The sequence below is a fragment of the Streptomyces sp. NEAU-YJ-81 genome, assembly GCF_017592595.1.
Classification (GTDB): domain Bacteria; phylum Actinomycetota; class Actinomycetes; order Streptomycetales; family Streptomycetaceae; genus Streptomyces; species Streptomyces hygroscopicus_B.
This window is the reverse complement of sequence record NZ_JAGFNO010000028.1, coordinates 1-57671: the sequence shown is the minus strand read 5'-3', so window position 1 is coordinate 57671 and position 57671 is coordinate 1. Positions and strand designations below refer to the sequence as shown.

Here is a 57671-nt window from a genome sequence, read left to right as displayed (position 1 = left end):
GTGCACCCGGGCCGGATGGGTGGGGATCAGCCGGGAGGGGTCGGTGTGGTTGGCGATCCGGTACGGGTTGAACCAGGCGTGCAGCTCAAGACCGCGCCGGTGCGCCTCGCGCACGGCGGTGCCCAGCGGATCCCAGCCCGGGTCCCGGCCCTGCACGCCGGTGAGGCACTCGGCCCACGGCTCGTACGGTGAGGGCCACAGCGCGTCCGCCGTCGGCCGCACCTGGAAGACCACCGCGTTGAGCCGGCGGCGCACGGCGGTGTCCAGGAAGCTCAGCAGCTCGGCCCGCTGCTCGGCCGCGGTGAGACCCGGTTTGGACGGCCAGTCGCGGTTGGCGACGGTGGCCAGCCACATCCCGCGGAACTCGGGCCGATGCCCACCGCCCCGCCCCTCCGCCAGCGCGTCCCCCGCCGTGACGGTGGCGGCCAGGGCTCCGGCGGCCGCGGCCGTCAGACTTCTGCGCGTGATCCGACCCATGCCCAGCTCCTCGCCTCGGTCGTGTCGCCAACGTAGCGCCGCCGCCCGCCACCGGCCGGGTCCGCGGCCCCAGGAGGCCGTCTCCCTACCGGCCCCGGGCAGGCATCGCGCCGGAGGAGGCAACTCCCGCTGATGATGGGGCCCTTGTGGGGCGCCCGGCAATGCCTATCGCGAATCCGGGCCGCGCAAGCCCAACACCCCTTGAGGACCGCTTGACTTCACCCTTCTCGCGCGGCCATCCGGCCGCTAGCATCGGATGACGCACGCATGGGAGCGCTCCCAAATAGCCTCGCCCGCAGGGCCCGCACCCCTCACTACCCCCACGTCCGGAGAGGAAGTTCCCGTGCGCAGCAAAGGCAGCAGACCGCTCGGCGCGCTCATGGCCGCGCTGGCACTCGTCGGCGGCTTACTCACCGCCGCCGCCTCCCCCGCGGCGGCCCGCCCAGAACCGGCCCCCGCCCGGGACACCGCCCAGGCCGACGCCTACACCTGGAAGAACGTCCGGGTGGACGGCGGCGGCTTCGTCCCCGGCATCGTCTTCAACCGCAAGGAGAAGAACCTCGCCTACGCCCGCACCGACATCGGCGGGGCGTACCGCTGGGACCAGTCCGGCAAGCGGTGGGTGCCGCTGCTGGACTCGCTGGACTGGGACCACTGGGGCTGGACCGGGGTGGTGAGCCTGGCCAGCGACTCCGTGGATCCCGACAAGGTCTATGTGGCGGCCGGTACGTACACCAACGGCTGGGATCCGGGCAACGGCGCCATCCTGCGCTCGTCCGACCGGGGCGCCAGCTGGCAGTCCACCACCCTCCCCTTCAAGCTGGGCGGCAATATGCCCGGCCGCGGCATGGGGGAACGGCTGGCGGTCGACCCCAACAAGAACAGCGTGCTCTACCTCGGCGCGCCGAGCGGCAACGGGCTGTGGCGCTCCACCGACTCCGGTGTCACCTGGTCGAAGGTGGCGTCCTTCCCCAACCCCGGCACCTACGTCCAGGACGCGAGCGACACCAGCGGCTATCTGAGCGACAACCAGGGCGTGGTGTGGGTGACCTTCGACGAGCGCACCGGTTCTTCCGGCAGCGCGACGAAGACCGTCTACGTGGGCGTGGCCGACAAGAACAACACCGTCTACCGCTCGACGGACGCGGGCGCCACCTGGTCGCGGGTGGCCGGACAGCCGACCGGCTATCTCTCCCACAAGGGCGTCCTCGATACGAAGAACGGCTATCTGTACCTCACCACCAGCGACAAGGGCGGCCCGTACGACGGGGAGAAGGGCCAGGTGTGGCGGTACACCACGGCCACCGGGGAGTGGAAGAACATCAGCCCCATGACGGACGCCGACACCTACTTCGGCTACAGCGGGCTCACGGTGGACCGGCAAAAACCCGGCACGCTGATGGTGACCGGCTACAGCTCCTGGTGGCCGGACACCCAGATCTTCCGCTCCACCGACTCCGGCGCCACCTGGACCCGGGCCTGGGACTTCACCAGCTACCCCAACCGGTCCCTCCGCTACACCCAGGACGTCTCGTCCGTCCCCTGGCTGACCTTCGGCGCCAACCCCTCCCCGCCCGAAGTGACCCCGAAGCTGGGCTGGATGACCGAGGCGCTGGAGATCGACCCGTTCGACTCCCGCCGGATGATGTACGGCACGGGTGCGACGGTCTACGGCACGGAGAACCTCGCGAACTGGGACACGGGCGGCACCATCACCATCACGCCCATGGTCAAGGGCCTGGAGGAGACGGCGGTCAACGATCTGGCGAGCCCGCCCACCGGCGCCCCGCTGCTCAGCGCGCTCGGTGACATCGGGGGCTTCCGCCACACCGACCTCGACGCGGTGCCCGCGAGGATGTACACCTCGCCGACGTTCACCACGACCACCAGCCTGGACTACGCCGAGACCAACGCGAACACCGTGGTCCGGGTGGGCAACAACGACTCCGCCCCGCGGATCGCGTTCTCGACCGACAACGGCGCCAACTGGTTCCAGGGCAGCGAGCCGTCCGGGGTCACGGGCGGCGGCACGGTGGCCGCGGCGGCCGACGGCAGCGGCTTCGTCTGGGCCCCGGAGGGCACCTCGGCCGCTTACCACACCACCGGTTTCGGCAGCTCCTGGTCGGCGTCGAGCGGCATCCCGGCCGGGGCGGTCGTGGAGTCCGACCGCAAGAACCCGAAGAAGTTCTACGGCTTCAAGGCGGGCACGTTCTACGTCAGCACCGACGGCGGCGCCACCTTCACCGCCAGGGCGTCCTTGGGGCTGCCGGGCGACGGCCCGGTGCGGTTCAAGGCGCTGCCGGGCGCCGAGGGCGACATCTGGCTCGCGGGCGGCAGCACGGCCGGGGCCTACGGGCTGTGGCACTCCACGGACTCCGGCGCGACCTTCACCAAACTGAGCGGCGTCCAGCAGGCGGACACCATCGGCTTCGGCAAGGCGGCGCCGGGCGCCTCGTACCAGGCGCTCTACACCAGCGCGAAGATCGGCGGGGTGCGCGGCATCTTCCGCTCCACCGACGCCGGGGCGAGCTGGACCCGGATCAACGACGACGCCCACCAGTGGGGCTGGACGGGCGCCTCGATCACCGGCGACCCACGGGTCTACGGCCGGGTCTACGTGGCCACCAACGGCCGCGGCATCCTGCGCGGCGATGCCTCGTGACCGTGGTGTGAGAGCCCCGTGCGCAAGACGGGGACGGGGGCGGGCCGGGGCCGGGAATCCGGCCCCGGCCCGCCCCTTGCCGATAACCGGAGGGTAACGTCTGGGGCGACAGGGGGACGGCACAACGGACAGTTGGACCAGCGAAAGGCACGATGTGACCGACATCGAACGCGTCGGAGTGGTGGGCTGTGGCCAGATGGGTGCGGGCATCGCGGAGGTGTGCGCCCGATCCGGCCTGGACGTCATGGTCGCGGAGACCACGGGTGAGGCCCTGGAGATAGGGCGCACCCGGCTGACCAACTCCCTCGGCAAGGCCGCGGAGCGCGGCAAGATCACCGAGGAGCAGCGCGACGCGACGCTGGACCGGCTGAGCTTCACCACCGACCTGGGGGAATTCGCCGACCGTGACCTCGTGATCGAGGCGGTCGTCGAGAATGAGCAGGTCAAGACGGAGATCTTCCAGGTCCTCGACCAGGTGGTGACCCGCCCGGACGCGATCCTCGCCTCCAACACCTCCTCCATCCCGCTGGTCAAGCTGGCCGTCGCCACCTCGCGCCCGGATCAGGTGATCGGCATCCACTTCTTCAACCCGGCGCCCGTGCAGGCGCTGGTGGAGCTGATCCCGGCGCTCACCACCGGTGACGAGACCATCAAGCGCACCGAGGCACTGGTCCACGACGTCCTGGACAAACACGCCATCCGCGCCCAGGACCGCGCGGGGTTCGTGGTCAACGCGCTGCTCATCCCGTATCTGCTCTCCGCCATCCGGATGTTCGAGTCCGGGATCGCCAGCCGCGAGGACATCGACAACGGCATGGAGATGGGCTGCGCCCATCCGATGGGCCCGCTGAAGCTGTCCGACCTGATCGGCCTGGACACGATCGCGGCGATCGCCGACTCGATGTACGGCGAGTACAAGGAGCCGCTGTACGCCGCTCCCCCGCTGCTGCTGCGCATGGTGGACGCGGGCCGGATGGGACGCAAGTCGGGCTCGGGCTTCTACACGTACTGAGCACGCACCGGGAACTGACCAGGCACCGGGGGCGCACCGGGCGCTTTCGCCTCGTCCTCGTCACTCCGAGTCGTCGAGGTCACTCCGAGTCGTCGAGGTCGCGGCCCGCGTCGGCGCCGAGGACGCCTTCCAGCTCGGTGATCTCCCCGACCAGCCGGAGCACGTCCCCGGTGCCCTCGAGGGCGAGCTGCACTTCGGCGACGCCCGTATCGGCGGGCCGGGCCTCCTCCTCGGCGCGGACGACCCGGGTGGTGCGGTCCCGGCCCTTCCAGGGCGCCCGGTCCACCCGGACCCGCAGCACCCGGTACCCGGCCGTCGTACACAACTCCAGGACGCGTGGCAGCAGCCCGGCGCCCACCCGGTAGGACAGTTGCAACTCCACCCGTTCGGCCGACCAGAGGGCCGGCAGCCGGTGGGTGAGCAGCGGATAGCCGCGGATCACCAAGAAGTGCACCGCGGTGACCGCGGTGGCCAGCAGGGCCAGACCACCGCCGCAGGCCATGCCCACCGCACAGGTGAGCCAGACGGTCGCCGCGGTGGTCAGCCCGTGGACGGCATCGCGCCGGACGAAGATCAGGCCGCCGCCGATGAAGCCGATACCGGAGACGACCTGCGCCGCCACCCGTGAGGGGTCCAGGCCGACGTGGTCGCGCAGCAGCACATCGGTGAAGCCGTACTGGGAGACCTGCATGAACAGCGCGCTGCCCACGCCCACCAGGGTGTGGGTGCGCAGCCCGGCGCTCTTCTGCTGCACCGCCCTCTCGAGCCCGATCAGGGTGGACAGCACCAGCGCGACGCCGAGCTCGGCGAACTGCCGTACGCCCTGGTCGACACCGAATTCCCACATCGGAGCGGCGATCAGTCGCACATCCGTCCCTTCTGTCCGGTCCATCCGGTCTGTCCGCCCCCGCGGTCCCTACCTTCGACCGCCGTCCCCCATGCGTACCCGTTGAGTACCCGCGTTTCGCACGGGGTGTGCGCCGGTGACTCACACACCATCCCCACACACGCTCCCGCACTACCTGTGCATGCGCTTGACTCGGAGCGTTACCACTGCACGGACGTTACATCCGGAAGGGGATCAACCCGTGACCACCGAGCCCGAGCAAGCCGCGTTAGCCGTGGAGCTCGCGGAATTACGCCGGTCCGTCGACGTGGGCTTCACCCGCGTCGACGGCCGGCTCGCCCTGCTCGACCACCGAGGAGAACAGGCTGAGGAGGACGTGAACCAACTGGGCGGGCGGATGCGGATCCTGGAGCACGGACGCTGGCCGCTGCCCTCCATCGCCGCCGTGACCGGGGTATCCGCCCTGGCCCTGGCGATATGGCAGGCAGCGGGACACTAGCGCCGGTGCGGACGGCGGCCCGGCCTACCCGAGCCTGATGTGGTGGAGCAGCAGCAGCGCCGCCGCCATGTTGGCCGCGGGCACCTCACCGCGTGCGACCAGGTCGGGCACCATCTTCAGCGGCACCCACTCGCGGCGGTCCGACTCGAAGTCGTCCTCCGGGTGCCCGACGTACGACGCCTCCTCGGCCCAGTAGATGTGGTGCCGTGCGTCGGTGAGCCCGTTGGACGGCTCGACGGAGAGCAGATGGCGCAGCGGGCCGGGGCGCCAGCCGGTCTCCTCCTCCATCTCCCGGGCCGCGGCGTCGGCGATGTCCTCACCGTCCTCGACGACGCCCGCGGCCAGCTCCCAGCCCCAGGCGTCGGTGATGAACCGGTGGCGCCACAGCAGCAGCACCTCGTTGGCCGCGTTCACCACCGTGGCCACGGCCACGGGACGGAGCCGGATCAGATAGTGGTCCAGATGGCGCCCGTCGGGGAGCCGGACATCGGCGAGGTTGACCCGGAACCATCGGTTCTCGTACACGGTCCGCTCCCTGAGGTTCTTCCATCGCACTGTCAGCCACCTTTCGTCGAAACGGGAGGCCATCGTGGGCCACCCGCTGACGAGAGTGCGGACCGCGAGCGGAACCGCCGGTCACAGAGGAACGCGCAGCGCCCCGTCGATGAGCGCGGCGGCCTCGGCTGTCGCGGCGCTTCCGCTGGCCGCGAGGTGCTCCCGTACCGCCCGCAACCGGTCGCGTAACCGCTGGGACTCCATGCCCCGCGCGCGCTCGGTCATCTCCACCGCCGTGGCGCCCGCCCGGTCCACGTCCCCCTGACGCAGCTCGATATGGGTGAGCATGGCGAGCCGGTGCACCCGGCCCCGGTCGTGCGCGGGGGTGCCGACCGCGGCGGTGGCGTGCTCGCGGGCGCCGCCGAGGTCGCCGAGGCTCAGCAGCGCCTCGGCCACCTGGACGTTCACCAGACCCGGCTGGACATAGCCGGTCTCGTCGGGCTCCTGGCCCGGTCTGATCCGGTCGGCGGCGGTCTCGGCGCGCCGGATGCAGGACAGCGCCCCGGCGCCGTCGCCGAGCCGGGCGTACGCCTTGGCCTGCATGGCGTAGAGGTCGGCGGCGAGCGCGGGGGTGATCTGGGAGCCCGCGGCGCGCAGCGCCGATTCGGCGAAGGCGACCGCCTGCCGGTACTCCTTCATGAAGAGGGACTGGTTGACCAGCAGCGCTATGACATAGGCGCCCAGACCCCGGTCGCCACTGGCCTTGGCGAGCCGCAGCGCCTGGTGGAAGTAGCGCTGGGCCAGGCCGTGCGTGTTGGAGTCGTACGCGCAGATCCCGGCGATGGCCACCAGGCCGCCGGTCGCCCGGTGCAGCTGGCGGCCGGTGTCGTCGGCGTAGCTGCCGCGCAGCAGCGGTGCGGCCTCGGAGTTGAGGAACCCCACCACCCGGGTCCGGGTCGCGACGCCGCCGGCCTTGCGGTACATCTGCTCGTAGTGGGCACGGGCGGCGCGCAGCGTCTCGATGTCGGTCATGCTGACCCGGGTCAGACCGCGCCGGGAGACATCGGAGTCCTCGGGAGGGTTCTCCCACTCCCACACCGGGATGACGGCGGGGGTGCCGGTGACCGCCGGGGCCTCGACGACATGCGGGCGCTGCTGCTCGTCGGAACGCCACAGCGCGGTGGCGCGCTCGACGAATCCGGAGAGCGGGGTGGCGGGGCCCCGGCGGCTGCCCGGGGTGCCGAGGCCGATGTCGTCCAGGGTGAGGGCGCGGTGCAGCCGCTCGCCCAGCACCTCGCAGATGAGGTCCGGCACCTGGCCGCGCGGCCGCTGGCCCTTCAGCCACCGGGCCACCGCGGTGTGTTCGTACCGCAGCTTCATCCCCCGGGCCCGGCCTGCCTCATTGACATGGGCGGCCAGTCCGGCGTGGGAGACTCCGGCCTCGTCGAGCACGGAGTCGAGCAGTGTATTGGGCTCCATCTCGCCCTCCCGAAACGCTCGGTGACGCCAGCGTAGTGGAGGGGGATTCGCACGGGGTGTGAACGGACGGGGTGTGAACGGACGGGGCGGGGCGGGCCGTTGGCGCGGCGTGCAGGGGGTGTCCGGCGGGTCTTTCCCCAACCCGCCCCTTCCCGATACCAGAGGCTCCGCCCCTGGACCCCGGAGGCTGGGGCGAAGCCCCGGTTGGCGAAGGGGGCGGGGCGGGGAACAGCCTGCCCACCCGTGCCCGTTGCCAAGGGCCTCACCCGTGAACCCCGGGTCCGGGGCGGAGCACGGTTGGCGAAGGGACGGGGAGAAGCGCGCCCGCCGTGTCCGTTGCCAGGGGCCTCACCCGTGGACCCCGGGGGCTGGAGGCGAAGCCCCGGTTGGCGAAGGGGGCGGGGCGGGGAACAGCCTGCCCACCCGTGCCCGTTGCCAAGGGCCTCACCCGTGGACGCGGAGTTTGGGGCGGAGCCCTGCCACGTGGCGGAGCCGCATTTCGATGCTGTGGGAAGGGGCGGGACCAGCCTGCCCGCCCGTGCCTGTTGCCAGGGGCCTCGCCCCTGGGCCCCGCGGTCTGGGGCGGAGCCCCACCGCGCGGCGGAGCCGCATATCGATGCTGCGGGAAGGGGCGGGGAGGGGAACAGCTCGCCGCAGGCGTCAAGGCCCGGCGGACAACCCTAGCCCCGGTGGGCGTCGGCGGCCGGGCGGGTGAGGGCCGTGGTGGCGGACAGCGGACAGCGGTCGAAGCGCAGCGCGAGCAGCGCGACATCATCGGCGAGCCGCCCGCCGGTGTGGCGCAGCAGCGCCGAGCGCACCCCCGCCACGACCGCCGCGGGGACGAGCGGCCCGGGGCCCGCCGCCTCGGACAGGGCGCGGCGCAGGGGGAAGAACGTGCCGTGTGCGTCGCGCACGTCCTCGGCGCCGTCGGTGTGCAGCACCAGCGTGTCGCCGACGCCCAGGGCGCTCCAGCGGGCGGTGGGAAGCTCGGCGGGGAGCGGGAAGAGGCCGAGCGGCGGCAGCACCTCACCGGGCGCGGTCTGCCGGGCCATGGCCGGGCCCACCGGCTGTTCGTAGAGGCGGTACGGCCAGGGGTGGCCGCAGTTGAGCGCGGTGACCTCGCCGTCCGCGCCCACCTCCAGCAGCAGGACGGTCACGAACTCCTCGTCCACGTGGCTGTCCAGCGGGCACTCCCCGCTCGCGCGTGCCCGCAGATGGCGCTCCAGGGCGCGGTCGAGCCGGCGCAGCACCCCGCTGAGCAGGGGTTCCTCATGGGCGGCCTCACGGAAACTGCCGAGGACGGCGGCGACCGTGCCGATCGCGGCGAGGCCGTGCCCGCGCACATCGCCCATGATGACGCGGACGCCGTACGGGGTGGCCAGCGCCTCGTAGAGATCGCCGCCGACGACGGCGCCCCGGCTGGCCGAGAGATGGCCGCCCGCCAGCTCGATGCCCTCCAGCCGGGCCGGGAGCGGCCGCAGCACCACGTCCTGCGCGGCGGTGGCCACCGCCCGGAGCTGTTCCAGTTCGCGCACCAGCCGCAGCTTGCGGCCCGCTGTGAGATAGCAGGCGACGGCCACGCCGAGGATGGCGCAGCAGGTGACCAGGGCGGCGTGCGGCTCCTTCCCGTCGCCGTCGGGCTCCAGGGCGGTCGGAGGCGCGAGGGCGAACAGCAGGCTGGCGCCGCCGAGCAGCACGATGCATCTGCGACGACCGCTGCTCGCGCAGGCGATGGCGGGTGCCGCGGCGAGGAGCGCGACGACCTCGGTGTGGTGCGGGGTCAGCAGCGCCCAGCAGATGGCGCCGAGCACCCACAGACAGGGGACCACGCGGGTGACCGCCCGCAGACTCCGTGCCCTCCGTACGAACGCGCCGCCGACTGCCGATGTCCCGATCATGTGTCGCCCCCAACGCCGGCCAATGAGGCGGTCGGCCGGGCCCCTGGACGATCGATCCCGCGCGAGCCGTGCGACCGGCACGATTCTGGCGACAGCTCCTGCCAATTGGACCCGCCCCTTCCGGATCTCACCTGATCGGGTGACCACGCCCCGGGCAGCCACCCGAACACCCCACCGCCCCGCGGACGCGGTGTCGGCTGTTTGCCGTCCACCGGGACGACCCGGCACGGGGCCACGGCCCCGAGCCCCGCCCCCGTGGACCGCGGCCCCACCCCCGCCGGAATCGCCGACGACGCCCACCCCGCCACGGCGGTGGCGGCGCCCCATGCAAAGGGGAGCGGGCGACCGCGCCCCGGGCGACCCGACAAACCCCACCACGCCGAGGACGCGGTGTCGGTGCCGTCCAGCGTGACGAGACGAGCGAGCCCCGCCACCGAGCCGCCAACAGCGCCCACCGCGCCACGACCGTGGCCGCGACCCACACGCGGGGGCGAGCGAGCGCGCACCGGGCAGCTCCCACACGCCCCGCGGTGCGCGAACGCTTTGGCTGATTACCGCGACGGGGCGAACGAACGCGGTCCCGAGCCGCCAACGGCGCGTACACCGCCACCACCGTGACGGCGACCCGCCGGCAAGGGGCGGGCGACCCCGCACCGAGCGGCCCCCAAGTACCCACCGTGCCGTGACGGGTGACCGTGGCAGGGGGCCGCGACGCGCGCTGTCTGCGCGGAAGCCCTCACGGGCAGAGCCGAGGAGGAGGGAGACGGCGGCAGGGGAACGGGGAGGCGCGTAAACCACCGCCTCGGGCCGCCCGGAGCACGGCGCGGCGGGTGGGCTGCCGTGCCGGCGGTGGGCGCGGCGGTGGGGCGCGGCCCGGGGCACCCCATCGGTGACCACCGCAGCGACCGACCCGAGCCAGCGAGGCGCGTGATCCCCGGGGCCCAGACGCAACGACTGGGCGCAGCCCGAGTCGGGGGCGCCCCCATCCGTGGCCACCGCGGCGACCGGCGCCGGCCGGCAGGCACCTGGGCCGCCGTGGCGGGGTCCAGACGCGGCGATGGGGCGCGCCCCGTTGTGGGGTGCGCCCCATCGCCGTGGTGGCAGCGAAAGCGGGATCAGGCTCCGCGGAGGGTGGCGCCCGTGCGGTTGGCGGCTGCCGACACCGCGGCGTCGCGGGATGTCGCGATCTCCTCGGCGGTCAGCGTGCGGTCCGGGGCGCGGAAGCGCAGCGCGTAGGCCAGCGACTTCCTGCCCGCGCCGAGCTGCTCACCGGTGAAGACGTCGAACAGGCGGAGGGATTCGAGCAGTTCGCCCGCGCCCTCGCGCAGCGCCGTCTCCACATCGGCCGCGGCGACTGAGGCGTCCACGATCAGCGCGACGTCCTGGGTGGCCACCGGGAAGGTGGAGACATGGGGGGCCTCCACGCCGCCGGTGCCGGCCTGTTCCAGTCGGTCGAGCTCGATCTCCATCGCGCAGGTGCGCTCGGCCAGGCCCAGGGCCTTGGTGACCCGCGGGTGGAGCTCTCCGGCGTTGCCGACGAGGATCTCCTCGCCGTCGACGACGGCCAGCAGCGCGGCGCAGCGGCCCGGGTGCCAGGGGTCCTGCTGGTCCTGGCGGACGATCAGCTCGGCCCCCGCCTCACGGGCCACGATCCGGCCCGCCTCGACGGCGTCGGCCCAGCTCACCGGGGTGCCCTTGCCCCACCAGCCGGCCTGCTCACGGTCGCCCGCGAGGACGACGGCGACGCGGCGCGGCTGGTGCGGCAGCGCGGCGTTGAGCCCGGCGATCTCCTCGTCGGTGGGACGGCGGTCGACGGGGAGGGTGGCCGCGGCCGGCTCGTGACCGGTGGCGCGGAAGACCAGGCCCGTCTCGAAGAGCGCGAGGTCGCGCTCGCCGCGCCCGGCGTTGCGGCGCAGCGCGCCGAGCAGCCCGGGCAGCAGCGTCGTACGGAGCGCGGGCTCGGCGTCGGAGAGCGGGTTGACCAGCCGGACCAGATCGCGCCGCGGGTCGTCCGCGGCCAGCCCGAACTGGTCGAGGGCCTCCTCGCCGATGAACGGGTAGTTCAGCGCCTCGACGTATCCTGCTCCGGCCAGCGCCCGGCCGACCCGCCGGTGCAGCCGCTGACGCTCGGTCAGTCCGCGCCCGGCGGGCGGCCGGGGCAGCGTCGAGGGGAGGTTCTCGTACCCCTCGAGCCGGATGACCTCCTCGGCCAGGTCGTTGGGGTCGGTGAGGTCGGGCCGCCAGCTCGGGACGGTGACCGTAAGGTCGTCGGCGCCGTAGACATCGCAGCCGATCTGCTGCAGCCGGCGCACCACGGTCTCGCGGCCGTAGGACACCCCCGCGACCTTGTCCGGGTGGTCGGCGGGCAGCGCGATGGTGTGCGGGGCGCTGGGCGCGATGATCTCGGTGACGCCCACCTCGGCGGTGCCGCCCGCGAGGAGCACCAGCAGGTCGACGGTGCGCTGCGCCGCCGCCGAGGTGGCCTCGGGGTCGACGCCGCGCTCGAACCGCCGGGACGCCTCGGAGGACAGCTTGTGGCGGCGGGCGGTGCGGGCGACCGAGACGGGGGCGAAGTGGGCCGCCTCGATGACGACCTCGGTGGTGCCCGCCGCCTGGCCGGTCCCGGCGTCGGCGGTGGCGTCCGCGATCTCGGTGTTGGCGCCGCCCATGACACCGGCGAGGCCGATGGGCCCGCTCTCGTCGGTGATGACGAGGTCCTCGGCGTCCAGGACGCGCTGGTTGCCGTCGAGGGTGGTGAGCTTCTCGCCCGGCTGCGCGCGGCGCACGCCGATCGCCCCGTTGATCCGGGAGCGGTCGTAGGCGTGCAGCGGCTGGCCCAGTTCGAGCATCACGTAGTTGGTGATGTCGACCGCGAGCGAGACCGGGCGCATCCCGGCCTTCTGCAGCCGGCGCTCGAGCCAGATCGGGGAGTGCGCCTCGGGGTCGAGCCCGGTGACGGTGCGGGCGGTGAAGCGGTCGCAGCCGATCGGGTCGGTGACCTGGACGGGGTAGCCGTGGCTGCCCGGCGCGGGCACGTCGATCAGGGCCGGGTCGCGCAGCGGCAGCTCGTAGGCGGTCGCGGTCTCGCGGGCGACACCGCGCATCGACAGGCAGTAGCCCCGGTCCGGGGTGACGGCGATGTCGAGGACCTCGTCGACCAGCTCCAGCAGCTCGATGGCGTCGGTGCCGACCTCGTACTCCGGCGGCAGGACGATGATGCCGTCGTGGTCGTCGGACATGCCCAGCTCGCTGGCGGAGCAGATCATGCCCTCGGAGGTCTTGCCGTAGGTCTTGCGCGCGGAGATCGCGAAGCCGCCGGGCAGTTCGGCGCCGGGCAGCACGACCACGACCTTGTCGCCGACGGCGAAGTTCCGGGCTCCGCAGACGATGTTCTGCGGCTCACCCGTTCCGTTGGCCTGGCCGACGTCCACGGTGCAGAAGCGGATCGGCTTCTTGAAGCCCTCCAGCTCCTCGATGGTCAGCACCTGACCGACGACCAGGGGGCCCTTGAGGCCGGCGCCGAGCTGCTCGACCGTCTCGACCTCGAGCCCGGCCGAGACGAGTTTGGCCTGTACGTCACGGCCGGTCTCACCGGCGGGCAGGTCGACGTACTCCCGCAGCCAAGAAAGCGGGACCCGCATCAGATCTCCATCCCGAAGGGCCGGGTGAAGCGCACATCACCCTCGACCATGTCTCGCATGTCTTCCACGTTGTGCCGGAACATCAGCATCCGCTCGATGCCGAAGCCGAAGGCGAAGCCGCTGTACTTGTCCGGGTCGACACCGCAGGCGATGAGCACCCGCGGGTTGACCATCCCGCAGCCGCCCAGCTCGATCCAGCCCTCGCTGGAGCAGGTGCGGCAGGGCCGGTCCGGGTTGCCCACGGACTCGCCCCGGCACACGTAGCAGAGCATGTCCATCTCGGCGGACGGCTCGGTGAACGGGAAGAAGTTCGGCCGCAGCCGGGTGGTCATACCCTCCCCGAACAGCGCCCGCACCATGTGGTCGAGCGTGCCCTTGAGGTCGGCCATGGTCAGGCCCTCGTCGATGGCGAGCAGCTCGACCTGGTTGAAGACGGGAGTGTGGGTGGCGTCCAGCTCATCGGTGCGGAAGGTGCGGCCCGGGCAGATCACATAGATGGGCGGCTCGCGGTCGATCATCGACCGGATCTGCACCGGCGAGGTGTGGGTGCGCAGCACCACACCGGACGACTCGCCGTCCTTCGCGCCGCGCACGAAGAAGGTGTCCTGCATCTCGCGGGCGGGGTGGTCGGGCGGGAAGTTGAGCGCGTCGAAGTTGAACCACTCGGCCTCCACTTCGGGCCCCTCGGCGACCTCGTAGCCCATCGCGACGAAGACGTCCTCGATGCGCTCGGAGAGCGTGGTGATCGGATGGCGGGCGCCGGCCGGGGTGCGGTCGTACGGCAGGGTGACGTCCACCGCCTCCTCGACCAGCACCCGGGCGTCACGCTCCGCCTCGAGCTCCTCCTGCCGGGCCTTCAGCGCCTGGTTGACCTGGCCTCGGGCCTGGCCGACGCGCTTGCCCGCGTCCGCCTTGGCGTGCGGTGGCAGGGCGCCGATCTCGCGGTTGGCGAGCGCGAGGGGTGAGCGGTCGCCGGTGTGGGCGACCTTCACCTCGCGCAGCGCCTCGAGGTCCCCGGCGGCGGCGATGGCGGCGAGCGCCTCGTCCCGCCTGCGGGCGATCTCTTCCGGTTTCAGTGCCTCGACCTCGACAGGGTCGTACGACTTATTGGGTGCCGACATCTCTTCCCGTACTTCCGTTTGTCCCCCAGCTACCGCTGGGAGGTGCCCCCCGGCTGCGCGACCCCGGCTCGACTGGCTGCGACCGCTGCGCCCCGTGCAAGGGACGCCAAAGGTGCCAAAGCCCGAGTCTAAGGGGCGCGGGAGGGGTGTTGTTCCGGGGGACGCCGCTCGGCGGCCGCCGCGCGGGGTCCGCCCCGTGCCGGAGAAGCCCGCGGGCGGCTCAGGCCAGATAGGCCGGGGTGCCCACGGGCAGGATAAATCGGAACTCCGCGCCGCCGCCGCGGGCCCGGTCGACGGTGATCGTCCCGCCGTGCGCCTCGACGATGCCCTTGACGATGTAGAGCCCGAGGCCGGTGCCGCCGCGCTTGCTGCCCCGCCAGAAGCGGGTGAAGACGCGGCTCATCGACTCCTCCGGGATACCGGGGCCTTCGTCGCTCACGGTGACGGCGGTCCTTTCGACAGGGGGGCCCTCCACGACCGGCTTGGCCGGTGTCGCGGGCGCTATATCAATGGTGACCGTTCCCTCGCCGTGGCGCACCGCGTTTTCCAGCAGGTTGCCCAGCACCTGATCGATCTTGTCCGGATCGGCCCACAGCCTGGGCAGCGGCCCCCTGGACCTGATCAGGAACCGCTCGGCGGTGTGCCCGGCCGCGGTGAGCGCCTGCACATGGCGGCGGACGGCGGCGGCGAGGTCGACGGGCTGGCGGCGCACCTCCAGGCGGCCGGAGTCGATCCGGGAGATGTCCAGCAGCTCGGCGATCAGCCGGGTGACCCGGTTGGCGTCGGCGTCGACGGTCTCCAGCATCAGCCGCTTCTGGTCGTCGGTGAACCGCTCCCATTTGGCCAGCAGGGTGGCCGTGAACCCCTTCACGGACGTCAGCGGCGAGCGCAGCTCATGGGCGACGGTCGCGATCAGCTCGGCATGGCTGCGCTCGGTACGGCGGCGGGCCTCGGTGCCGCGCAGGCAGACCACCACCCGGCGCACCGGTCCGGTCGGCCGCTCGCGCACATAGCGGGCCGAGACCAGCACCTCGCGCCCGCCCGGCAGCAGCAGGTTCCGCTCGGGCTGACCGGCCCGGATGGCCAGCCCTCCATACGGATCGGTCAGCGCCCACCAGCGCCGGCCGTCCAGGTCCTCTAACGGCAGGGCCACCTCGAGCCGGCGGCCGATCGCGTCCGCGGGGTCGGTGGCGGTGATCCGGGCCGCCGCCGCGTTGAAGCACGTGACCAGGCCGGTCTCATCGGCCACCACCAGGCCGTCGGGCAGATCGTCGGGGTGCGGCGCGAATCCGTCCGGCGCGCCGCCGGGCAGGCCGGGGCCCGGCCCGCTGGACGAGAGGTCGCGCCCACCGCCGGGCGGCCCTGCTCCAGGCGGCCCTGCTCCAGGCGCATGGGCGTCGGCCGCCCTGGCGCCGGAGGTCCTGACGTCCATCCCCACACCCCCTCTCGGGTCCCCTCCCAGAGGGGGCAACCCTACTAGGTCGATGTGACGGAGCGGCACCCTGCGGGAGCGCGCTGCGCACGAGCGGAGGCATAGAGGCACACGGCGGCGGCCGTGGCGAGATTGAGGCTCTCGGCCCTGCCGTGAATCGGAACGCGCACCACCTCGTCCGCGAGTGCGCGGGTAGCCTCCGGCAGGCCCCATGCCTCATTGCCGAAGATCCAGGCGGTGGGGGCGCCCAGCAGCCCGTCGTCCAGCTCGGAGTCCAGGTCCCGCTCCCCCGCCCCGTCCGCGGCCAGCACCCGCGCCCCGGCCTCCCGCAGCCCGCTCACCGCGCGCTCGACGGGCACCCCGACGGCGACGGGAAGATGGAAGAGGGAGCCGACGGATGCGCGTACGGCCTTGGGGTTGTAGGGGTCCACGGAGGCGTCCGTCAGCACCACGGCGTCCGCCCCGGCGGCATCGGCGCACCGCAGCACGGTTCCGGCGTTGCCGGGGTCGCGGACGTTCGCGAGGACGGCGACGAGCCTCGGCCGGGCGCGCAGGATCTCCTCGAACGGCGAGTCGAGGAAGCGGCACAGCCCGACGACGCCCTGAGGGGTGACGGTGTCGGACATCTCCGCGATGACCTCGTCGGAGGCGGTGAGGACGGGAAGGTTCGCGGCGCGGGCGGCAGCGAGGATGTCCGCGTGGCGCTCGGCGGCCTCGGGGGTTGCGTACACCTCCACGAGATGCGCGATGGCCTCCCGTACGGCCTGCGGCCCCTCGACGATGAACCGCCGCTCCTTCCCGCGGAAGCTGCGCTTGGCAAGCCGCCGGGCGGCGGTGACACGCGGCGATCGCAGGGACGTCAACTCGGGGGTCGCCATGGGGTGCGATGCGCTTTCTCGTGCGGTGTGTGGTGGTGACGCGGGGCGGGCTTCCCCCACCCCGCCCCTTCCCGAAACCGGGGACGGGCCCCCGGGCCCCCGGGGAACGGCGGCAGCCGGGGACCGCCTTGGCCGCGCCGCCCGGCCGGGCGGCGCCGGGCGCCCCCGCGGACCGGGTCCGGCTCGTCCGGGCGGCGGCCACGCGCCGAGCCGGGCCGGGCAGGCCCCGCCGGGCGGCCGACGCGGAGCCAGGTTGTGGGCATTCGTTCCGCAGGACGGAGACAGCCCGGTTGCGCGCAATCGCCCTGCGGGGCGGGGCACGCCCGGTTGTGGGCAATCGTTCCGCCGGGGCATCTCCCAGCGGTAGCTGGGGGAGGAACGGGTGGGCACAACCCGGCCACCGGCCCGCGTCCGGCAACGAAACCCCCCAGGGGCACCGACATACGCGGACCCGCAGGTACGCGTTCACCTGCGGGTCCATGGCGTACAGCTCAGCGCAGCGGTTACGCGGCCTTCGGCGCGTTGACGTCGCTCGGCAGCGCCTTCTGCGCCGCCTCGACCAGCGCGGCGAACGCACCGGCGTCGTTGACCGCGAGGTCGGCCAGGATCTTGCGGTCCACCTCGATGTTGGCGGCCTTCAGACCCTGGATGAAGCGGTTGTACGTCATGCCGTTGGCGCGGGCAGCGGCGTTGATGCGCTGGATCCACAGCTGGCGGAAGTCGCCCTTGCGCTTCTTGCGGTCGTTGTAGTTGTAGACCAGAGAGTGGGTGACCTGCTCCTTGGCCTTGCGGTACAGGCGGGAGCGCTGGCCCCGGTAGCCGCTGGCCTGCTCGAGGATCGCCCGGCGCTTCTTGTGGGCGTTGACTGCCCGCTTGACGCGTGCCACTTGTTAACTCCTTGTACGGGGCCGCGGGTGACTCACGCGGCCCGGAAACGAATAGGTCCCGGTCTGGCGCTCGCCCCGCCGAAGCGGGGCGGGGCGTCACTTGCCGAGAAGCTTCTTGATCTTCTTGGCGTCGGCGGGGGCCATCTCGACCTTTCCGGCCAGGCGGCGCGTCAGCGTGGACGGCTTGTGCTCGAGAAGGTGGCGGCGACCGGCGCGCTGGCGCACCACCTTGCCGGAGCCGGTGAGCTTGAAGCGCTTGCTGGCACCGCTGTGCGTCTTGTTCTTCGGCATGTCGCCGTACTCTCCTCGTCGGGACGCCTCCGCGGTTCTGCACGCGGAAGCGTCATGTGTTTCGGTTGATGTCCGGAGCCCTTCGGCCCCGGGTGGGCGGTCGAGGCTCGCGCCTCTCAATCACGCCTCGGCGGGCTCCTCGGCAGGCTCCTCGACGGACGCGTCCGGGGACTGGTCCAGGTGAGGAATTCCCTGGCGCTCCGCCTTGCGGGCGGCCTGCGCCTCGCGGGCTTCGGCCATCGCCTCGGTCTTCTTCTTGTGCGGACCGAGAACCATGATCATGTTTCGGCCGTCCTGCTTCGGGTTGGACTCCACGAAGCCCAGCTCCTGGACGTCCTCGGCGAGCCGCTGCAACAGCCGGTAGCCGAGCTCGGGCCGGGACTGCTCACGGCCACGGAACATGATCGTGATCTTGACCTTGTCGCCCTGCTTGAGGAACCGGACGACGTGACCCTTCTTGGTGTCATAGTCGTGCGGGTCGATCTTCGGCCGGAGCTTCATCTCCTTGATGACCGTGTGCGCCTGGTTCTTGCGCGCTTCACGGGCCTTCATGGCCGACTCGTATTTGAACTTTCCGTAGTCCATGAGCTTGCAGACCGGCGGGCGAGCGGTCGCCGCCACCTCGACGAGGTCGAGGTCGTACTCCTGCGCAAGCTCCAGGGCCTTGGCAAGCGGCACGATGCCGACCTGCTCGCCACTGGGACCGACGAGTCGCACCTCGGGGACGCGAATCCGGTCGTTGATGCGGGGCTCGGCGCTGATGGATCCTCCTCGGTTGCACCACGCGACCGTCTGGCGGACTGCCGCGTAACGTCTGTTTCGGTATGACCACCGCGCCGTAACGCACAAAACGCCCCGACGGGTACACAGGCGGGGCTCCTCATTGACCGGGAGCACCGCCGCGATATCACCGCGGGGCGCAGCCTGACCGATGACCTGCCGACCCGGGGGGTCGGAAGGTGGGAGCTGGGGAGCCTCCACTTGCGGGCCGGACACGCGCGTGACCGGCCGGTCGTTTATCTACGATACCAGGACTGGCCCGGGATGCTCACCCGGTGCGTCCTCGGCATCCGCCCCGTCCCCTGTTCCCCTGCGTTCCCCGGCGTTCCTGTGAACTCACCCGCCCCGTGCGTACGGCGCCGGGCGGCCGCCTAGGCTGGGGCCCACCATCCCTCAGGAAGTGAGCCCCGACCACCATGAGCGACGCCAACGCCGGGCAGCCGCCGGCCCCCGACTTCGACCGGATGACCCGGGACATCGCGGATGTGCCCGCGGTCGAGGTGATCACCACGGTCGCGGTGCACCTGATGAGCGCCGCCGCGGTCAACCTGGGCCTGGCCGAGGAGGGCCCCCAGCACAAGGACCTGGACGAGGCGCGGAAGCTGATCAACGCCCTGGCGGGGCTGGTCACGGCCAGCGCCACGGAGATCAGCTCCTTCCACGCCGCTCCGCTGCGGGACGGCCTGAAGTCCCTGCAGCTCGCCTTCCGTGAGGCGTCGGTGGTGCCGGACGAGCCGGGGCAGGGGCCCGGCGAGAAGTTCACCGGCCCGGTCTTCGGCTGACCTCCGGAGGGCACGGGCCCCTCGGGAGCCCGTACGCCCCTCCGGGCCCGTACGCCCTCCGGGCCCGGGCCCCCGCGTGCGCGACTCAGGCCGCCTCCGGGCCCTTGGTCTCCTGGCCGCCCGCCTCGGGGCGGTGGCCGCCGCGCAGCCGCCCCCACGGTCCGGTCGCCGGGGGCGGATGGGCCTCCTCCTGGTCGACCTGCCCCGCCGGATGGAGATGGGTGAACCGGTGCACCACGGCGGCGAGCACCCCGCCGACCAGCGGTGCCACGATGAACAGCCAGAGCTGGCCCAGCGCATCGCCGCCCGCGAAGATCGCGGGGCCGAAGCTGCGCGCCGGATTGACCGAGGCCCAGGTCAGCGGGATGCCGATCAGATTGACGGCGGCGAGGGCGAGGCCCACCGGGATCGGTTCGCCGCCGACCAGCGCCACCGAGTGGGTCACCGCCAGGAAGACGAAGACCAGCAGGAAGGTCAGCAGCACCTCGGCGAGGAAGGCCCCGCCCGCACCCATGCCCACCGGTGAGCGGCCGCCGTAGCCGTTGCTGCCGAAGGCGTCGGCCGTCTGGAGCCTGGGCACCTGGTTGGCGAGCAGGAAGAGCACCGCCGCGCCCACGATCGCGCCGACGAACTGCGCGACCCAGTACTGGACGGCCGTACGGATGTCGATGCGCTTGGCCAGCAGCACGCCGAGGGTCACCGCCGGGTTGATGTGGCAGCCCGAGATGCGTCCGAACGCGTAGGCGATCGCGATCAGCGTGAAGCCAAAGGCGAGCGAGATCCCGAGGGCGTTGATGTAGTCGCCCGCCAGGACCAGCGAACCGACTCCGAAGAGGACCAGCATCGCGGTCCCGATGAACTCCGCTACGACCGTTCTCGTCTCCATGGCGCTCTCCTCACGCAGATTCCGACCGCCAGTCGCCTAAGCATTGTGGGGGGAATTGAGGCGATTCGCCTGTTGGTCCGAATGGGGAGGTCCGGGGCCCGCCCCCGCAGCGGGCCGGGCTCTGCCTCTGTGGCGGGCCGGAGCCCCGCCCCCTCAGCGGCTGAAGAGCGGTTCGCCGGGGACCTTCGCGTCCGGCGGCAGCAGCGCCAGGGTCAGCCCGCGCACCAGCCGTGCCCGCAGCACCTCGTCGGCGGCCAGGGCGCCCGCCACCCGGTGCGCCGTCTCCCGCGCCGGCGCCTGAGGCACGAGGGCGAGCGCGAGCATCCCGTCGGCGTCCGCCGCCGGTGCCAGATGGGCCCTGAGCACGTCCGGCTCGGCGGCCAGTACTGCACGCACGGCCTCGGTCACGGCCGGGTCGGCGAGCGGATCGGTGCTGGTCCGCCCCTCGGCGAGGGCCAGCAGCGCGGCGCCGGTCAGCTGGTACGGCACCGGGCCCGCGAGGTCCAGGACCAGCGTGTCCGCCTTCTCATGGGCGGCGGCCTCCAGCGCCTGGCGCAGCGGTACGGCCACGGGCCGGGCGTCCGGGCGCCAGCGGGCCAGCGTCTCCAGCGAGGTGAAGGCGGGCAGGGCGCGCCGACCGCCGGGAGCCTGCAGCGTGGGCACCGCCATGTCGCTGCTCTTTTCGCGGCGCAGCCGGTCGGGCCCCTCCTCGACCTCGCCGAGGATCGCCATCACGGGGACGAGGAGGCGGGCGTCGGTGAGTGCGGCGAGCACCTCGGGCTCGGCCGAGCGGTCATCGGCCCAGGCGGCGAGCGCCGCGGTCAGCCGGGGGTCGGCGGAGCCGTCGTCGCCGGAGAAGCCAGGGTCGGGAATGTTCTTGAGCGCCACGCCATGAGGGTATCGAGAGCGGGGAGGGCCCGACGCGGCGGGCGGCGGAGAGGGAGGCGGCGTGGACGGATGGCGGACGACGTGACGGAGGAGCAGGGGCTGAGCGCGGCGCTCGCCGACGCGCTCAGCCCCGTGGCGCAGGGCTCCGGCGCGCACTTCTCCGTCGCCGTCCTGGATCCCCGGTCGGGGACGAGCGGGGTCCACGGTGACGGCTCGTATGCCACGGCGAGCATCGTCAAGGTGGGCATCCTCGCGGCGCTGCTGCTCAGGGCGGAGGCCGAGGGGCGGTCGCTGACCGCCCAGGAGCGATCGCATGCGGCCGTGATGATCGAGCAGAGCGACAACGACGCGGCGACCGCGCTGTGGCAGACGATCGGCGGCGCGGCCGGGCTCGACGCGGCGCACCAGCGGCTCGGCCTGACCGCGACCCGGGCCGGGAGCGGCGGGAACTGGGGCGTGAGCCTGACCACTGCCGCCGACCAACTGGCCCTGCTGCGCGCGGTCTTCTCGGACGACTCGCCGCTGGACGGCGGCGCGCGGACGTATCTACGGGCGCTGATGGGGCGCGTCGTCGACCGCCAGAGCTGGGGCGTCTCGGCCGCCGCCGACGGCGGCGGCCCCGGGACACGGCTGAAGAACGGCTGGATGCCCCGCGATGCCACCGGGCTGTGGGTCGTCAACAGCATCGGCGAGGTGACGGCGGACGGGCGCGCCTATCTGGTCGCGGTGCTGTCCGAGGGCAGCGCGGACCTGGACAGCGGGGTGGCGCTGGTCGAGGAGGTGGCGCGTACGGCCGTGGCGACGGCCCGCACATACCGATCCCGGTAAGCGACACGCCGGAACGGCCTGCAGCCGACAACGGCCATGGGGCCCGGCCCGACGCCCTACGGAACCCGGTGAGCGGCCTGCACAGCGCGCCCGACCCGACGCCGCCGCCGTGCTGCAGCGCGCGGCACGCCCGAGCCGACGACGCGGCGCCCGGGGCCCGCTCAGCGCACGGAACCCCGTCGGCAGCGCCCGCAACGGGTCCCAACTGGCCACTCACCCCGACGCGGCTCGGGCCAACGCCTCGCTCAGCGCGAACGAAAGGTCGGGGGCAGCGCTCACGGCGGTTCTCGGCCGACCAGCGTGCCCCGACGCGGCTCAGCGCGGGCGGTACCTCGTCAGCGGCGCCCTCGGAGCGGGTCTCGGCCGACCACGCGCATCGCCGGCACGCCCCAGGCCAACGCCTGGCCTCAGCACGCACGGATCGCCAGGAGCACCGCGCGCAAGCGCGATGAGCGCCGGGCCCGAGCCGACGACGCGGTGGGGACGTGCCTCAGCCCGCGCGGATGCCCGTGAGCAGCGAGCGCAGCCTGGGTGGCATCCGTAGGGGGCCCGAGCCGCGCCATAGGGCGACCGCGGCGACCACCAGGGCCGCTCCGGCGATTCCGGCGAGCAGCGCCATCTCGTTGGGGCCGGGGTCGCCGTGCTCGCCCTGGGCGTGGCCTGGCCCGTTGCCGAAGTAGCGCTGGGGGGAGGAGGCCACGGCGGGGCGCTGGGCCTCCGGCTTCATCTTGCCGCCCGCGGCGATCGCCGCCGCCGGGTCCACCAGGCCCGCGCCGAGGGCGTCGCTGCGGCCGCCCTCCGGGACGTCCTGGGCGGTCCGGGTGAGGAGCTCCCGGATCTGGCGCGGGCTCAGCTCGGGGTGGGCGGCGCGGACGAGGGCGACGGAGCCGGAGACGAAGGCGGCGGCCGCGCTGGTCCCCCAGCCCTCGTAGTAGCGCTTGTCGGGGTCGGCGATGACCACGTCGACGCCGGGTGCGCAGACGGTGGCGTACCAGCGGCGGGTGGAGAAGGCGGCGCGGGAGCCGTAGCGGTCCACGGCGGTCACGGCGATCACCCCGGGGTAGGCGGCCGGATAGGAGACCCGGTCACCCTTCTCGCCGCCGTTGCCCGCGGAGGCGACCACGGCCACGCCCTTGCGCAGCGCGTACTGCACGGCGGCGTCCTCGGCGGCCTCGGGGTGGGCGGAGGCGCTGTCGTCGCCGAGCGAGAGGTTGATGACGTCGGCGCCGTGGTCGGCGGCCCAGCGGATACCGGCGGCCAGCGCGCCGCCACGGGACGAACGGGCCTTCTTACGGGCGGCGTCGGAGTCCTCGAGGATCACCCGCACCGGCAGGATCCGCGCCTTCGGCGCGACGCCCAGGACGCCCTCTCCGCCGACCGCGCCGTGGCCGTGACCGGCGATGATCCCGGCCATGGCGGTGCCGTGGCGGGCCCAGGCGCGTTCGCCGCGCCGGGCGCCGAAGCCGATGAGGTCCTTACCGGGCAGCACTTGGCCTTCGAGGTCGGGGTGGCTGTCGTCGACGCCGGTGTCGAGGACGGCGACGGTGACCCCGGAGCCCTTGGTCGTCTGCCATGCCTCTTGGACGTGGAGGGTGTCCAGCGCCCATTCCTGGGCCTGTATGCCGTCGGCGTTCGCGGGCGCGGCGAGCACCAGGGTCAGCCCCGCGGTGGTGAGAGCCACTGCCAGGCGCCGCCCGATCCCGGTCATGACGTGGTCTCCGTGAGCGTGGACAGGGCCCGGCGGAATATGGGCTCGATCGCGTCGGCGATGCCTCGGGCGTCGTTGCCGAGGCCCGACTGCGCGGGGGCCGAGGTGGCGCCCCGCTGGGTCGCCTCGCCCGCCGACTGCGGATCGGTGACCTTACGGCCGTCGGCGAAGCCGCTGACGCTGTAGATGACGACGGGGGCGTCGGTGAGGATCCGGATCCGCCAGCTGGCGCGCTGGTCGTCGCCGAAGCCGGCCGCCGCGGTGCCCCTGGCTGCGTACGCGCGGGGCATCAGATCGGTGCGCTCGTCCAGCTTCTCGGTCACGAAGCGCTGGTGCAGCGTCCGCATCCCGGTGGGGCCGGAGGTGGTGATCAGCACCCCGACGGTGGTGACGCTGGTGCTGGTGGCATCGGTGTACGTGGCGCGCACCAGCCGCTTGCAGCCCACCGGGGCCAGCGCCTTGGCGAGCAGTGGGTCGAATCCGCCGCCGCAGCTACTGTCCGGGGCGACGGCTATTCGGCTCCAGACGCGATCGGCGCCGCCCGGGCCCTCGCCCCCGCCGCGCAGGGTGCGCGGGAAGAGGTCGTCCACGGGGACGCTGTGCCAGGCGGAGCGGGCGTGGGCGTAGGTGTCGGCGGTGGACGGCGGGGCGTCGGGGTCCTCGCCCAGCCAACTCCCGGCCGCCGCGCCGCCGAGCAGCCCGAGGCCGAGGACGAGACTCGCGGCGGCGGCCGCCGTACGGCTGGGCGGACGGCGCCGGCCGCCCCGCCCGCCGTCGGCGAAGAGCGCGCCGGTGCGCGGCGGTGCGGAGGGGCGTGGGGGCAGCCGGGTGCCGGACGCCCCGGCGGTGCCCCTGGGGAACGGGACCTTCGCCCGTACGCCGAGGATGGGGGTGTCCGGATCCGGGGTGAACCCGGGCGGGGCGGTGGGGCGCGGCGGGGGCGCGGAAGGCTGCGCGGGCGCCGTGCGCGGGGGATGTGCGGGGCGCGGTGGGGGCGTGCTGTGGGGTGAGTGCGCCTGTTCCGCGTCGGTGCTCACCAGCACCACCTCGCAGCCGTCGACACCTGTTTCACCTGGCTCCGTCCGGTTCGCCGCACCACCCACCGCCTTTCGGGCAGGTGGGCCCGTATACGGACAACACGCCGCTGACCTGCCGGTCGTGGCGTGCGCGACACTCTACGGGGAGCCGGGGGCCCTGCGCACCGGCTGCCCTCTACCCAGTGGTAATGGCGGTCTGGCAAGCTGCGTCCATGTCCGCTGCCGCCGCTGACCGGGCCCGGTACGACCGGGCCACCGCCCATCTCGAAGCGCCCGTGGCGATTGTCGACCTGGGAGCCTTCGACGACAACGCCCGGGATCTGGTCCACCGGGCGGGAGGCAAACCGATCCGCGTCGCCAGCAAATCGGTGCGCTGCCGGGCACTGTTGGAGCGGGTGCTGGCACGGGACGGCTTCGCGGGAATCATGAGCTTCACGCTGCCGGAGTCGCTGTGGCTGGCGCGTGAGGGGTTCGACGACGTCCTGCTCGCCTATCCCTCCACCGACCGGGACGGCTTCGCCACCCTGACCAGCGACCCCAAGCTGGCCGAGGCCGTGACGGTCATGGTGGACGACCTGTCCCAGCTCGATCTGATCGACAGCGTTCGCGCCGGGACCGAAGAGGTCCGGGTCTGCCTGGAATTGGACACCTCGCTCCGGATGCTCGGCGGACGGGTGCGGGTCGGGGCGCTGCGCTCACCGCTGCGCGAACCGGAGCAACTGGCCGAGCTGGCACGGGCGATCGACCGCCGCCCCGGCTTCCGGCTGGTCGGGCTGATGGCGTACGAGGGTCATGTGGCGGGCGTGGGCGACGCGGTGCCGGGCAGTCCGCTGCGCTCGCGCGCCGTACGGCTGATGCAGTCCGTGGCACGCCGGGAGCTCGCGGCGCGCCGGGCCGCGGTCGTGCGGGCGGTGCGGGCGGTGGCGGACCTGGAGTTCGTCAACGGCGGCGGTACGGGCAGTGTGCAGCACACCGCCGCGGAGGACGCGGTGACCGAGATCGCCGCCGGATCCGGGCTCTACCAGCCGCGCCTCTTCGACAACTACACCTCCTTCCACGGCCGCCCGGCCGCCCTGTTCGCCCAGCCGGTGGTGCGCCGGCCCGGGGTGGGCGTGGTGACGGTGCTCGGCGGCGGCTATCCGGCGTCGGGCGCGCCGGGGCGGGACCGGCTGCCGGTGCCGTATCTGCCGGAGGGGCTGGTGTACGACTCGATGGAGGGGCCGGGCGAGGTGCAGACCCCGCTGCTGGGCACGGCCGCCGACGATCTGCTGATCGGCGACAAGGTGTGGTTCCGGCATGCCAAGGCCGGTGAGCTGTGCGAGCGGTTCGACACGCTGCGGCTGATCGAGGGGGACCGGGTGGTGGCCGACGCGCCGACGTACCGGGGCGAGGGCAGAACGTTCCTCTGACCGGCCCGCTCCTTCGGCCCGGACGGACCGACGACTTCGGCCTGAATGGACCGGCGACTACGGCCTGGACGGACCGGCGACTTCGGCCCGGACGGACCGGCGACGCGCCTAGGCGGACCGGCGACGCGCCTAGATGGACCGGCCGTCGCCCGCCAGCGCCTCGATGCCCTTGACGATCTTGTCCATGTCGCTGAGCGGCGGCGCCTTGTCACTCTCGTCGAACCCGAAGCGCACCACGACCATCGTGTCCGGCACGGTGGGCGACGGGAAGGCCAGCGACTGGACGACGCCGTCGTCACCCTTCTTCGTCACCACCTTCCAGCGGACCAGATAGCCCTTCCCGCCCGCGACCTCGACCGCCGACTCCTTCAGCCCCTTGTGGGAGGTGATCCCGCCGTACGCCTTACGGTCGTTGTCCTCGTCGGTGCCGTAGGACTCCTCGGCGTTCTGCGCGATGTCCTCCTTGGCTATGCCCTTGGCGGAGGTCGCCTTGTAGCCCTGGGCGGTCCGCGAGAAGGCGCCGCCGCGTACGCATTCGGTGGACGGGTCACCCGGGCAGGGGTAGCGGGAGGTGGTGACGCCCGCGCCGCCGGAGCTGCTGCGCCCCGCCTGCCAGCCGGTGAGCACCGGCAGGCTGATGCCGTTGCCGGGGTCCGGGGCGGTGTCCGGGTCGTAGCTGGGCGGTGCGCTGGGGGTGTCGGTCGGCCCGTCCGAGGGGCTGTCCGGGGTGGGGAGGTCCGGGGCCGGGTCGCCGCCGTCCGGCGGGGTGGAGTCGCTGGGGGCGGCGGGCCCGGTCTGGGCGTTGCCACCACCGCCGTCGCCGCCGTCGCCCAGCAGCACGATGCCCCCGACGATCGCGGCGACCACGACGCCGGCGGCGACCGAGACCGCCGCGATTCTCGGGCCGCGGCCCCGGCCGTGGCCGCCCTGCCGCCCTGGCAGGTAGGGCGGCGGCGGCGGGCCGAAGGCCGGGTCCGCGGCGCCCGAGGCGTCACGGGTGTACTCGCTCCAGGCGGAACCGTCCCACCACCGTTCCATGGCGGGGCCGTTACCTGCGTAGCCGGGATCGGGGTACCAGCCGGGGGGCGTGTTCATGGTCACACGGTCAGCCTATGGCCAGGGGTGCGGTCCGTACACCGCGGATGGCGGGACTGCGCACAGGACTACAACGGAGTGACGTACGCCCCGGCGATCCCGCCGTCCACGAGGAACTCGGCGGCGTTGACGAAGGAGGCGTCATCGCTGGCCAGGAAGGCCACGGCGGAGGCGATCTCCTCCGGTTCGGCGAACCGGCCCACCGGCACATGGACCAGCCGGCGCTGGGCCCGCTCCGGGTCCTTGGCGAACAGCTCCTTCAGCAGCGGGGTGTTGACCGGCCCCGGGCACAGCGCGTTGACCCGGATGCCCTCGCGGGCGAACTGCACGCCCAGTTCACGGGACATGGCCAGCACCCCACCCTTGGAGGCGGTGTAGCTGATCTGCGAGGTGGCGGCGCCCATCACGGCCACGAACGAGGCGGTGTTGATGATGGAGCCCCTGCCCTGCTGCCGCATGTACGGCAGTGCGGCCTTGCAGCACAGATAGACGGAGGTGAGGTTGACCTCCTGGACCCGCTTCCAGGCGTCGAGTCCGGTGGTGAGGATCGAGTCGTCGTCGGGCGGCGAGATACCGGCGTTGTTGAAGGCGATGTCCACCGAACCGTAAGTATCGAAGGCGGTCTTGAAGAGCGCCTCGACCTCCTCGGGGTCGGTCACGTCCACCCGGACGAAGAGCCCGCCGACCGCGTCGGCCGCGGCCTTGCCCGCGCTCTCGTCGATATCGGCGCAGACGACCTGCGCGCCCTCGGAGGCGAGGCGGCGCGCGGTGGCCAGGCCGATGCCGCTGCCCGCTCCGGTGACGACGGCGGTACGGCCCACCAGACGGCGGCACACGGGGGTCTCGGTCACGTCACTGCTCCTCGGTGCTGATGAAGACGTTCTTGGTCTCGGTGAAGGCGGTAAGGGCGTCGGGACCCAGCTCCCGGCCCAGGCCGGACTGCTTGTAGCCGCCGAAGGGGGTGGCGTACCGCACGCTGCTGTGCGAGTTGACGGACAGGTTCCCGGCGGCGACGGCGCGCGAGACCCGGACCGCGCGGCCCACGTCGCGGGTCCAGATCGAGCCGGACAGGCCGTAGTCGGTGGCGTTGGCCAGCCGTACGGCGTCGGCCTCGTCCTCGAAGGGCAGGACGACGGCGACGGGGCCGAAGATCTCCTCCACGGCGGCGCGGTCCCCGGGGTCGGTGGCCTCCAGCACGGTGGCCGGGTACCAGAACCCCTTGCCCTTCGGGGCCTCGCCACGGATCGCCGCGGGCGCGTCCTCGGGTACGTAGGACCGTACGCGCTCCCGCTGGGCGGCCGAGATCAGCGGGCCCATGGCGGTGGCGGGGTCGGCCGGATCGCCGACCGCGAAGGAGGTCACGGCGGGCGCCAGCAGCTCCATGAACCGGTCGTAGACGCTCCGCTGGACCAGGATGCGGCTGCGGGCGCAGCAGTCCTGTCCGGTGTTGTCCAGGAAGGAGCCGGGGGCGGCGGCCGCGGCGCGCTCGATGTCGGCGTCGGCGAAGACGATGTTCGGGCTCTTGCCGCCGAGTTCGAGGGTCACCCGCTTCAACCCCTCCGCGCATTTGGCCATGATCCCCTTGCCGACGGCCGTGGAGCCGGTGAAGACGACCTTGGCGACGCCGGGGTGCTCGACCAGCGCGGCGCCCGCGACCGGCCCGGCCCCGGGCAGCACCTGGAAGAGCCCCTCGGGAAGGCCCGCCTCCAGGGCGAGTTCGGCCAGCCGGAGCGCGGTGAGCGGGGTGGTTTCGGCCGGTTTGAGGACCACGGCGTTCCCGGCGGCCAGGGCGGGCGCGGTGCCCCAGGCGGCGATCGGCATGGGGAAGTTCCACGGCGCGATGACCGCGACCACGCCGAGCGGCTCATGGAAGGTGACGTTCAGCCCGCCGGCCACCGGAATCTGGGCGCCGTTCAGCCGCTCCGCTCCCCCGGCCGCGTAGTCCAGCAGATCGCGCACATTGCCCGCCTCCCAGCGGGCGTTGCCGATCGGATGGCCCGCCTCGCGGACCTCCAGCCCCGCGAGCTCCTCGATGTGCCCGTCCACCACGGCGGCGAAGCGGCGCAGCAGCCGGGCGCGGTCGGCGGGTGCCAACGCGGCCCAGCCGCGCTGCGCCTCGGTGGCGCGGGCGACGGCGGCTGCCACGTCTTCCGGGGTGGCGGCGGGGACGGTGGCGATGACCTCCTCGGTGGCCGGATTGAGGACCTGGTGCTCGTGGGGGTGCTGGTGGGAGGGTTCGTTGCTCACTCGGTGGTTCCTCACATGCGCTCGAAGGACCGGAAGCGCTCCCAGTCCGTGACGGCGGTGTCGTACGCGTCCTGCTCGACGCGCGCCATGTTGAGGTAGTGCTCGACCACCTCGTCGCCGAAGGCGGCCCGCGCTATGGGGCTGTTCCGCCACAGCTCGGCGGCGTCGCGCAGCGAGGTCGGGACGTGCTCGGCGTCGCCGGTGTAGGCGTTGCCGGTACAGACCTCGGGGAGCTCCAGCTCCTGCTCGACGCCGTGCAGCCCGGCGGCCACCATCCCGGCCACGGCCAGGTACGGGTTGACATCGCCGCCGGGGAGCCGGTTCTCCAGCCGGTGGGAGGGGCCGTGGCCGATGACGCGCAGCGCGCAGGTGCGGTTGTCCGGGCCCCAGGCGACGGCGGTGGGCGCGAAGGAGCCGGGGCGGAACCGCTTGTAGGAGTTGATGTTCGGGGCGTAGAGCAGGGTGAAGTCACGCATCGCCGCGATCTGTCCGGCGAGGAAGTGGCGCATGGTCTTCGACATGCCGTACGGGCCGTCGTCGTCGGCGAGCACGGGGTGCCCGGCCTCGTCGCGCAGCGAGAGGTGGATATGGCAGGAGTTGCCCTCGCGCTCGTCGTACTTGGCCATGAAGGTGAGCGCCATGCCCTCCTGGGCCGCGATCTCCTTGGCGCCGGTCTTGTAGACGGCGTGCTGGTCGCAGGTGGTCAGGGCGTCGTCGTAGCGGAAGGCGATCTCGTGCTGGCCGAGGTTGCACTCCCCCTTGGCCGACTCGACGGTCATCCCGGCGGCGCCCATCTCGTTGCGGATGCGGCGCAGCAGGGGCTCGACCCGGCCGGTGCCGAGGACGGAGTAGTCGACGTTGTACTGGTTGGCGGGGGTCAGCCCGCGGTAGCCGGTGTTCCACGCCTGCTCGTAGCTGTCCCGGAAGACCATGAACTCCAGCTCGGTGCCGGTGTACGCGGTCCAGCCGCGCTCGGCGAGCCGGTCGAGCTGACGGCGCAGGATCTGGCGCGGGGAGGCGACCACGGGGCTGCCGTCGTGCCAGGCGAGGTCGGCGGTGAGGAGGGCGGTGCCGGGGTTCCAGGGGGTGCGGCGCAGGGTGGCGGTGTCGCCGTGCATGGCGAAGTCGCCGTAGCCGCGCTCCCAGGAGGACATGGCGTAGCCGTCGACGGTGTTCATCTCGGTGTCGACGGCGAGGAGGTAGTTGCAGCCCTCGGTGCCGTGCGCCAGGACGTCGTCGAGGAAGAAGCGGGCGGCGAACCGCTTGCCCTGGAGCCTTCCCTGCATATCGGTGAAGGCCAGGACGACGGTGTCGATCTCCCCGGCGGCGACCAGTCTGGTCAGCTCGTCGACCGAGAGCGGGGGCGTGCGGTCTGCCACGGTGGGGCCTCCTGCGTCGGAGAAGTGCGGGGAGTCTGGGAATTCGGGGAGTTCGGCGAACTCGGGAAGCTCGGGAAGCTCGGAGAGTTCCGAGAGTTTTCGGGGAGTTCGGGGAATCGGAGAGGGTCTGGGTGGCGTGGGGTGGCCTTAAGGTAATACCGCAGACCATTGATTGGGAAGTAGGTGCGGACGGTTCGATGAGCGAGAGCGGGAGTGAGCACGGGAGCGCGGCAGCGGCAGACGACCGGCTGGCGCCGGTGCTGCGCCCGGTGCGAGCGGGGAACGGCTTCGAGGAGGCGCTGGAGCAGATACTCCAGGTGCTGCGGCTGGGGCTGGTCCCCGACGGCGGCCGGCTCCCGGCCGAGCGGGAGCTGGCCGACCGGCTGCGGATCAGCCGGGTGACCCTGCGCGAGGTGCTGAAGGTGCTGCAGGACCAGGGGCTGGTGGAGAGCCGCCGCGGTCGCTACGGCGGCACCTTCGTCCGGGCCCGGCCCGAGCCCGCCGGGGGCGGCGAGGACGAGCTGCGGCGCCGGGTGGCGGCGGTCGACGTCGAGGACACCCTTCGGTTCCGCGAGGTCCTGGAGGTGGGCGCGGCGGGGCTGTGCGCCGCGCACGGGCTCGGGGACGGGCAGGTACGGCGGCTGCGGGCGGCCCTGGACGCCACGCGGGACGCCCCGCTGGCCGACTACCGCCGCCTGGACACCATGCTCCACCTCACGCTCGCGGAGCTGGCGGGCTCACCGTCGCTGGCCGCCCAGTACGCGGCCGTCCGCGCGACCGTCAACGACCTGCTGGACTGCATCCCGCTGCTGGTGAAGAACCTCGAGCACTCCCAGGCCCAGCACGGTGCCCTGGTCGAGGCGGTGCTGGACGGGGACGCGGACGGGGCGCGCGAGGTGATGCGGGAGCACTGCGAGGGCACGGCGGCGCTGCTGCGCGGCTTCCTGGTCTGACCCCCGCGCCTGGCCCGTCCGCCCGAGCACGTGGACTGGAGAGCACCGGCGCTTAACCACGGTTTTACGCAGAGGTCTTGCGCATCGCCGACCGGCAGACAAAGGTATGGCCCCACACCTTTGCCATCGCCCCCTCGCGTGGAGCAGGAGTCCCCCCATGGCCGACGGAACCGAGTCCGCCCGCACCGAATCCGCCCGCGCCTCCGTCGGCGGCGCCCCGCCGGGCGGTGCCCCGGCGCCGTCCCCCGAGGACGCGTATCTGGAGCGCCGCACCCTGCGGCGCGGCAGCGCGGGCCCACTGCTGCTGACCGGCCTCGGCGTCGCCTATGTCGTCTCCGGCGACTTCTCGGGGTGGAACTTCGGCCTGTCGGAGGGCGGCTTCGGCGGGCTCGCCATCGCCGCCCTGCTGATGGGCCTGATGTACGCCTGCATGGTGTTCGCCCTGGCCGAGCTGGCCGCGATCCTCCCCACGGCGGGCGGCGGCTACGGCTTCGCGCGGCGCGCCCTCGGCCCCTGGGGCGGCTTTCTCACCGGTACGGCGATCCTCATCGAGTACGTCCTGGCCCCCGCCGCCATCTCCATCTTCATCGGCGACTACGTCGAGTCGCTCGGGCTCTTCGGCCTGGAGTCGGGCTGGCCGGTCTATCTGGCCTGTTTCATCCTCTTCATCGGCATCCATCTGTGGGGCGTGGGCGAGGCCCTGCGGTTCAGTCTGGTCGTGACCGCCATCGCCGTCGCCGCGCTGCTGGTCTTCGCCGTCGGCGCCCTCACCGACTTCGACGCGGGCTCGCTCAACGACATCCCGGTGGACCATTCGGCGGCCGGTGCCACTTCCTGGCTGCCGTTCGGGCTGCTCGGCATCTGGTCGGCGTTCCCCTTCGGCATGTGGTTCTTCCTGGGGGTGGAAGGGGTGCCGCTCGCGGCGGAGGAGACCCGGGACCCGGCCCGTACGCTGCCGAAGGCCATGGCCTGGTCCATGGGCATCCTGCTGATCCTCGCCCTGCTCACCTTCCTCGCGGCGACGGGGGCGCGCGGCTCCGGCGCCGTGCAGGAGGCGGGCAACCCGCTGGTCGAGGCGCTGCAGCCGGGCGGAAAGGCGACCGTGCTGTCCCGCATCGTCAATTACGCGGGCCTCGCCGGGCTCGTCGCCTCCTTCTTCTCTCTGATCTTCGCCGGTTCGCGCCAGCTGTTCGCCCTCTCCCGGGCCGGCTATCTGCCCCGCTTCCTCTCCCTGACCAGCAGGCGCAAGGCCCCGTTCCTGGGTCTGCTGGTCCCGGGCGCCATCGGCTTCGCCCTCGCCGCGTGGACCGGCGACGGCGCCCGGATGCTCAACACCGCGGTCTTCGGCGCCACCATCTCGTACGCCCTGATGTCGCTCTCCCACATCGTCCTGCGCCGCCGCGAGCCGGGCCTGGACCGGCCTTACCGCACCCCGGGCGGCACGGTAACGTCGTCCATCGCCTTCGTCCTGGCCTGCTCCGCGCTGGTGGCCACCTTCCTGGTGGACAAGGACGCGGCCTTCATCGCGCTCGGCGTCTACGCGGTGGCGCTGGCCTACTTCGCCTTCTACAGCCGCCATCGCCTGGTCGCGGCCGCACCGGAGGAGGAGTTCGCGGCGCTGGCGGAGGCCGAGGCGGAACTGTCCCGCGATTGAGCGCACAGTGAGTGCACAGATCTTCGAAGATCGGAGTCCCCGGTGGCCAAGCCCCTGATCGGCGTCAGCACCTATCTCGAATCCTCGGCGAGCTGGGGTGTCTGGAACCTCCCCGCCGCGCTGCTGCCCGCGGGCTACCACCGGCTCGTCCAGCGCGGGGGCGGCCTGGTGGCGATGCTGCCGCCGGACGAGGACCCGGCCGCCGCCGCGCGGATCGTCTCCCGCCTCGACGGGCTCGTCATCTCCGGCGGTCCGGACGTGGAGCCCGTGCGGTACGGGGCCGAGGTGGACCCGCGCACCGGGCCGCCCGCACGGGAGCGGGACGCCTGGGAGCTGGCCCTGATCGACGCGGCCCTGGCGTCGGGCACTCCCCTGCTGGGCATCTGCCGTGGCCACCAGCTTCTGAACGTCTTCCTCGGCGGCACCCTCGTCCAGCACCTGGACGGCCACGCGGGCCGGCCCGGCGTCTTCGACCACCACGAGGTGAAGCCGGTCCCGGACACGCTCCTGGCCGAGATCCTCCCGGACCCGCTGTCCGTCCCCACCTTCCACCACCAGGCCGTGGCCCACCTGGGCGAGGGCCTGGTCCCCTCGGCCCACTCCGCGGAGGACGGAACGGTGGAGGCGGTGGAACTGCCGGACGTGGAGGGGTTCGTGCTGGGCGTCCAGTGGCATCCGGAGGCGGGCGACGACGTACGGATCATGCGCGCCCTGGTGGAGGCGGCGGGGGGCTGAGACGAGCCCGGCCGGCCCCGGCCGTCGCGGCCGGGGCCGGGGTCGGGGCCGGGGCCGGGGTCGGGGCCGGGGCCGGGGTCGGGGCCGGGCCGGGGCCGGGCGAGCGGATCAGCCGAGCTTGAGCAGCAGTTCGGTGAGTTCGGCCGGCATGGTGATCATGCAGTCGTGGCCGGTCTCCAACTCCCACACCTGCGCCGGGGAGCCGTTGGGCTGGATCGCGGGGACGGGCCGCCGGGTCATGCCCGGCGGCACATTGGCGACGCAGTGGATATGCGTCCGCGGGATCGCGTTCACGGCCGGGTTGTCCAGCCGGACCGGTTGCTGGAGGCAGCGCACCGACTGATCCGACATCATCGAGCGCAGCCACGCCACATCCGCCGGATCGGTGACCCCGAACAGACCCCAGGACGGGTCCATCCCGGCCAGGGGCGGATTCCGCCAGCCGCTCTCGGACGCCAGGGCCTGGTCGATCATGCCCTGAGCGAAGGGCATGACATCGGCCGCGCTCTCGCCGTGCTCCGGGACCATCGCGTCGAGATAGACGAGATGCGAGATCCGGTCCGGGACCTGGTTGGCCGTGGACGAGATGACCAGCCCGGCATAGCTGTGCCCGACGAGCACCACATCGGTGAGGTCTTCCTCGGTGATCAGCCCGACGATGTCGTCGACATGTGTATCGAGCCCCACCTCGGGGCCGAGCAGATGTGCCGTGTCGCCGTAGCCGGTCAGCGTCGGCGCGACCACCCGGTGTCCGGCCGCCGCCAGCAACGGGACCACCCGCTCCCAGCACTCTCCCGTGTGCCAAGCACCGTGCACCAGCAGATATGTCGACATATTTCCGCTCCAACCGCATAAAAAATAAACGGGACGCCGTCCCGGTTAAAAATATGGGACAGCGTCCCGCTTAGCAAGCGGGGACCGGTACGGCGGTCAGGAGTTGATCTCGAACGGTTCGCCGTAGACCGCCCACCGAAGCGGGGGCGTCAGGTCGAAGTTCTTCTCGTCGAGGAACTTCCGCTGCTCGGTGTCGACGCGGCTGGTGTCGCTGTGCGCCTCCTCGCTCTTCATGGCCTCCTTACGGGCGTCGAGGAAGGCGTTGAGGTACGTGGTCTCATTGCCGCCCTGCGCCGGGGGCTTGGCCTTGGACAGCGCGGTCTTACGGATGCCACCGAAGCTGTACTTGCTGTCGCCGGGGCCGTGCATCACGATCGCGTCGTAGTAGATGAACTGGCCGAGCGCGCCCAGGCCGTCGTCCTTGCCCTGCTCGACGGCCGGGTTGAAGTAGACGCGGTCGCGCTCGTGCTCCTGGGCGTCCTGGAACGCCTTGTCGGCGGCGGCCTTCTTCCAGTCCTCGGTGAAGTTCGGGTCCAGGCCGTCGTGGGAGTCGGTGCCGTCGACGTCGCGCAGCGCGGGGAGGTACTTGGCCAGGACGTTGCCGGGCTTCTGCTGGGTGTAGTACTCGACGAGTTCCAGCATGTCGCCGGTGCCGGAGCAGAATCCGATGATGCCCGCGGTGTAGCCGCGGCCGTCGCCTATGTCCTCGATGTACTGGAACTGGGCGCGCCAGTCGAGCGAGGAGTTCTCGGCGCTGGAGACCAGCTTCATGGCGATTTCCTTCTTCGCCGGGTCGTCCAGGTTGCTCGCCGCGGCGGCCTTGTGCGCCGAGTGGCGGTGCACGTCCGCCGACGACGGCAGGTGGTCGGACGCCTGTCCGACTCCGACACCGGTGAAGACGAGCGCGGCCGGTACGGCGACGGCCACCGCCGCGAGGCCGATCCGCCGGGGCATGGGGGACATGGGGACTCCGTTCCTTGTCGACTGTGGGGGAAGTGCGCGCGGCCGTCCCAGGACACACCGGGGCAGCCCGGGTCCTGGGACGATCCGTTAGGAACCTTTCCTAACCATTCAAGCGAGCGCGTCGTGTCCACCACAAGGGTTTCGACACCATTCGACAAAGAAGCCCTGTGCCGGTCCGCCTCCGGAAAGCGGCGCCAACTCCCTTGCTACGACTGGGGTATGGGCATCGCGGGGTCCGCGCCGCCAGCCGCCCCGGACGCCCCGGACCCGCCGGTGGCCCCGGACAAACCCGTCGCACCGGTGAGGCCCGCCGGCTCGGCCGCGCCCTCGGCCCCGGCCGGCGTCCTCGTCACCGGCCGTGCCGCGATCGCCCGCCACCACGGCTCCAGCGGCAGCCCCTGCCCCGGCTCGAACGGCTGCCCCGGACGCGGAACGGCCACGTTCGCCCCGGCCTCCTCCGCCGCCGACACCGTTCCCTCGGCGGGCTCCTCCCACGGGTGCGGGGCAAGGTTGAAGGTGCCCCAGTGGATCGGCAGCATGACCCCCTTCGCCGGGTCCCCGCCCTGCAGATCGAGGTGGGCCCGCATGCCCTCCTCGGGGGTCATATGGATGTCCGGCCAGTAGTCGGAGTACGCGCCGATCTGCACCATGGTCGCGTCGAACGGCCCGTACGCCGCGCCGATCTCCGCGAAACCGGGGAAGTAGCCGGTGTCCCCGCTGTGGTAGACCCGGTGCTCGGGACCGGCCACCACCCAGGAGGCCCACAGGGTGTGCTGGGTGTTGCGCAGCCCGCGCCCGCAGAAGTGGCGGGCCGGAGTGGCGGTGAGCCTGAGCCCGGCGACCTCGGTGGACTCACGCCAGTCCAGCTCGGTCATCCGGTCGGCCGGGACGCCCCAGCGCTCCAGATGGGCGCCGACCCCCAGCGGGACGACGAACATGGCGTGGCTCCGCACCAGCGCCCGGATCGTGGGCATGTCCAGATGGTCGTAGTGGTCGTGGGAGATGACCACCGCGTCCACCGGCGCCAGCTCCCGCAGCGGCACCGGCACCGGATGCAGCCGCTTGGGCCCCACCATCGAGAAGGGCGAACAGCGCTGCCCCCATACGGGGTCGAACAGCACCCGCCGCCCGTCGATCTCCGCGAGCACGCTGGAGTGCCCCATCCAGGTCAGCCGCAGCCCGGAGGCGGGCGGGGTGGCCAGATCGGCGACGGTGGTGGGGTGCACCGGCACCGTCCCGGCCGGGGCCCTGCGGACGCGCTCCTCCTTGCGGAAGTAGGTGGACGCGAACTTCAGCATCGAGCCGGACGGGACGGTGCGGGCGCCCACCGGGTTCACGAACACACCGTTCGCGAAGTTCGGCGACCGTCGGATGCGCTCCATCCGCTCCCCAGCGGGATCCGCCCCGAAGGCGGCGGGGCGCAGGGCGGCGGTGAGCCGGGAACGTGTCGGATGGGAGCCGGTCACGGATCCTCCAGGGTGAGAGGGCGGGGGCACTCCAACGCGCGGTGCCGTTGGGCTGCAATCACACAACTCTTACGAGGGGTGACCTTGTTCCGGAACGGTGCGCTCGGCCGAGGTGAACGACAGCAGCAGATGGTCCTCCAGCGGGCGGTAGCCCAGACGCTGGTAGAGGGCGTTGCTGGTGGGGTTGTCGAGATCGGTGAAGAGCAGGACCTCCTGCACCCCGGCGGCCCGCGCGGCCCGGCTCACGGCGGCCGTGGCGGCGCCCGCATAACCGCGTCCGCGCAGCTCAGGTGGGGTGTAGACGAGGGCGACCCGGGCCATGCCCGCGACCGTACGGCTGATCCCGGCGCAGGCCACCGGCCGGCCGTCGAGCTCCCACAGGGTGATCCCGTCGTGGCTGAGCTTGTCGTCCACCTGGGTGGCGACATTGTCCATCAGCGCCCGGGTCTCGCGGGCGAACTCCTCGTACCAGGTGAGCAGCAGATCGCGGTCGGCGACGGTGGCGGTCCGGGGGCGCCCCGGCGGGGCGGGATCGGGCGGGGTGAGGGTGGAGAGCCGGTAGAGCCGGTGGTTCTGCTCGACGCTGCTCATCGCACCGGTGAGGCCCGTCCAGGCGGTGGCGAAGGTCTCGGCGGTCTCGCGCCCGGCGTTCACTCCGGTGATCTGCCGCTCGCCGTTGCCCGCGAGGGTGCGGGCGAGCGCCCGGGCCGCCTCACCGGGCAGGGGGGAGAGCAGCGGAGGGTAGGGCGGGGTGCACAGAAACGCGCCCTCCACCGAGCCCTGCCCGGTCCACCATCCGTAGACCGGCGGCTGGTCGCCGTATCTGCCGCTGCCTCCCGCCACCAGGGAGGAGACCACTGTGAGCAAAGTGGTGTGCCGGGCCGGGCGGGCGCCCAGAAAGTCGCCCGCCGCGGCCCGGAACTCATCGAGGTCGTACGTCACCGTCCACGCCATGTGCTCCAGGCTGGCGCGGAGCGGCGGAGCGGCGCACCTCAATTTCCTCGCTTCTGACCGGATGGCCGCTCGGCGGCCCGGTCAGCGGCCGCTCAGCAGCTCAGGTTGGAGCCGGGGGTGGTCCCGAGTATCTGGACGAACCGCTGGTAGGCGTCGATCCGGCTCTGCACCTGGCCGGGGTTGCCGCCGTTGCACTCCAGGCTGCCATTGATGGCGCGGATGGTCTCGCCGAAGCCGCGCTGGTTGACCATGGCGTCGTGCGGGGTCATCGAGCCGGCCCCGCTCTGGGTGTTCCAGAACCACAGGGCGGTCTTCCAGGACACCGCGGCGTCCCGCTCCACCAGCCAGGGGTTGCCGAGCAGGTCGATGCCGAGTGCGTCGCCCGCGGCCTTGTAGTTGAAGTTCCAGCTGAGCTGGATCGGTCCGCGGCCGTAGTAGGCCGCCTGGCCCGCGGGGCAGCCGTAGGGCTGGCTCGAGTCGCAGTAGTGCGGGTAGTTGGAGGTGTTCTGCTCCACGATGTGGACCAGGCCGCCGGTCTCGTGGTTGACGTTGGCCAGGAAGGCGGCCGCCTCCTGCTTCTTGACGGTGTCGCTGCCGGTGTTGGCGAAGCCGGGGTAGGCGCTCAGGGCGGCGGTCAGGCCCTGGTAGGTGTAGAACGAGTTCCGGTTCGGGAACATCTGGTTGAACTGCGCCTCGGTCACCACGAAGCCGCTCGGGTTCTGGCCCTCGCCGCCGCAGTTGAAGGGCTCCCAGTACCAGGTACTGATCACCGGGTCATAGCCCGGGTTGTCGTGCTCCGCGCGGTAGTACTTGCCGTCGGTGTACCGGACGATGTCGCCGGCGACATACGCCCTGCCCGCGGCCCAGTTCGGGTAGTCGCAGGCCGCCTGGGCGGTCGTCCCCGCCGCCGAGGCGGACGAGGCCATGGGCATGACAAGCACACTCGCACACACCGCCGCGGTCGCCGCGAGCGGCGCCAGAACACGTCGTCTCCACATGAGGCCGATCTCCTTCGCGTGGGGGGCCCTGCAATGCTGAGGGACACTCAAGCGGGCTTGGTCTATACCAGTCAAGGTATAGACCAAACCTTTGTGCTGGAATGAGCAAAAGGGCGCCCGCCGGGACAAGTCCGTGAACAGCGCGGGAATCTGACGTGGGATCAGGTCTCGCGCTCGGGGCGGTAGGTGTCGGCGTCCACCCCGAAGGTCCAGGCGACGCCCTCGCGGGCGGTCCGGACCCGGGGCGGTACGCGCAGCCAGTAGGTGCGGTGCGTACCGTCGGGCTCCGGCGTGGAGTTGACCACCTCGACCATCACCACCGGCTCGTCCCCGTCCAGCGCGATACGCCACAGCACCCCGGTCTCGTCGCGGTGCACCGGCTCGGCCCCGGACTCTTCGAGATAGCGGTCGTAGCCGTAGTGCTCCAGCATCACCCGGCGCAGCTCCGCGTTCTCCTCCTCGCGGATGCGGTCCGGGGTCAGCTCGCCGAGCTGCCGGAGGAAGGCCGCGGGCACCGGCATGCCCCGCCAGGCGTACAGCGCGAAGCCGTCGGGGAAGGCGAGCGCGGGACCGTCGCCGCGGTCGAGACGGCCCGCCTCGTCGCGGTGCAGCTCGACCGGGCGCTCGGCGACGATCACAGCCTTCTCGTACGGCCACCACCAGCCGGCGGCGCGGGCGACCGCGGCGACACCGGCCAGCGGGTCGGGCTCCGTCGCGTCCGCGACGGCGGCCAGCCAGGGTGCGTCATGCTGCCCCAGCACCGCGTCCAGCAGGGCGAGCCGGACGGCCGTCCCCCGGTCCGGATCCGGCGCCAGGGCCTCGACGACCCCGGTGCGGACGCGCTCGGTCAGGGCGCGGGTGATCTCCCACAGCGGCGCCGCCGCGAGCGCCCACCGCCCGGCCCAGCCGGCCGGGCCCAGGTCGTCATGGAGCCGCTGCCGGGCGCGCGCCCACGGATGGGTGCGCACGGCCTCCCGCACCGACGCGCCCGCGCCGCCCGCGACCGGCTCGACCCCGGCCGCTCGCAGCGTGCCCGCCGCCCGCTCGGCGAACTCCTGGGGCAGCCGGTCCCCCTGCCCGGTCAGCAGCATCACGGCCGCCGTGGCGGCCAGCGGGGAACCGGTCCAGACGATCCGCTCGGGCGCGGTGAGCCCGGCCTGCTCATAGGCGCGGTGGATGCCCGCCTCGGCCGCCTCGCGGTCGGCCGGGCCGGTGGCCGCGGCGACCATGCGCCAGCGTGCCGTCCGGTCCTCGTCCGCGAGCACGTTCACACCACTCATGCCGTTCCCCACCGCCGTCGCAGTTGCCATTGCTGTCGCCGTTGCCGTTGCCGTCGTCATCGGTCGCTCCCCCGCTCTCAGTCCGCCACGACGCGCACGGCGCCCGGCACGTACTCCCGCTGGCGCACCACGCGGTACCAGCCCTTGGGCAGCGGTATCGCCGCGTGCTCCTCGTGCACCACCCGCCCGCCGTCGGGGAGATGGAGGTACGAAACGCCGAACGGGCCCGACTCGCGCACCAGCGCGCCCGGCCCGACCACCGCATGGGCGTGCCCGGTCACCTCGCCGAGCGCCAGCACCAGCCGGCCCCGCCCGTCCCTCGGCTGCCGCGGCAGCGCGTCGATGCCCTGCGGCAGCGCCTCCGCGGCCACCGGAACGATCAGGACGTCGCCCTGTCGGTACATGCCAATTCCCTTTCATCGCAGCCGTGTTGGACCCACCGAGCCTCGCGGGGCCGGTCGATGGTCATGACGCTACGGGGAGCCACCGACAACGCCGTCCGGCAACCCGATCCGGCGACCGCCCGGCACCCCGGCCCGGCAACGGCGTTGCCGGACGGCGTCCGCCAACGCCCGCCGGAGCGGCTGTCGGTGGCGCTTGGTACAACTCTTCGCACGCCATTCGGAACCAGGCACACCCATGCGAACACATCAGGAGATACCCGCCCATGTCGGTCGACCACCTGGACGAACTGCACGGCCTTCCGGCCTTCGACTTCCCGCTGCCCGACGAGGGCACCGAGCTGCCCGAGCCGGGCGCCGTCGCCTGGCGGATCTCCTATAACCCCTACGCCGACGAGTCGGACGAGGATTTCGGCGGGCGTTTCCAGCGCTTCCTGACCGCGGTGGACCCCTCCCGGGTGCGCGCGCTGATCATCGGCCAGTGGGGCGAGACCTACGAAGGCGACGCCGACGACGCCATCGAGCAGCTCCTCATGGCCAAGGACCGGCTGGCCTCGCTGGAGGCGGTCTTCATCGGCGACATCACCGCGGAGGAGTCGGAGATCTCCTGGATCGAGCAGTCCGATGTGACACCGGTCCTCCATGCCTACCCCACCCTGCGCGAGCTGGGCGTCCGCGGTGGGAGCGGGCTGTCCTTCCCCGCCGTCACCCATGCCCACCTGCGCACGCTCCGCTTCGAGACCGGCGGGCTGCCCGGCGCGGTGGTGCGCGGGGTCGCCGCCAGCGACCTGCCCGCGCTCGAGCGCCTGGAGATGTGGCTCGGGGTGGAGGAGTACGGGGGCGATGCCACCGTCGCCGACCTGGCCCCGGTCCTGAGCGGCGGCCGGTTCCCCGCACTGCGCCACCTGGGGGTGCAGAACAGCGAGCTCCAGGACGAGATCGCGGCAGCCATCGCGGCGGCCCCCGTGGTCGCCCAGCTCGCGTTCCTCGACCTGTCCATGGGCGTGCTCACCGACGAGGGCGCGGCCGCGCTGCTCGACGGCCAGCCGCTCACCCACCTGAAGTGGCTCGATCTGGACCACAACTACTTCTCCGCGGCCATGGAGGAGCGGCTGCGCGCGGCCCTGGAGCCGTCCGGGGTGAAGGTCGTGATGGCCGAGAAGGGCGACGAGGACGAGTACGACGACGAGGTGTTCCGCTACACCGCCGTCGCCGAGTGATGCCCCTGCCCCATCGAGAACACGACCGGGAGGCTCCCATCCATGAATGAGACGCGCTTCGCCGTGGTCGGCAATCCGGGCGGCCGCCGCGTGGAGATGTTCTCCGACGCCGCCGTGGCCGCCGGACTGCCCGCGCCCCGGGTGCTGGCCTGGCACGATGTGCTCACCGTCGGCGCCACGTTCGAGCCCGCCGAAACCGTGCGGATCGACTCGCCGGGCGAGGACGAGGAGGTGGAGTGGCTGCTGCGCGGCGCCTCCGACCCCACTCGGGTCGAGGGCACCGGCCGCTGGTACGCGCGGTTCACCGAGGCCGTCCGGGGCGTCGCGACGGCGGCGCGCACGGCCGGTGCCACCCTGCTGAACGACCCCGGAGAGCTGGCCGTCCTGTTCGACAAGCGGTTGTGCCACGGGGTGCTGGACGGCGCGGGCGTCCCGGTCCCGCCCTCGCCGACCTCCGGGCCGCAGGCGCCGCCCGTGCGCGGCTGGGACGATGTGCGCGCGGCGCTCGGCACCTCGGGGCTGCGGCGCGCCTTCGTCAAGCCGGCCCACGGCTCGTCCGCGTCCGGGGTGCTCGCCGTGGAGACGGCGGGCCCCGGCCGGGTGCGGGCCACGACCTCCGTGGAGCGCACGGAGGACGGCCGGCTGTTCAACTCGCTGCGGGTGCGGCGGTACGACTCCGAGGCGGAGGTCGCCGCGATCATCGACACGCTGGCGCCGGACGGGCTGCACATCGAGCGCTGGCTGCCCAAGGCGTCCCAGGACAAGCGCGTCGCCGATCTGCGGATCGTGGTGGTGGCGGGCAGGGCCACCCATGCCGTGGTGCGCACCAGCCGCTCCCCCATGACCAATCTCCACCTCGGCGGGGTGCGCGGCGATCTGGCCGCCGCCCGCGCGGCGGCGGAGGCGAGCGGGGTGGCCTGGAGCGAGGTGCTGGGCACCGCGGAGCGGGCGGCCGAGTGCTTCCCGCGCACGCTGTGCGTCGGGGTGGATCTGCTGCCCGGCCCGGGGTGGCGGCGGTTCGCCGTCGGCGAGGTCAACGCCTTCGGCGATCTGCTGCCCCGGCTGACCGGTCTGCCCGGCAGCGGCGCGGAGGGTCTGGACACCTATGCGGCCCAGGTCGCCGCCGTGCTGCGGATGCGGAAGGACGCCCACCGCGATGCCGCTCTCTGAGCCCGCCATGCCGCTGTCCGAGCCCGATATGAACGAGGTCGTGGGCAGCCATGACCTGCTGCTGATCACCCTCGACACCTTGCGCTACGACGTGGCGGCCGAACTGGCGGCCGCAGGACGGACGCCGAACCTCAGCACCCGGATGCCCGGCGGCGCCTGGGCCGAGCGGCACGCCCCCGGCAGCTTCACCTACGCCTCCCACCAGGCGATGTTCGCGGGTTTCCTGCCGACCCCGGCCACCCCCGGACCGCACCGCCGGCTGTTCGCGGCCCGCTTCGCGGGCAGCGAGACCACCGCGGCGGGCACCTACGTCTTCGAGACGCCCGATCTGGTGTCGGGGCTCGCGGCGGCCGGGTACCACACGGTGTGCGTCGGCGGGGTCGGCTTCTTCAACAAGCGGGGGCCGCTGGGCTCGGTGCTGCCCGGCTACTTCGAGGAGAGCCACTGGGAGCCGGAGTTCGGGGTCACCTCCCCCACCTCCTTCGAGGCGCAGATCGACCGAGCCGAGAAGGTGATCGCCGGCCTGGACCCCGGCCGGCGGCTGTTCCTCTTCGTGAACGTCTCCGCGCTGCACCAGCCCAACTGGTTCCATCTGCCCGGCGCCACCCGCGAGGCGGGCGATACCCGCGCCACCCACGCCGCCGCCCTGGAGTACGTGGACCGCCATGTCGAGCGGCTCCTGGCCGCCCTGAGCGGCCGCGGTCCCGCCTTCGCGATCGTCTGCTCCGACCACGGCACCGCGTACGGCGACGACGGCTACACGGGCCACCGGCTCGGCCATGAGGTCGTCTGGACCGTGCCGTACACCCACTTCTTCCTCGAGGCCCGATGAACATCAGCACGCTCGGTTCGACCGTCCGCCCCTACCAGTCGTACGTCTACGCCTATCCGCACAAGACCGCCTACCGGCCGCTCGCGGACCGTCCCGCGCTGCGTGAGCTGTGGGCGGCCGAGCCGAAGGACGCGCTGTCGCTGTATCTGCACATCCCCTTCTGCGAGGTGCGCTGCGGCTTCTGCAATCTCTTCACCCGGATCGGCGCCCCCGAGGGGCTGGTGACCGCCTATCTGGACGCGCTGGAGCGGCAGGCGGGGGCGGTGCGCGAGGCACTCGGCGAGGACGCCCGGTTCGCCGCCGCGGCGTTCGGCGGCGGCACCCCCACGTTCCTGGAGGCGGCCGAGCTGGAGCTGCTCTGCGATATCGCCGAGAAGGGGATGGGCGCGGATCTGGCCGCCGTGCCGCTCTCGGTCGAGGCGTCCCCGGCCACCGCCACGGCCGACCGGCTCGCGGTGCTGGCCGGGCGCGGCACCACCCGGCTGAGCCTGGGGGTGCAGAGCTTCGTCGACGCGGAGGCGCGCTCGGCGGTGCGGCCTCAGCGCCGGGCCGATGTGGAGGCGGCGCTGGGCCGGATCCGGGACGCGGGGATACCGGTGCTCAACATCGATCTGATCTATGGCATCGACGGTCAGACCGAGGACAGTTGGCGCCGGTCCCTGGACGCCGCCCTGGCCTGGCGCCCGGAGGAGCTGTATCTCTATCCGCTCTATGTCCGCCCGCTGACCGGGCTCGGCCGTAAGGAGGCCAGAGAGCCGGAGGCGGAGTGGGCGGCGGAGGCGGAGTGGGACGAGCGGCGGCTGCGGCTGTACCGCTCGGGCCGCGACCAGCTGCTCGCCCACGGCTATGAGCAGGTCTCGATGCGGATGTTCCGCGCCCAGGGCGCGCCCGCGACCAGCGGCGAGGACTACGCCTGCCAGACGGACGGCATGGTGGGCCTGGGCTGCGGCGCCCGCTCCTATACCTCGGCCCTGCACTACTCGTTCGACTACGCGGTCGACATGCGGGAGATCCGCGGCATCATCGACGACTTTGTCTCTCGGCCCGCGGCCGACTTCGCCCGCGCCGAGCACGGCCGGAGGATGACCGGCGACGAGGCCCGCCGGCGCCATCTGCTGCAGTCCGTCCTCCAGGCCGAGGGGATGGATCCGGCGGGCTACCGGGCCCGGTTCGGCACCGATCCGGCCGAGGACTTCCCCGTGGAGCTGGCCCGGTTCGCGGCGCGGGGCTGGCTGGATCCGGACGCGGCTCCCGGACGGCTGCGGCTGTCCCCCGAGGGGCTGGCGCACTCCGACGCGCTCGGCCCCGAGCTGTTCTCGCCCGCCGTGCGCGCCGCCATGGCCGCGTACGACCTGAAGTGAGGGGCTCAGGCGTGGAGCTGACCATTCTGTACCGGGGTCCGCTGGCCTCGTGCGACTACGACTGTCCGTACTGCCCGTTCGCCAAGCGCCGGGACAGCCCGGAGCGGCTGCGCGCCGACCGCGCCGCGCTGGAGCGGTTCACGGCCTGGGCGGCGGAGCAGACCGGCGACCGGCTGTCGGTGCTGTTCACCCCGTGGGGCGAGGGGCTGGTGCGCTCCTGGTACCGCCGCGCGCTCATCGAGCTCAGCCATCTGCCTCATGTCGAGCGGGTCGCCATCCAGACCAATCTGAGCTGCCGGACCGGCTGGACGGCCGAGGCCGACCCCGCCACCCTCGCCCTGTGGTGCACCTACCACCCGGGCCAGACCCCGTACGACCGGTTTCTCGCCAAGTGCGGGGAGCTGGCCGCGAGCGGGGTGCGCCACAGCGTCGGCATCGTGGGGCTGCCCGACCATCTGGACCGGGCCCGCCAACTGCGCGCCGATCTCCCCGGCCAGGTGTACCTGTGGGTGAACGCGGCCGAGGGCCATACCTACACGGACGCCGAGGCGGCCGAGTGGACCGCGCTGGATCCGCTCTTCGGCTACAGCCGCCATCCGCACCGAAGCGCCGGTCTGCCATGCCGGACCGGCGCCTCGGTGATCTCGGTGGACGGCGACGGCACGGTGCGCCGCTGCCATTTCGTCCCCGCGGAACTGGGCAATCTCTACGACGGGTCGTACCGCGCGGCGCTACGGCCCCGTCCCTGTCCGCTTTCCGTCTGCGACTGCCATATCGGCTATGTGCACCTGGAGTCGCTTCCCCTGTATGACGTGTTCGCGGGCGGAGTGCTGGAACGCGTCCCGGCGCCGCCCCCGCCGGTCGGTTCGTGGTCGGTCGGTCACACTGTTTCCCCCTCGATCCCCCTGGTCACGACGAGCGTCACAGAACCGGACGTCACAGAAACAGAAAGTCCGCTTCCCCGGCCTTCGCCCCCTGGATGAAGCGTTTCATCTCCACCGGGGTGTAAATCAGTGCCGGTCCGTCCGGATCGGTCGACTGGCGCAGCGCCACCCGCCCGTCCTTCAGCCTCATCGCCTCGACGCAGCTTCCCCCGTTGCCGCCACTCCAAGGCTTGTGCCAGCCCTCGCTGCCGAGGTCCCTTGCCGGCATGCCGCTGTAGACGCGGCTCCCGCATATGCGATCCATCGTTCAGATCTCCTTGCGAATGCGACTCAGAATGGCCTGAGTCGTCTGTGCAGGCGCGGCCTGCGCGCACATCCGGTCCAGGGCCTCCAGGAATGCCGATACGTCATCGCGCTGGTCGAAGTAGGAGCCGCTGACCAGCGACTCCGTGTACGCGATATCCGGCAGCTCCGGGATCGGGAACCGGAAGATATGGAAGGGGCCGTACATCGCCGGGTGCGGGCCGGCATCGAACGGCATGATCTGCAGCCGGATATGAGGGGCCTCCGCCTCCTCGATCAACCGCGCGATCTGGGCCCGCATCGTCTCGGAACCGCCGATGGGGCGGCGCACCACCGTTTCGTCCATGACCACCCACAGCATCGGCGGGTTGTCCCGGGTGAGCAGGGCCTGACGTTCCATACGGAGGGCGACATTGCGCTCGATCTCCGACTCGGGCGCATGCGGCATGCCCGCGCGGAGCACCGCGCGGGCATAGTCCTCGGACTGCAGCAGCCCGGGAATGTAATGCGGCTCGTAGGCCCGGATCAGATTGGCCTCGACCTCCAGGCTCACGAAGGTGTTGAACCACTCCGGCAGGACATCGCGGAACCGGTGCCACCAACCGGCCTTGTTGGCCTCGCGCGCGAGGGAGAGGAACCCCTCGACCTCCTCGGGGTCGGCGACGCCGTACGTCCGCAGCAGTTTCTCGACGTACGGGAGCTTCAGGCCGACCTCGGCCTTCTCCATCCGGCGGATCGTGGCATGCGTGACGTCCAGGGCGCGCCCGGCCTGCTCGAACGACAGCCCGGCCTTCTCCCGAAGGTCCTGGAGCCGCTTGCCGAGCACGACTCGCAGGACGGTCGGGGCTCCGCCCGCCCGCGCATCCGCCACTACCGTTCCCCTCCAAGTACCTTCACGACACAGCAGTCTGGCATGGGCTCAGCATTCCGAACAGCCTGCGCTTGCGATTCTGTAATTTACAGATTGAACCTTGCCATACGCGAGCGTGACAGAGCATAGTGTCGGCGTGGCTCCTTCCTATGAGGCTCTCCGGTTAGGGCGCGGCGGCACCGTGGTCGCTCCGCCCCGCCACGACGTGTTTCGTCTGCCGGCGCTGAGCACGTCCGTCGCCGAGGCGAGAAGGCATGTCGTCCGGCGGCTGCGCTCATGGGGCATCGACCAGGACACCCGGGACAGCGCGGAGTTGATCGTCTCCGAGCTGTTCACCAACGCGGTGCGCCACACCTCCAGCGAGGAGGTTCGCTGCTCACTGCAGCTCATAGGGACCCGGCTGCGGCTCGAGGTGGCCGACCAGGGATGCGCCCGTACGGTGCCGGAGGCCAGGTCGGTGACCGCGGACCAGGAGGGCGGCCGCGGGCTGATGCTGGTGGAGGCACTCTCGGAGGCCTGGGGGGTCAGGCCGAACCAAGGGGGCGCGGGCCGCGCCGTCTGGGCCTATCTGGCGACGTAGCGGCTCCGCGGCGCCACGACCGTACGAACGGGCACGGACGAGTACGACTCACCCACGACGCACGATCCAGGCACGACGCACCCACGACCTACGTACGAGCAGGCGCGACGCGACGTTCGGCGGCCAAAACGGCGCGAGCACAGGAGCTCGGAACGAGCGGTGCCGAGGGAATAGGGGCAGCGACAGCGCACGAGGCGGTCAGCCTCGGGGCGCCAACGGGGGTCTGCCCCTATTCCTCCGGGACCGCTTCCGGTCACGGAACGTTCAGGGCCGCAGCGGCAGCAGATCGGGCCGCTTGGGCTCCACATGGTCACCCGACGACTCACCGCGCAGTCGTCGGCCGATCCAGGGCACCAGATATTCGCGCGCCCAGTGGATGTTGTCCCGGCGCACCTCGGCGGCGGTGCGCTGCCCCTCCGGGGGCCAGGGCTGATCGGGGTCGGCGGGGACGTCGAGCCCGAGCACCTGACCGGCCCTCAGCGCGACCCGGGTGTGCCCGTCCGGCGACAGGTGCAGCCGGTCGGCGTCCCAGGCCCGGCGGTCCTGCACCGAGCGCAGCGACCACAGGTCGAGCACCGGGCAGTCGTAGCGGTCGGCGATCGCCCGCACATGCGCCGTATACGTGGCGATCTTGCCCCGCAGATGACGCAGCACCGGCACCCCTCTGGTGTCGAAGCCCGTGCACAGCAGCACCGTGCCCACCCGCACCTTGAGGTCGGCGACGGCCGCCTCGTAGCGCTCGGCGACATCGTCGGGGTCGCTGCCGGGGCGCAGGATGTCATTGCCCCCCGCACAGAAGGTGACCAGATCGGGGCCGAGCTCGATGGCGCGCGCCACCTGCTCCGCGACAATCTGGTCAAGGAGTCGACCGCGTACGGCCAAATTGGCGTAGCGGAAATCGTCGTGAGGTCGTTGGTCGGACAGCAGGACCGCGAGCCGGTCGGCCCAGCCGACGAACACTCCATCAGGACCGGGATCGCCGACGCCCTCGGTGAAGCTGTCGCCGACGGCTGCGTACGACCCGATGGAACCGTTGCTGAATCTCTCCTTATCGTCTGCCACGTCGGGACATCTTTCACCCGACGGCGTGACTTACGCCACCGTAACCAGGGCTTGACGTGGGGTGATCTATCCCACCTGGTCAGTTTCGGCGAAGGTGGAATACGGCGGCGTCCAGGTCGCCGCCCAGCCCGGTGCGCAGGCCCCGGTGCGCGAGCACCGCTCCCCGGTGCACCGCCCCGGTCTCCAGATCCCGGTAGGTGGCCGCCGGGTCGAGCCCGCGCAGCCGCAGCGGGGGCTGTGCGTCGCCGTAGTGCTGCGCCTGGATCCAGGCCAGCACCACGGTCTCCTCGCCCCGGACGTACTGCACCGCGCTGAGCCCGTCGCCCTCCGGCGGCCGCAGCCGGTACAGCTCACCGTGCTGGACGACCGGGCGCACCCGCTTGTAGAGCGCCACCCAGTCGCGGGCCTCGGCGAGTTCCGCCTCGCTCCAGCGGGTCAGATCGCCGCCGACGCCCAGCACCCCGGCCATCGCGCTGACGAAGCGGAAGCGCAGCGAGCTGACGCGTGCGTTGCCCATGGCGTTGGGGCTGTCGGTGACCCAGGCGGCCATCACCCGGGCCGGGTGGAGCTGGCTGAAGCCGTGCTGGATGGCCAGCCGGTCCAGCGGGTCGGTGTTGTCCGAGGTCCACACCTGGTCGGTGCGGCCCAGGACGCCCAGGTCGATCCGGCCGCCGCCGCCCGAGCAGGACTCGAAGGCGACCCCGGGGTGTGCGGCGCGCAGCCGGTCCAGCAGCTCGTACAACCCGCGTACGTGGTCGATCCACAGCCGCCGCGGGTAGGCGTCGCCGGGCCAGCCGGCGTCCGAGAAGGAGCGGTTGAAGTCCCATTTCACATAGTCGATGGGCGCGCCGCTCAGCAGGGTGTCCAGCCGCTCCCAGAGATACTCGCGCACCTCGGGGCGCGCGAGGTTGAGCACGAGCTGGTTGCGGAATTCGGCGCGGGCCCGGCCGGGGTGGTGCTGCACCCAGTCGGGGTGGGCGCGGTAGAGGTCGCTGTCGGGGTTGACCATCTCCGGCTCGGCCCAGATGCCGAACTGCATCCCCAGGGCGTGCACCTCGTCGGCCAGCGGCTTCAGCCCGTGCGGAAAGCGGTCCGGGTTGACCGTCCAGTCGCCGAGCCCGGCCCGGTCGCTGGTGCGCGCCCCGAACCACCCGTCGTCGACGACGAACAGCTCGACGCCCATGGTGGCGGCCAACCGCGCGAGCGAGCGCTGCTGTTCCTCGCTCACCTCGAACTCGGTGGCCTCCCAGGAGTTGTAGAGCACCGGCCGGGACCGGTCGGCGCCGGGGACCACCCGCGCGAGCTGCCAGGCGTGCCAGGCGCGGCTCGCGGCCCCGAAGCCGCCGTCGGTCCACAGCCCCGCGAAGACGGGGGTGGTGAACGACTCGCCGGGCGCGAGGAGTAGCTGGCCCGCGTCGTCGTGGCCGACCCCGCCGACCGCCTGGACGGCGCCGTCGGCCAGCCGCTGGACGGCGATCCGCCAGGCCCCGGACCAGGCGAGCGCGCAGCTGTGCACCTCGCCGCTCTCCTCGGTGGCCTCCCCGCCGTCCAGGGCGATCCAGGGCAGGTGATGGTGGCTGGTGTGGCCCCGGCGGCTGCCGATCACCTTCTCACCGGGGGTGAGCTCGGTGCGGGCCAGCCGGCTCTCGGCGGCCCAGCGGCCGTGCAGATGGGACAGCCGCCAGCGGTCGCGGGCCGGGAGCGACCAGGCGGCGGAGTCGGCGCGCAGCAGCTCCACGGGCTCCTGGCCGGTGTTGCCGGTGTGGGTGAGGGTGGTCCAGCGCTCGATGACATCGCCGTCGTCCCGCATCCGGTAGTGGAGGGTGATGTCGAGGTGGTGCAGCGGATCGTGGCAGCGCAGCCGCAGCTCCTGGCCGGTGCCGGGGTCGAGGACGGTGCCGCCGCTGAAGCGCCACTCGGTGCCGCGTACGCCCCCGGCGTGTACGGACAGGGCGGGCCGGGCGAAGCGCGGGCCGCCCTCCACGGGGTACTCCTCGCGCCCGTCCAGCGATGATTCGAACGGCCGCTCCGGCGGCCCGGGCTCGGCGGCGAGGGCCTCGGCGTCCTCGACCGCGATCCTCGGCCCCCAGTGGAGATGAAGCAGGTCATCACGGTCAGTGACGTACAGGGCATAGCTGCTGTGCCGCCCCGAGAGCACCCAGAGCCGACCGCTTCCACCGGTTTCGATCATCGCGCTCCCCCAATTCTCCACAGGTGTCAACATGATCGGGGAGGGCGGACCGGTGCGGCAATGCCCTCACACCGGCAGGAGACCGATTGCCCGCTGCACCCATGTCGTATGGTCGGCTCAGCCCGCCTCGTCGACGAGCCGCGTCGGCGGCCGATGGTGAAGGAGAGCCCGTGACGCAGCAGTCGCAGTCGCCGCAGGTCCCCCAGGCCGAAACTCAGCTGGTGGGGGTACGCAACTTCCGTGATCTCGGCGGACTGCCGGCTGCCGACGGCCGCCGTGTGCGGCCCGGCGTACTGTTCCGCAGCGGCCATCTCGCCCATGCCACCGAGGCGGACACGGCCTTCCTCGACGCGCTCGGCCTGCACACCGTCTTCGACTTCCGCAATGCCGCCGACATCAAGCTGGAGGGCCCGGACGTCACGCTCAGCGGGGTCCGGAACGTCAATCTGCCGCTGTCCGACCCGGCCGACGGCGCCGGGTTCTGGACGATGGTGCGCGAGGGCGATCTGGACACCCTGCGCAAGCTGCTCGCCGAGGGCCGGGCCGAGAAGCGCATGATCGGCTCCTATCGCGGGATCATCACCACCCGGATCGTCGAGCACGGGCGGATCCTCAGCGATCTGGCGGAGGACAGCTCACCGGTGCTGATGCACTGTTCGGCCGGCAAGGACCGGGCGGGACTGTCCATCGCGGTGACCCTGCTGGCCCTCGGCGTCGACCAGGAGGCCATCGAGGCCGACTACCTCGCGTCGGCCGCCGCCCACCGGCGCTACAAGATCTGGCGCAAGGGCAATCCGGGGGACAGCTCCGACCCGATGTCCCCCGAGGTCATGGCGCTGCTGCTGCCGCTGTTCGACGCGCGCGCCGAATATCTGGCGGCGGCCTTCGCGACCATCAAGGAGACCTGGGGCGGCACCGACCGCTATCTCGCCGAGGGGCTCGGCCTCACCCCAGAGCGGCGCGAGCGGCTCCGCGAGCGGCTGCTCACCGGCTGACGGCACCGCCCCGGGGCCGACAGCGCCGGCCCGCGCCCGCCCCGGGGCTCACGGCTCACGGCTCACGGCTCACGGCTCACTGCTCACTGCTCACCACATGGTGTCGGCCCCGGCCTCGGGTTCGGTGACCCAGCCCGCCGTCAGCACCAGACCGGTGGCGCGGTGCACGGCCAGGAAGCCGAACGGCCGGTCGTACCGCACGCTGATCAGCTTCACCTTCCGCCGCGGCGGCGCCGAACCGGGAGCCATGGAGAACGCGGTCACCGCCGCCGCCCAGAAGCCCTCGGCGCTGAACGAGGCGGTCATGGACTGCTCTCCGGAGGACAGCGCCAGCGCGGCCGGGCTGATCCCCGGAAAGTGGCCGCGCGCGGTGTCCTGGGCGGTACGCAGTCCGAACAGCTCGGCCCGGCGCAGCAGATCGTGCCGGGCCTTTACGGTGAACTGCGGGGTGGTCAGCATCACCCGGGGAGTGGGGTCCCAGCTCTCGACCTCCATGACCTGGACTCCGGGCCCGGCCGCGCCCGGCGGCAGCGCCGAGCCGGGCCATCCCGCGTACCGCCCGGCCACCGCGCCGATTCCGGCCTCCAGCACCTCGCCGCCCGGTGCGTCCTCGGCACCGAGGACCAGATGCACATCCAGCCCGTTGCCGCCCGCGATCCCGGAGAGGGTGAGCGGACCGGCGGGGGTGTCGGGGACGACTCGCAGCACCCCGTCGAGGTCGTCCGCGGACCGGGTGAGCCCGGCCAGCGACCGGCCCTGCCACGGTCCGTTCTTGGGCATCAGCCAACCCGGCTGGAACGGCTGCAGCCAGGCCGTCCGCACCGTGAGCGCTCCGGCCAGCACAAGCTGGGTGGCGGTGCTGAGCGGCACCGGCATCTCGGTGATCGCGCCCTGGGTGCACCGGGACGCCCAGGCGTCCAGTTCTTTGCGGTCGTGCTCGGTGTCCCCGGTCAGCGCACCCCGTACGCCCGGCGGCAGCGCGGCCTCCCACTCGGACCGGATCGGCAGGTCCTGACGGGTCCACAGGCCGGTGGCGGCGTCGACACCAGCCATGCCGTCCAGCGCCCCGAGCAGCTCGCCGCCGAGCGCCGTGGCCCGGTCGGCGCCGACGCCCAGCGCGTCCTCCAGCTCCTGGCGGGCCGGGCCGCCGGCGCCGCCCGCGAGCAGGGCGAGCAGCGGCCAGACCCCGGTGGCGGCGAAGACCGTGCCCTCGTCCGCCACGGCGGCCCGCGCCCACCTCGCCGTCATCGTGTTGACGGCCTGTACGGCGGTCGCGTCGATCATGCCGGGTCCCCCATCGGTCAGCGGTTGGCCACCGCCTGCTTGACGAGAGTCCGGCCGAACTCCCACATCAGGCCGCCGCCCTGGTGTGCGTCGTCCATGACCGCGGTGAACGCCTCGACGAATCGGTCCACTTCCCGCTCGCCGATGATCAGCGGCGGGATCAGCTTAATGACCTCCAGATGGTCCCCGGACACCTGGGTGAGGATGCGATGGCGCCGCAGCAGCGGGACGACGACCATCTGCGCGAACAGCCCCTTGCGCGCCGTCTGCAGCATCGCCCACCGGCCGCGCAGCCCCAGTGAGCTGGGCCTGCCGAACTCGATGCCGATCATCAGCCCCCGGCCGCGGACGTCGTGCAGCAGCTCGTAGCGGTCCACGAGCGCGGCGAGGCGTTCGCGCAGCAGGTCGCCGGTGCGGCGGGCGTTGGCCACGATCTGCTCGTCCTCCATGACGGCGAGGACGGCGAGCCCGGCCGCCATGGCCTGGGCGTTGGCGCCGAAGCTGGCCGAGTGGACCAGCACTCGGTCCATCGAGGAGTAGACCTTCCTGAAGATCCAGTCCTTGCCGAGGGTCGCGCCGACCGGCACATAGCCGCCGGAGAGGGCCTTGGCCACGCACACCAGATCCGGTTCGACGCCGTCCTCGTGGCTGTAGGCGAAGAAGTCCCCGGTGCGGCCGAGTCCGGTCTGCACCTCGTCCGCGATGAGCAGCGCCTTGTGGCGGTGGAGCAGCTCCTGCGCGGCGCGCAGAAAGCCCGGCGGGGTCTCGTGCACCCCCTTGCCCTGGATGGGCTCCACGACGAACGCCGCCACGTCCCCGCGCGCCAGCTCCCGCTCCAGCGCGTCGAGATCGCCCATCTCGATGGCGGTGTCGGGCAGCAGCGGGGCGAACCCCTTGCGGAAGCCGTCCTCGCCGTTGACCGACAGCGAGCCGGTGGTGAGCCCGTGGAAGGCGTGGGCGCAGTAGAGGATGCGTGGCTTACGGGTGGCGTAGCGGGCGAACTTCAGGGCCGTCTCCACGGCCTCGGTGCCGCTGTTGCCGAAGAAGGCCCGGTCCAGATGCGGGGCGTGGGCCAGCAGCCGCTCGGCCAGCAGACCGGGCAGCGGCTGGCAGTCGAAACGGGTCAGATCGGCCAGGTCGGCGTCGAGGACGTCGTGCAGCGCCTTGCGGACGACGGGGTGGTGGCGGCCCAGGCCCATCACCCCGAAGCCGGCGAGCATATCGAGGTAGTCCTGACCCTCGTCGTCCCAGAAGTACGCGCCCTCGCCCCGTTCGTAGACCTTGTCGAATCCGATGGTCTGCAGCATCCGGGGCAGCTGGTGGTTGAGATGCCGGGTGTGCAGGTCGTACCGCTCCGAGGCGCGCTCGGCCAGCAGCTTCCCGAGGTCGAAGCCCGAACGCCGCTGCTGCTCGGCTGCTGTCATGCCTGGCTCTCCTTGGCGGCGACGGTACGGGCCCGGGCGGAGGTACGGGCCTCGGCGGCGGTGCTCGCGCGCTCCGGGCGGACCGCGATACGGGTCAGGGCCGCCCCGATCCGGCCCGCGATCTCGGCCGGGGTGAGCCCGATGTCGGCGAGCACCTCACCGCGCTTGGCATGGGCCAGGAACTCCTCGGGGATGCCGAACGTCCGCACCGGCAGGTCGACTTCGGCGTCCCGCAGCGTCTGGGCGACCGCCGCGCCCACGCCGCCGGTGCGCACATTGTCCTCGACGACGGCCACCAGCCGGTGGCGCGCCGCGAGTCCGGGCAGCTCGGGGTCGACGGGCTTGACCCAGCGCGGATCCACGACCGTGCAGCCGATGCCGCGCTCGGCCAGCAGCTCGGCGGCGCGCAGCGCGACGGTGGCCATGACCCCGGCCGCGACGAGGAGGACGTCCTCGTCGCGGCGCAGGACGTCCATGCCGCCGACGCGGTCGATCGCCGCGATGGGCTGCCCCACCGACTCCTTGGGGAAGCGGATGACGGTCGGCGCGTCGTCCACGTCGACCGCCTCGCGCAGTTGGGCGCGCAGCTGGTCGGCGTCGCGCGGAGCGGCGATCCGCAGCCCCGGCACCACCTGGAGGACGGACATGTCCCACATGCCGTTGTGGCTCGGCCCGTCGGTGCCGGTGACACCGGCCCGGTCCAGGACGAAGGTCACCCCGCAGTGGTGCAGGGCGATATCCATCAGCAGTTGGTCGAAGGCGCGGTTGAGGAAGGTGGCGTAGACGGCGAAGACCGGGTGGAGTCCGCCGGTGGCGAGCCCGGCCGCCGAGACCGCCCCGTGCTGCTCGGCGATGCCGACGTCCCACACCCGCTCGGGATACGCCTCGGCGAAGCCGGCGAGGCCCACGGGATGCAGCATCGCGGCGGTGAGGGCGACCACATCGGGCCGCTCGGCGCCGATCCGCACCATCTCCTCCCCGAACACCGAGGTCCATGAGCGGCCGCCGGAGGGGATGAGGGGCGCGCAGGTGAGCGGGTCCATCGCGGCGACGGTGTGGAAACGATCCGCCTCGTCCTCCAGCGCGGGCCGGTAGCCCCGGCCCTTCTCGGTGAGGCAGTGGACGAGGACCGGGCCGTGGAACCGCTTGGCGCGGCGCAGGGCCGACTCGACCGCCTCGGTGTCATGGCCGTCGATGGGGCCGACGTACTTCAGCCCGAGGTCCTCGAACATGCCCTGCGGCGCGAAGGCGTCCTTGAACCCCTTCTTGGCGCCGTGCAGCGAGCCGTACAGCGGCTGGCCGACCACGGGGGTGCGCTGCAGCACCTCCTTGCCCCAGGCCAGGAAGCGCTCATAGCCGTCGGTGGTGCGGAGGGTGGCGAGGTGGTTGGCGAGCCCGCCGATGGTCGGCGCGTAGGAGCGCTCGTTGTCGTTGACGACGATGACCAGCGGGCGGTCCCGGGCGGCGGCGATGTTGTTGAGCGCCTCCCAGGCCATCCCGCCGGTCAGCGCCCCGTCCCCGATGACGGCGACGACGTGGTCGGTGGCGCCGCGCACCTCATTGGCCTTGGCGAGGCCGTCGGCCCAGCCCAGCACGGTGGAGGCGTGGCTGTTCTCGATGATGTCGTGCTCGGATTCGGCCCGTGACGGATAGCCGGACAGTCCGCCCTTGTGGCGGAGCTTGGAGAAGTCCTGGCGGCCGGTGAGCAGTTTGTGGACGTAGGACTGGTGGCCGGTGTCCCACAGGATGCGATCGGCGGGCGAGTCGAAGACGCGGTGCAGGGCTATGGACAGCTCGACCACGCCGAGATTCGGTCCCAGATGGCCTCCGGTCCTGGCCACCGCTTCGATCAGGAACTCCCTGATCTCCTGGGCGAGCACGTCCAGTTCCTCACCGGTCAGCGCCTTGAGGTCGTGCGGGCCCCGGATGTTCTCCAGCAACGGCATGTCGGTTCCCCTCCTCGGTGTATCAGCCCACGGTGACGTCCGGGGTGCCCGACGGGACCCCCTCGTCCTCCATGCGCCGCGCGATGTTCATGGCCTCGTCGATCAGGGTCTCCACGATCTTCGACTCCGGCACCGTCTTGATGACCTCGCCCTTGACGAAGATCTGCCCCTTGCCATTGCCCGAAGCGACACCCAGATCCGCCTCACGCGCCTCACCGGGGCCGTTCACCACACACCCCATGACCGCCACGCGCAGCGGAACCTCCATGCCCTCCAGACCGGCCGTCACCTCATCCGCCAGCTTGTACACATCCACCTGCGCCCGCCCACACGACGGACACGAAACAATCTCCAACCGCCGCTGCCGCAGATTCAACGACTCCAGAATCTGAATCCCGACCTTGACCTCCTCCGCCGGAGGCGCCGACAGCGAGACCCGGATCGTGTCCCCGATCCCCTCACTCAGCAGCGCACCGAACGCCACCGCCGACTTGATCGTCCCCTGGAACGCCGGACCCGCCTCCGTCACCCCCAGATGCAACGGATAGTCACACTGCGCCGCGAGCTGACGGTAGGCATTGACCATCACCACCGGATCGTTGTGCTTCACCGAGATCTTGATATCCCGGAAACCATGCTCCTCGAACAGCGA

51 protein-coding genes (1 of these 51 running past the window's edge) are annotated in these 57671 nt (G+C 72.3%); 16 read left to right on the top strand and 35 right to left on the bottom strand.

What is annotated here, in order from left to right:
* Positions 1-477, bottom strand: partial view of a glycoside hydrolase family 10 protein gene (locus tag J5X86_RS39050; protein WP_078639963.1) — the 5' end (the start) only. 756 nt of this gene lie to the left of the window's left edge; only the first 477 of its 1233 coding nucleotides appear in the window; the start codon lies at positions 475-477; its stop codon lies beyond the left edge, outside the window.
* 343 nt (positions 478-820) lie between these two features.
* Between J5X86_RS39050 and J5X86_RS39045 the strand changes: the two genes are divergently transcribed.
* Entirely contained in the window at positions 821-3139 is a 2319-nt protein-coding gene (locus J5X86_RS39045) for a xyloglucanase (protein ID WP_374229338.1), read from the top strand.
* Between the two features lie 154 nt (positions 3140-3293).
* Complete coding sequence (locus J5X86_RS39040; protein ID WP_078639964.1) at positions 3294-4151, top strand: 3-hydroxybutyryl-CoA dehydrogenase; 858 nt, start codon at positions 3294-3296, stop codon at positions 4149-4151.
* Between the two features lie 79 nt (positions 4152-4230).
* On the opposite strand, the gene J5X86_RS39035 is transcribed toward J5X86_RS39040, so the two are convergent.
* Positions 4231-5043, bottom strand: coding sequence for an MgtC/SapB family protein (locus tag J5X86_RS39035; RefSeq protein WP_243982596.1), 813 nt, complete (start codon positions 5041-5043; stop codon positions 4231-4233).
* 196 nt (positions 5044-5239) lie between these two features.
* On the opposite strand from J5X86_RS39035, the gene J5X86_RS39030 reads away from it, so the two are divergent.
* Positions 5240-5497, top strand: a complete 258-nt coding sequence (locus J5X86_RS39030; protein ID WP_208521397.1) for a hypothetical protein — start codon at positions 5240-5242, stop codon at positions 5495-5497.
* A gap of 24 nt (positions 5498-5521) precedes the next feature.
* On the opposite strand, the gene J5X86_RS39025 is transcribed toward J5X86_RS39030, so the two are convergent.
* The 10 genes from J5X86_RS39025 to infC all read right to left on the bottom strand — a co-directional run bounded on the left by J5X86_RS39025 (position 5522) and on the right by infC (position 18381).
* Complete coding sequence (locus tag J5X86_RS39025) at positions 5522-6085, bottom strand: NUDIX hydrolase (RefSeq protein ID WP_086710837.1); 564 nt, start codon at positions 6083-6085, stop codon at positions 5522-5524.
* 48 nt (positions 6086-6133) lie between these two features.
* Positions 6134-7471, bottom strand: a complete 1338-nt coding sequence (locus tag J5X86_RS39020) for a transcriptional regulator (RefSeq protein WP_078639969.1) — start codon at positions 7469-7471, stop codon at positions 6134-6136.
* A gap of 680 nt (positions 7472-8151) precedes the next feature.
* Positions 8152-9369 carry a PP2C family protein-serine/threonine phosphatase gene (locus J5X86_RS39015; protein ID WP_243982594.1) on the bottom strand — a complete coding sequence of 406 codons (1218 nt, stop codon included), beginning with the start codon at positions 9367-9369 and terminating at the stop codon, positions 8152-8154.
* A gap of 1115 nt (positions 9370-10484) precedes the next feature.
* On the bottom strand, positions 10485-13010 hold the full coding sequence (gene pheT / locus J5X86_RS39010) for a phenylalanine--tRNA ligase subunit beta (RefSeq protein ID WP_208521396.1): 2526 nt from the start codon (positions 13008-13010) through the stop codon (positions 10485-10487).
* Positions 13010-14131 carry a phenylalanine--tRNA ligase subunit alpha gene (gene pheS, locus J5X86_RS39005; protein ID WP_119992231.1) on the bottom strand — a complete coding sequence of 374 codons (1122 nt, stop codon included), beginning with the start codon at positions 14129-14131 and terminating at the stop codon, positions 13010-13012. Before pheS ends, pheT begins: the two co-directional genes overlap by 1 nt.
* A gap of 220 nt (positions 14132-14351) precedes the next feature.
* On the bottom strand, positions 14352-15563 hold the full coding sequence (locus tag J5X86_RS39000; protein ID WP_208521395.1) for an ATP-binding protein: 1212 nt from the start codon (positions 15561-15563) through the stop codon (positions 14352-14354).
* Between the two features lie 44 nt (positions 15564-15607).
* Entirely contained in the window at positions 15608-16441 is an 834-nt protein-coding gene (locus J5X86_RS38995) for an RNA methyltransferase (protein ID WP_078639974.1), read from the bottom strand.
* Positions 16442-16944: 503 nt separating this feature from the next.
* Complete coding sequence (rplT, locus tag J5X86_RS38990) at positions 16945-17328, bottom strand: 50S ribosomal protein L20 (protein WP_078639975.1); 384 nt, start codon at positions 17326-17328, stop codon at positions 16945-16947.
* Between the two features lie 96 nt (positions 17329-17424).
* Positions 17425-17619, bottom strand: a complete 195-nt coding sequence (rpmI, locus tag J5X86_RS38985; protein WP_020867203.1) for a 50S ribosomal protein L35 — start codon at positions 17617-17619, stop codon at positions 17425-17427.
* Positions 17620-17739: 120 nt separating this feature from the next.
* The gene (gene infC / locus J5X86_RS38980) at positions 17740-18381 is read right to left on the bottom strand and encodes a translation initiation factor IF-3 (RefSeq protein WP_119994760.1); all 642 of its coding nucleotides are present in this window, start codon (positions 18379-18381) and stop codon (positions 17740-17742) included.
* 434 nt (positions 18382-18815) lie between these two features.
* Between infC and J5X86_RS38975 the strand changes: the two genes are divergently transcribed.
* Positions 18816-19181, top strand: coding sequence for a DUF1844 domain-containing protein (locus J5X86_RS38975; protein ID WP_014056105.1), 366 nt, complete (start codon positions 18816-18818; stop codon positions 19179-19181).
* Positions 19182-19266: 85 nt separating this feature from the next.
* Here J5X86_RS38975 and J5X86_RS38970 read toward each other — a convergent pair whose 3' ends face one another.
* Positions 19267-20067, bottom strand: coding sequence for an aquaporin (locus J5X86_RS38970; RefSeq protein WP_208521393.1), 801 nt, complete (start codon positions 20065-20067; stop codon positions 19267-19269).
* Between the two features lie 153 nt (positions 20068-20220).
* Positions 20221-20955 carry an SseB family protein gene (locus tag J5X86_RS38965; protein WP_208521392.1) on the bottom strand — a complete coding sequence of 245 codons (735 nt, stop codon included), beginning with the start codon at positions 20953-20955 and terminating at the stop codon, positions 20221-20223.
* Between the two features lie 69 nt (positions 20956-21024).
* Here J5X86_RS38965 and J5X86_RS38960 point away from each other — a divergent pair, with 69 nt between their 5' ends.
* Positions 21025-21783: a serine hydrolase gene (locus tag J5X86_RS38960; RefSeq protein WP_208521391.1), complete on the top strand. Its 759-nt coding sequence runs from the start codon at positions 21025-21027 to the stop codon at positions 21781-21783.
* A 490-nt stretch (positions 21784-22273) separates the two neighbouring features.
* Here J5X86_RS38960 and mycP read toward each other — a convergent pair whose 3' ends face one another.
* Together mycP and J5X86_RS38950 are read right to left on the bottom strand one after the other, a co-directional pair.
* Complete coding sequence (gene mycP, locus J5X86_RS38955) at positions 22274-23491, bottom strand: type VII secretion-associated serine protease mycosin (RefSeq protein WP_208521390.1); 1218 nt, start codon at positions 23489-23491, stop codon at positions 22274-22276.
* The gene (locus J5X86_RS38950; RefSeq protein WP_308124850.1) at positions 23488-24528 is read right to left on the bottom strand and encodes a hypothetical protein; all 1041 of its coding nucleotides are present in this window, start codon (positions 24526-24528) and stop codon (positions 23488-23490) included. Before J5X86_RS38950 ends, mycP begins: the two co-directional genes overlap by 4 nt.
* A gap of 212 nt (positions 24529-24740) precedes the next feature.
* Here J5X86_RS38950 and J5X86_RS38945 point away from each other — a divergent pair, with 212 nt between their 5' ends.
* Positions 24741-25937: an alanine racemase gene (locus J5X86_RS38945; RefSeq protein WP_078639979.1), complete on the top strand. Its 1197-nt coding sequence runs from the start codon at positions 24741-24743 to the stop codon at positions 25935-25937.
* A 129-nt stretch (positions 25938-26066) separates the two neighbouring features.
* On the opposite strand, the gene J5X86_RS38940 is transcribed toward J5X86_RS38945, so the two are convergent.
* The 4 genes from J5X86_RS38940 to J5X86_RS38925 form a co-directional block, all read right to left on the bottom strand.
* Entirely contained in the window at positions 26067-27032 is a 966-nt protein-coding gene (locus J5X86_RS38940) for a DUF2510 domain-containing protein (RefSeq protein ID WP_208521389.1), read from the bottom strand.
* A gap of 68 nt (positions 27033-27100) precedes the next feature.
* Positions 27101-27883 carry a 3-oxoacyl-ACP reductase gene (locus J5X86_RS38935; protein ID WP_208521388.1) on the bottom strand — a complete coding sequence of 261 codons (783 nt, stop codon included), beginning with the start codon at positions 27881-27883 and terminating at the stop codon, positions 27101-27103.
* A gap of 1 nt (position 27884) precedes the next feature.
* Positions 27885-29279: an aldehyde dehydrogenase gene (locus tag J5X86_RS38930; RefSeq protein WP_208521387.1), complete on the bottom strand. Its 1395-nt coding sequence runs from the start codon at positions 29277-29279 to the stop codon at positions 27885-27887.
* Between the two features lie 11 nt (positions 29280-29290).
* Complete coding sequence (locus J5X86_RS38925) at positions 29291-30658, bottom strand: glutamine synthetase family protein (RefSeq protein ID WP_078639983.1); 1368 nt, start codon at positions 30656-30658, stop codon at positions 29291-29293.
* Between the two features lie 197 nt (positions 30659-30855).
* Here J5X86_RS38925 and J5X86_RS38920 point away from each other — a divergent pair, with 197 nt between their 5' ends.
* The 3 genes from J5X86_RS38920 to J5X86_RS38910 all read left to right on the top strand — a co-directional run bounded on the left by J5X86_RS38920 (position 30856) and on the right by J5X86_RS38910 (position 34000).
* The gene (locus J5X86_RS38920) at positions 30856-31611 is read left to right on the top strand and encodes a FadR/GntR family transcriptional regulator (RefSeq protein WP_078639984.1); all 756 of its coding nucleotides are present in this window, start codon (positions 30856-30858) and stop codon (positions 31609-31611) included.
* A 157-nt stretch (positions 31612-31768) separates the two neighbouring features.
* Positions 31769-33265 (top strand): ethanolamine permease, encoded by a 1497-nt coding sequence (gene eat / locus J5X86_RS38915; protein ID WP_208521386.1) that lies wholly within the window; start codon positions 31769-31771, stop codon positions 33263-33265.
* A 42-nt stretch (positions 33266-33307) separates the two neighbouring features.
* Positions 33308-34000 (top strand): gamma-glutamyl-gamma-aminobutyrate hydrolase family protein, encoded by a 693-nt coding sequence (locus J5X86_RS38910; RefSeq protein WP_208521385.1) that lies wholly within the window; start codon positions 33308-33310, stop codon positions 33998-34000.
* A 108-nt stretch (positions 34001-34108) separates the two neighbouring features.
* Here the strand turns inward: J5X86_RS38910 and J5X86_RS38905 are convergent, their stop codons facing one another.
* The 7 genes from J5X86_RS38905 to J5X86_RS38875 form a co-directional block, all read right to left on the bottom strand.
* Positions 34109-34834 (bottom strand): alpha/beta fold hydrolase, encoded by a 726-nt coding sequence (locus tag J5X86_RS38905; protein ID WP_208521384.1) that lies wholly within the window; start codon positions 34832-34834, stop codon positions 34109-34111.
* A 96-nt stretch (positions 34835-34930) separates the two neighbouring features.
* A complete protein-coding gene (locus J5X86_RS38900; RefSeq protein ID WP_208521383.1) occupies positions 34931-35797 on the bottom strand; it encodes a chitosanase in 867 nt (288 codons plus the stop codon).
* A 206-nt stretch (positions 35798-36003) separates the two neighbouring features.
* Positions 36004-37263, bottom strand: a complete 1260-nt coding sequence (locus J5X86_RS38895; RefSeq protein ID WP_208521382.1) for an MBL fold metallo-hydrolase — start codon at positions 37261-37263, stop codon at positions 36004-36006.
* Between the two features lie 69 nt (positions 37264-37332).
* On the bottom strand, positions 37333-38217 hold the full coding sequence (locus J5X86_RS38890) for a GNAT family N-acetyltransferase (protein ID WP_208521381.1): 885 nt from the start codon (positions 38215-38217) through the stop codon (positions 37333-37335).
* Positions 38218-38309: 92 nt separating this feature from the next.
* On the bottom strand, positions 38310-39215 hold the full coding sequence (locus J5X86_RS38885) for a glycoside hydrolase family 19 protein (RefSeq protein WP_208521380.1): 906 nt from the start codon (positions 39213-39215) through the stop codon (positions 38310-38312).
* Positions 39216-39376: 161 nt separating this feature from the next.
* The gene (locus J5X86_RS38880; RefSeq protein ID WP_208521379.1) at positions 39377-40495 is read right to left on the bottom strand and encodes a DUF6745 domain-containing protein; all 1119 of its coding nucleotides are present in this window, start codon (positions 40493-40495) and stop codon (positions 39377-39379) included.
* 77 nt (positions 40496-40572) lie between these two features.
* Positions 40573-40899 (bottom strand): hypothetical protein, encoded by a 327-nt coding sequence (locus J5X86_RS38875; protein ID WP_208521378.1) that lies wholly within the window; start codon positions 40897-40899, stop codon positions 40573-40575.
* A 263-nt stretch (positions 40900-41162) separates the two neighbouring features.
* On the opposite strand from J5X86_RS38875, the gene J5X86_RS38870 reads away from it, so the two are divergent.
* The 5 genes from J5X86_RS38870 to J5X86_RS38850 are packed head-to-tail and all read left to right on the top strand — an operon-like array spanning position 41163 to position 46462.
* The gene (locus J5X86_RS38870) at positions 41163-42116 is read left to right on the top strand and encodes an STM4015 family protein (protein WP_208521377.1); all 954 of its coding nucleotides are present in this window, start codon (positions 41163-41165) and stop codon (positions 42114-42116) included.
* 42 nt (positions 42117-42158) lie between these two features.
* Positions 42159-43286, top strand: a complete 1128-nt coding sequence (locus tag J5X86_RS38865) for an STM4014 family protein (RefSeq protein WP_208521376.1) — start codon at positions 42159-42161, stop codon at positions 43284-43286.
* 28 nt (positions 43287-43314) lie between these two features.
* Positions 43315-44118, top strand: coding sequence for an STM4013/SEN3800 family hydrolase (locus tag J5X86_RS38860; RefSeq protein WP_208521466.1), 804 nt, complete (start codon positions 43315-43317; stop codon positions 44116-44118).
* Entirely contained in the window at positions 44115-45479 is a 1365-nt protein-coding gene (locus tag J5X86_RS38855) for an STM4012 family radical SAM protein (protein WP_208521375.1), read from the top strand. Before J5X86_RS38860 ends, J5X86_RS38855 begins: the two co-directional genes overlap by 4 nt.
* Before the next feature lie 11 nt (positions 45480-45490).
* Positions 45491-46462 (top strand): STM4011 family radical SAM protein, encoded by a 972-nt coding sequence (locus J5X86_RS38850; RefSeq protein ID WP_208521374.1) that lies wholly within the window; start codon positions 45491-45493, stop codon positions 46460-46462.
* Here the strand turns inward: J5X86_RS38850 and J5X86_RS38845 are convergent.
* Positions 46416-46667 carry a DUF397 domain-containing protein gene (locus tag J5X86_RS38845; protein WP_078639994.1) on the bottom strand — a complete coding sequence of 84 codons (252 nt, stop codon included), beginning with the start codon at positions 46665-46667 and terminating at the stop codon, positions 46416-46418. The genes J5X86_RS38850 and J5X86_RS38845 overlap by 47 nt on opposite strands.
* 3 nt (positions 46668-46670) lie before the next feature.
* Entirely contained in the window at positions 46671-47537 is an 867-nt protein-coding gene (locus tag J5X86_RS38840; RefSeq protein WP_208521373.1) for a helix-turn-helix transcriptional regulator, read from the bottom strand.
* A gap of 136 nt (positions 47538-47673) precedes the next feature.
* On the opposite strand from J5X86_RS38840, the gene J5X86_RS38835 reads away from it, so the two are divergent.
* The gene (locus tag J5X86_RS38835; protein ID WP_237298680.1) at positions 47674-48117 is read left to right on the top strand and encodes an ATP-binding protein; all 444 of its coding nucleotides are present in this window, start codon (positions 47674-47676) and stop codon (positions 48115-48117) included.
* A gap of 264 nt (positions 48118-48381) precedes the next feature.
* Here J5X86_RS38835 and J5X86_RS38830 read toward each other — a convergent pair whose 3' ends face one another.
* On the bottom strand, positions 48382-49179 hold the full coding sequence (locus J5X86_RS38830) for an SGNH/GDSL hydrolase family protein (protein ID WP_093465981.1): 798 nt from the start codon (positions 49177-49179) through the stop codon (positions 48382-48384).
* Positions 49180-49258: 79 nt separating this feature from the next.
* Positions 49259-51370, bottom strand: a complete 2112-nt coding sequence (locus J5X86_RS38825; RefSeq protein ID WP_208521372.1) for an alpha-galactosidase — start codon at positions 51368-51370, stop codon at positions 49259-49261.
* Positions 51371-51540: 170 nt separating this feature from the next.
* Here J5X86_RS38825 and J5X86_RS38820 point away from each other — a divergent pair, with 170 nt between their 5' ends.
* Positions 51541-52365 (top strand): tyrosine-protein phosphatase, encoded by an 825-nt coding sequence (locus tag J5X86_RS38820; RefSeq protein ID WP_208521371.1) that lies wholly within the window; start codon positions 51541-51543, stop codon positions 52363-52365.
* Between the two features lie 90 nt (positions 52366-52455).
* Here J5X86_RS38820 and J5X86_RS38815 read toward each other — a convergent pair whose 3' ends face one another.
* The 4 genes from J5X86_RS38815 to J5X86_RS38800 all read right to left on the bottom strand — a co-directional run.
* Positions 52456-53649: a serpin family protein gene (locus tag J5X86_RS38815; protein ID WP_208521370.1), complete on the bottom strand. Its 1194-nt coding sequence runs from the start codon at positions 53647-53649 to the stop codon at positions 52456-52458.
* Positions 53650-53666: 17 nt separating this feature from the next.
* Positions 53667-55073 (bottom strand): aspartate aminotransferase family protein, encoded by a 1407-nt coding sequence (locus tag J5X86_RS38810; protein ID WP_208521369.1) that lies wholly within the window; start codon positions 55071-55073, stop codon positions 53667-53669.
* Positions 55070-57019, bottom strand: coding sequence for a 1-deoxy-D-xylulose-5-phosphate synthase (dxs, locus tag J5X86_RS38805; RefSeq protein ID WP_208521368.1), 1950 nt, complete (start codon positions 57017-57019; stop codon positions 55070-55072). Before dxs ends, J5X86_RS38810 begins: the two co-directional genes overlap by 4 nt.
* 22 nt (positions 57020-57041) lie before the next feature.
* On the bottom strand, positions 57042-57671 hold a 630-nt coding region (locus tag J5X86_RS38800; RefSeq protein WP_208521367.1), incomplete at its 5' end, for a flavodoxin-dependent (E)-4-hydroxy-3-methylbut-2-enyl-diphosphate synthase.

Coding starts and splice junctions, on each gene's coding strand:
- J5X86_RS38900 (WP_208521383.1), bottom strand. CDS start 35,797: ATGTCCCCCATGCCCCGGCGGATCGGCCTCGCGGCGGTGGCCGTCGCC.
- pheS (WP_119992231.1), bottom strand. CDS start 14,131: ATGTCGGCACCCAATAAGTCGTACGACCCTGTCGAGGTCGAGGCACTG.
- J5X86_RS38845 (WP_078639994.1), bottom strand. CDS start 46,667: ATGGATCGCATATGCGGGAGCCGCGTCTACAGCGGCATGCCGGCAAGG.
- J5X86_RS39000 (WP_208521395.1), bottom strand. CDS start 15,563: ATGGACGTCAGGACCTCCGGCGCCAGGGCGGCCGACGCCCATGCGCCT.
- J5X86_RS38810 (WP_208521369.1), bottom strand. CDS start 55,073: ATGACAGCAGCCGAGCAGCAGCGGCGTTCGGGCTTCGACCTCGGGAAG.
- dxs (WP_208521368.1), bottom strand. CDS start 57,019: ATGCCGTTGCTGGAGAACATCCGGGGCCCGCACGACCTCAAGGCGCTG.
- J5X86_RS38940 (WP_208521389.1), bottom strand. CDS start 27,032: ATGAACACGCCCCCCGGCTGGTACCCCGATCCCGGCTACGCAGGTAAC.
- J5X86_RS38975 (WP_014056105.1), top strand. CDS start 18,816: ATGAGCGACGCCAACGCCGGGCAGCCGCCGGCCCCCGACTTCGACCGG.
- J5X86_RS38890 (WP_208521381.1), bottom strand. CDS start 38,217: ATGGCGTGGACGGTGACGTACGACCTCGATGAGTTCCGGGCCGCGGCG.
- J5X86_RS38995 (WP_078639974.1), bottom strand. CDS start 16,441: ATGGCGACCCCCGAGTTGACGTCCCTGCGATCGCCGCGTGTCACCGCC.
- J5X86_RS38870 (WP_208521377.1), top strand. CDS start 41,163: ATGTCGGTCGACCACCTGGACGAACTGCACGGCCTTCCGGCCTTCGAC.
- J5X86_RS38815 (WP_208521370.1), bottom strand. CDS start 53,649: ATGATCGACGCGACCGCCGTACAGGCCGTCAACACGATGACGGCGAGG.
- J5X86_RS38825 (WP_208521372.1), bottom strand. CDS start 51,370: ATGATCGAAACCGGTGGAAGCGGTCGGCTCTGGGTGCTCTCGGGGCGG.
- J5X86_RS38880 (WP_208521379.1), bottom strand. CDS start 40,495: ATGAGTGGTGTGAACGTGCTCGCGGACGAGGACCGGACGGCACGCTGG.
- eat (WP_208521386.1), top strand. CDS start 31,769: ATGGCCGACGGAACCGAGTCCGCCCGCACCGAATCCGCCCGCGCCTCC.
- J5X86_RS38855 (WP_208521375.1), top strand. CDS start 44,115: ATGAACATCAGCACGCTCGGTTCGACCGTCCGCCCCTACCAGTCGTAC.
- J5X86_RS39025 (WP_086710837.1), bottom strand. CDS start 6,085: ATGGCCTCCCGTTTCGACGAAAGGTGGCTGACAGTGCGATGGAAGAAC.
- J5X86_RS38865 (WP_208521376.1), top strand. CDS start 42,159: ATGAATGAGACGCGCTTCGCCGTGGTCGGCAATCCGGGCGGCCGCCGC.
- J5X86_RS39015 (WP_243982594.1), bottom strand. CDS start 9,369: ATGATCGGGACATCGGCAGTCGGCGGCGCGTTCGTACGGAGGGCACGG.
- J5X86_RS38960 (WP_208521391.1), top strand. CDS start 21,025: ATGGCGGACGACGTGACGGAGGAGCAGGGGCTGAGCGCGGCGCTCGCC.
- J5X86_RS38970 (WP_208521393.1), bottom strand. CDS start 20,067: ATGGAGACGAGAACGGTCGTAGCGGAGTTCATCGGGACCGCGATGCTG.
- J5X86_RS38905 (WP_208521384.1), bottom strand. CDS start 34,834: ATGTCGACATATCTGCTGGTGCACGGTGCTTGGCACACGGGAGAGTGC.
- J5X86_RS39020 (WP_078639969.1), bottom strand. CDS start 7,471: ATGGAGCCCAATACACTGCTCGACTCCGTGCTCGACGAGGCCGGAGTC.
- J5X86_RS39035 (WP_243982596.1), bottom strand. CDS start 5,043: ATGGACCGGACAGAAGGGACGGATGTGCGACTGATCGCCGCTCCGATG.
- rpmI (WP_020867203.1), bottom strand. CDS start 17,619: ATGCCGAAGAACAAGACGCACAGCGGTGCCAGCAAGCGCTTCAAGCTC.
- J5X86_RS38875 (WP_208521378.1), bottom strand. CDS start 40,899: ATGTACCGACAGGGCGACGTCCTGATCGTTCCGGTGGCCGCGGAGGCG.
- pheT (WP_208521396.1), bottom strand. CDS start 13,010: ATGCGGGTCCCGCTTTCTTGGCTGCGGGAGTACGTCGACCTGCCCGCC.
- J5X86_RS38945 (WP_078639979.1), top strand. CDS start 24,741: ATGTCCGCTGCCGCCGCTGACCGGGCCCGGTACGACCGGGCCACCGCC.
- J5X86_RS38885 (WP_208521380.1), bottom strand. CDS start 39,215: ATGTGGAGACGACGTGTTCTGGCGCCGCTCGCGGCGACCGCGGCGGTG.
- J5X86_RS38860 (WP_208521466.1), top strand. CDS start 43,315: ATGAACGAGGTCGTGGGCAGCCATGACCTGCTGCTGATCACCCTCGAC.
- mycP (WP_208521390.1), bottom strand. CDS start 23,491: ATGACCGGGATCGGGCGGCGCCTGGCAGTGGCTCTCACCACCGCGGGG.
- J5X86_RS38920 (WP_078639984.1), top strand. CDS start 30,856: ATGAGCGAGAGCGGGAGTGAGCACGGGAGCGCGGCAGCGGCAGACGAC.